General features: G+C 29.9%; 50 protein-coding genes, 2 tRNA genes and 1 riboswitch (2 of these 53 running past the window's edge). Of the genes, 21 read left to right on the top strand and 31 right to left on the bottom strand.

Annotated elements, in window-relative coordinates:
- Positions 1 to 1,293, top strand: partial view of a glycogen synthase gene (locus tag ACZ5SO_RS15615; protein WP_464625885.1) — the 3' portion only. 153 nt of this gene lie to the left of the window's left edge; 1,293 of the gene's 1,446 nt are visible here — the last part of the coding sequence; its start codon lies off the left edge, out of view; it ends in the stop codon at positions 1,291 to 1,293.
- On the top strand, positions 1,290 to 2,582 hold the full coding sequence (locus tag ACZ5SO_RS15610; protein WP_464625884.1) for a glucose-1-phosphate adenylyltransferase: 1,293 nt from the start codon (positions 1,290 to 1,292) through the stop codon (positions 2,580 to 2,582). Before ACZ5SO_RS15615 ends, ACZ5SO_RS15610 begins: the two co-directional genes overlap by 4 nt.
- A 44-nt stretch (positions 2,583 to 2,626) precedes the next feature.
- On the opposite strand, the gene ACZ5SO_RS15605 is transcribed toward ACZ5SO_RS15610, so the two are convergent.
- From ACZ5SO_RS15605 to ACZ5SO_RS15585, 5 genes are all read right to left on the bottom strand, one after another.
- A complete protein-coding gene (locus ACZ5SO_RS15605) occupies positions 2,627 to 5,893 on the bottom strand; it encodes a response regulator (protein ID WP_464625882.1) in 3,267 nt (1,088 codons plus the stop codon).
- A 79-nt stretch (positions 5,894 to 5,972) separates the two neighbouring features.
- Positions 5,973 to 6,677: a selenium cofactor biosynthesis protein YqeC gene (yqeC, locus tag ACZ5SO_RS15600; protein WP_464625880.1), complete on the bottom strand. Its 705-nt coding sequence runs from the start codon at positions 6,675 to 6,677 to the stop codon at positions 5,973 to 5,975.
- 2 nt (positions 6,678 to 6,679) lie between these two features.
- Positions 6,680 to 7,105 (bottom strand): (deoxy)nucleoside triphosphate pyrophosphohydrolase, encoded by a 426-nt coding sequence (locus ACZ5SO_RS15595; RefSeq protein ID WP_464625878.1) that lies wholly within the window; start codon positions 7,103 to 7,105, stop codon positions 6,680 to 6,682.
- 14 nt (positions 7,106 to 7,119) lie between these two features.
- Positions 7,120 to 7,515, bottom strand: a complete 396-nt coding sequence (locus ACZ5SO_RS15590; protein ID WP_464625877.1) for a hypothetical protein — start codon at positions 7,513 to 7,515, stop codon at positions 7,120 to 7,122.
- Positions 7,512 to 8,987: an NAD(P)H-hydrate dehydratase gene (locus tag ACZ5SO_RS15585; protein ID WP_464625875.1), complete on the bottom strand. Its 1,476-nt coding sequence runs from the start codon at positions 8,985 to 8,987 to the stop codon at positions 7,512 to 7,514. Before ACZ5SO_RS15585 ends, ACZ5SO_RS15590 begins: the two co-directional genes overlap by 4 nt.
- Positions 8,988 to 9,045: 58 nt before the next feature.
- Positions 9,046 to 9,133, top strand: a riboswitch (TPP riboswitch).
- A 57-nt stretch (positions 9,134 to 9,190) separates the two neighbouring features.
- On the opposite strand from ACZ5SO_RS15585, the gene ACZ5SO_RS15580 reads away from it, so the two are divergent.
- The 5 genes from ACZ5SO_RS15580 (at position 9,191) to ACZ5SO_RS15560 (ending at position 14,644) form a co-directional block, all read left to right on the top strand.
- Positions 9,191 to 10,222, top strand: coding sequence for a thiamine ABC transporter substrate-binding protein (locus ACZ5SO_RS15580; protein ID WP_464625873.1), 1,032 nt, complete (start codon positions 9,191 to 9,193; stop codon positions 10,220 to 10,222).
- Positions 10,223 to 10,298: 76 nt separating this feature from the next.
- Positions 10,299 to 11,993 (top strand): ABC transporter permease, encoded by a 1,695-nt coding sequence (locus tag ACZ5SO_RS15575; protein WP_464625872.1) that lies wholly within the window; start codon positions 10,299 to 10,301, stop codon positions 11,991 to 11,993.
- Positions 11,994 to 12,023: 30 nt separating this feature from the next.
- On the top strand, positions 12,024 to 13,049 hold the full coding sequence (locus ACZ5SO_RS15570) for an ABC transporter ATP-binding protein (RefSeq protein ID WP_464625870.1): 1,026 nt from the start codon (positions 12,024 to 12,026) through the stop codon (positions 13,047 to 13,049).
- A gap of 48 nt (positions 13,050 to 13,097) precedes the next feature.
- Positions 13,098 to 13,673, top strand: a complete 576-nt coding sequence (locus ACZ5SO_RS15565) for a hypothetical protein (protein ID WP_464625868.1) — start codon at positions 13,098 to 13,100, stop codon at positions 13,671 to 13,673.
- Positions 13,674 to 13,705: 32 nt separating this feature from the next.
- Positions 13,706 to 14,644 (top strand): caspase family protein, encoded by a 939-nt coding sequence (locus tag ACZ5SO_RS15560; RefSeq protein WP_464625866.1) that lies wholly within the window; start codon positions 13,706 to 13,708, stop codon positions 14,642 to 14,644.
- Here ACZ5SO_RS15560 and uvrB read toward each other — a convergent pair.
- From uvrB to ACZ5SO_RS15545, 3 genes are all read right to left on the bottom strand, one after another.
- Complete coding sequence (uvrB, locus tag ACZ5SO_RS15555) at positions 14,641 to 16,713, bottom strand: excinuclease ABC subunit UvrB (RefSeq protein ID WP_464625865.1); 2,073 nt, start codon at positions 16,711 to 16,713, stop codon at positions 14,641 to 14,643. The two genes, ACZ5SO_RS15560 and uvrB, sit on opposite strands and share 4 nt — an antisense overlap.
- Complete coding sequence (locus ACZ5SO_RS15550) at positions 16,713 to 17,990, bottom strand: S1C family serine protease (RefSeq protein WP_464625864.1); 1,278 nt, start codon at positions 17,988 to 17,990, stop codon at positions 16,713 to 16,715. Before ACZ5SO_RS15550 ends, uvrB begins: the two co-directional genes overlap by 1 nt.
- A gap of 91 nt (positions 17,991 to 18,081) precedes the next feature.
- Positions 18,082 to 19,032, bottom strand: coding sequence for a carbohydrate kinase family protein (locus ACZ5SO_RS15545; protein WP_464625862.1), 951 nt, complete (start codon positions 19,030 to 19,032; stop codon positions 18,082 to 18,084).
- 104 nt (positions 19,033 to 19,136) lie between these two features.
- On the opposite strand from ACZ5SO_RS15545, the gene ACZ5SO_RS15540 reads away from it, so the two are divergent.
- Both ACZ5SO_RS15540 and ACZ5SO_RS15535 read left to right on the top strand, forming a co-directional pair.
- On the top strand, positions 19,137 to 19,604 hold the full coding sequence (locus ACZ5SO_RS15540) for a hypothetical protein (RefSeq protein ID WP_464625861.1): 468 nt from the start codon (positions 19,137 to 19,139) through the stop codon (positions 19,602 to 19,604).
- Positions 19,605 to 19,720: 116 nt separating this feature from the next.
- Positions 19,721 to 21,421, top strand: coding sequence for a glutamine--tRNA ligase/YqeY domain fusion protein (locus tag ACZ5SO_RS15535; protein ID WP_464625860.1), 1,701 nt, complete (start codon positions 19,721 to 19,723; stop codon positions 21,419 to 21,421).
- Positions 21,422 to 21,553: 132 nt separating this feature from the next.
- Here ACZ5SO_RS15535 and ACZ5SO_RS15530 read toward each other — a convergent pair whose 3' ends face one another.
- Complete coding sequence (locus ACZ5SO_RS15530; RefSeq protein WP_464625859.1) at positions 21,554 to 22,186, bottom strand: hypothetical protein; 633 nt, start codon at positions 22,184 to 22,186, stop codon at positions 21,554 to 21,556.
- A gap of 325 nt (positions 22,187 to 22,511) precedes the next feature.
- Between ACZ5SO_RS15530 and ACZ5SO_RS15525 the strand changes: the two genes are divergently transcribed.
- The 3 genes from ACZ5SO_RS15525 (at position 22,512) to ACZ5SO_RS15515 (ending at position 25,299) form a co-directional block, all read left to right on the top strand.
- Complete coding sequence (locus tag ACZ5SO_RS15525; protein WP_464625858.1) at positions 22,512 to 23,786, top strand: amidohydrolase family protein; 1,275 nt, start codon at positions 22,512 to 22,514, stop codon at positions 23,784 to 23,786.
- A gap of 284 nt (positions 23,787 to 24,070) precedes the next feature.
- A complete protein-coding gene (locus ACZ5SO_RS15520) occupies positions 24,071 to 24,610 on the top strand; it encodes a hypothetical protein (RefSeq protein ID WP_464625857.1) in 540 nt (179 codons plus the stop codon).
- Between the two features lie 65 nt (positions 24,611 to 24,675).
- Positions 24,676 to 25,299 (top strand): hypothetical protein, encoded by a 624-nt coding sequence (locus ACZ5SO_RS15515; RefSeq protein ID WP_464625856.1) that lies wholly within the window; start codon positions 24,676 to 24,678, stop codon positions 25,297 to 25,299.
- Positions 25,300 to 25,433: 134 nt separating this feature from the next.
- Here the strand turns inward: ACZ5SO_RS15515 and rbr are convergent, their stop codons facing one another.
- The 6 genes from rbr to ACZ5SO_RS15485 all read right to left on the bottom strand — a co-directional run bounded on the left by rbr (position 25,434) and on the right by ACZ5SO_RS15485 (position 32,975).
- Positions 25,434 to 25,976 (bottom strand): rubrerythrin, encoded by a 543-nt coding sequence (rbr, locus tag ACZ5SO_RS15510; protein WP_464625855.1) that lies wholly within the window; start codon positions 25,974 to 25,976, stop codon positions 25,434 to 25,436.
- A 21-nt stretch (positions 25,977 to 25,997) separates the two neighbouring features.
- The gene (locus ACZ5SO_RS15505) at positions 25,998 to 26,393 is read right to left on the bottom strand and encodes a Fur family transcriptional regulator (RefSeq protein ID WP_464625854.1); all 396 of its coding nucleotides are present in this window, start codon (positions 26,391 to 26,393) and stop codon (positions 25,998 to 26,000) included.
- Between the two features lie 154 nt (positions 26,394 to 26,547).
- A complete protein-coding gene (locus ACZ5SO_RS15500) occupies positions 26,548 to 28,440 on the bottom strand; it encodes an ABC transporter ATP-binding protein (protein WP_464625852.1) in 1,893 nt (630 codons plus the stop codon).
- Positions 28,427 to 30,166: an ABC transporter ATP-binding protein gene (locus ACZ5SO_RS15495; RefSeq protein WP_464625850.1), complete on the bottom strand. Its 1,740-nt coding sequence runs from the start codon at positions 30,164 to 30,166 to the stop codon at positions 28,427 to 28,429. Before ACZ5SO_RS15495 ends, ACZ5SO_RS15500 begins: the two co-directional genes overlap by 14 nt.
- Entirely contained in the window at positions 30,166 to 30,603 is a 438-nt protein-coding gene (locus ACZ5SO_RS15490) for a MarR family winged helix-turn-helix transcriptional regulator (protein WP_464625848.1), read from the bottom strand. Before ACZ5SO_RS15490 ends, ACZ5SO_RS15495 begins: the two co-directional genes overlap by 1 nt.
- A gap of 209 nt (positions 30,604 to 30,812) precedes the next feature.
- Positions 30,813 to 32,975 (bottom strand): class I SAM-dependent methyltransferase, encoded by a 2,163-nt coding sequence (locus tag ACZ5SO_RS15485; RefSeq protein ID WP_464625846.1) that lies wholly within the window; start codon positions 32,973 to 32,975, stop codon positions 30,813 to 30,815.
- Positions 32,976 to 33,141: 166 nt separating this feature from the next.
- Here ACZ5SO_RS15485 and ACZ5SO_RS15480 point away from each other — a divergent pair, with 166 nt between their 5' ends.
- Positions 33,142 to 33,597, top strand: a complete 456-nt coding sequence (locus ACZ5SO_RS15480) for a hypothetical protein (protein ID WP_464625845.1) — start codon at positions 33,142 to 33,144, stop codon at positions 33,595 to 33,597.
- A 72-nt stretch (positions 33,598 to 33,669) separates the two neighbouring features.
- Here ACZ5SO_RS15480 and rpsD read toward each other — a convergent pair whose 3' ends face one another.
- From rpsD to ACZ5SO_RS15460, 4 genes are all read right to left on the bottom strand, one after another.
- Complete coding sequence (rpsD, locus tag ACZ5SO_RS15475; protein WP_464625844.1) at positions 33,670 to 34,263, bottom strand: 30S ribosomal protein S4; 594 nt, start codon at positions 34,261 to 34,263, stop codon at positions 33,670 to 33,672.
- Between the two features lie 143 nt (positions 34,264 to 34,406).
- Positions 34,407 to 34,479, bottom strand: a tRNA-Asn gene (locus ACZ5SO_RS15470).
- 229 nt (positions 34,480 to 34,708) lie between these two features.
- On the bottom strand, positions 34,709 to 36,529 hold the full coding sequence (locus ACZ5SO_RS15465) for a bifunctional metallophosphatase/5'-nucleotidase (RefSeq protein ID WP_464625843.1): 1,821 nt from the start codon (positions 36,527 to 36,529) through the stop codon (positions 34,709 to 34,711).
- Positions 36,530 to 36,841: 312 nt separating this feature from the next.
- Positions 36,842 to 37,012 carry a hypothetical protein gene (locus ACZ5SO_RS15460; RefSeq protein ID WP_464625842.1) on the bottom strand — a complete coding sequence of 57 codons (171 nt, stop codon included), beginning with the start codon at positions 37,010 to 37,012 and terminating at the stop codon, positions 36,842 to 36,844.
- Positions 37,013 to 37,194: 182 nt separating this feature from the next.
- Between ACZ5SO_RS15460 and yidD the strand changes: the two genes are divergently transcribed.
- Positions 37,195 to 37,485 carry a membrane protein insertion efficiency factor YidD gene (yidD, locus tag ACZ5SO_RS15455; protein ID WP_464625841.1) on the top strand — a complete coding sequence of 97 codons (291 nt, stop codon included), beginning with the start codon at positions 37,195 to 37,197 and terminating at the stop codon, positions 37,483 to 37,485.
- Positions 37,486 to 37,530: 45 nt separating this feature from the next.
- On the opposite strand, the gene ACZ5SO_RS15450 is transcribed toward yidD, so the two are convergent.
- The 10 genes from ACZ5SO_RS15450 to ACZ5SO_RS15405 form a co-directional block, all read right to left on the bottom strand.
- Positions 37,531 to 38,559 carry an aldose epimerase family protein gene (locus ACZ5SO_RS15450; RefSeq protein WP_464625840.1) on the bottom strand — a complete coding sequence of 343 codons (1,029 nt, stop codon included), beginning with the start codon at positions 38,557 to 38,559 and terminating at the stop codon, positions 37,531 to 37,533.
- A 56-nt stretch (positions 38,560 to 38,615) separates the two neighbouring features.
- A complete protein-coding gene (gene lepA / locus ACZ5SO_RS15445; RefSeq protein WP_464625838.1) occupies positions 38,616 to 40,436 on the bottom strand; it encodes a translation elongation factor 4 in 1,821 nt (606 codons plus the stop codon).
- Between the two features lie 9 nt (positions 40,437 to 40,445).
- Positions 40,446 to 42,410, bottom strand: coding sequence for an ATP-dependent zinc metalloprotease FtsH (ftsH, locus tag ACZ5SO_RS15440; RefSeq protein WP_464625836.1), 1,965 nt, complete (start codon positions 42,408 to 42,410; stop codon positions 40,446 to 40,448).
- A gap of 13 nt (positions 42,411 to 42,423) precedes the next feature.
- Positions 42,424 to 43,752 (bottom strand): tRNA lysidine(34) synthetase TilS, encoded by a 1,329-nt coding sequence (tilS, locus tag ACZ5SO_RS15435; protein ID WP_464625835.1) that lies wholly within the window; start codon positions 43,750 to 43,752, stop codon positions 42,424 to 42,426.
- Positions 43,753 to 43,849: 97 nt separating this feature from the next.
- Complete coding sequence (pth, locus tag ACZ5SO_RS15430; RefSeq protein ID WP_464625834.1) at positions 43,850 to 44,416, bottom strand: aminoacyl-tRNA hydrolase; 567 nt, start codon at positions 44,414 to 44,416, stop codon at positions 43,850 to 43,852.
- A 4-nt stretch (positions 44,417 to 44,420) separates the two neighbouring features.
- Entirely contained in the window at positions 44,421 to 45,038 is a 618-nt protein-coding gene (locus ACZ5SO_RS15425) for a 50S ribosomal protein L25 (protein WP_464625832.1), read from the bottom strand.
- Between the two features lie 154 nt (positions 45,039 to 45,192).
- Positions 45,193 to 45,264, bottom strand: a tRNA-Gln gene (locus ACZ5SO_RS15420).
- 77 nt (positions 45,265 to 45,341) lie between these two features.
- Positions 45,342 to 45,608 (bottom strand): septation regulator SpoVG, encoded by a 267-nt coding sequence (gene spoVG / locus ACZ5SO_RS15415; protein WP_464625830.1) that lies wholly within the window; start codon positions 45,606 to 45,608, stop codon positions 45,342 to 45,344.
- A 40-nt stretch (positions 45,609 to 45,648) separates the two neighbouring features.
- The gene (ispE, locus tag ACZ5SO_RS15410; RefSeq protein WP_464625828.1) at positions 45,649 to 46,500 is read right to left on the bottom strand and encodes a 4-(cytidine 5'-diphospho)-2-C-methyl-D-erythritol kinase; all 852 of its coding nucleotides are present in this window, start codon (positions 46,498 to 46,500) and stop codon (positions 45,649 to 45,651) included.
- Positions 46,500 to 47,219, bottom strand: coding sequence for a uracil-DNA glycosylase family protein (locus ACZ5SO_RS15405; RefSeq protein ID WP_464625827.1), 720 nt, complete (start codon positions 47,217 to 47,219; stop codon positions 46,500 to 46,502). Before ACZ5SO_RS15405 ends, ispE begins: the two co-directional genes overlap by 1 nt.
- Before the next feature lie 114 nt (positions 47,220 to 47,333).
- Between ACZ5SO_RS15405 and ACZ5SO_RS15400 the strand changes: the two genes are divergently transcribed.
- The 7 genes from ACZ5SO_RS15400 (at position 47,334) to ACZ5SO_RS15370 (ending at position 55,390) form a co-directional block, all read left to right on the top strand.
- Positions 47,334 to 48,089, top strand: a complete 756-nt coding sequence (locus ACZ5SO_RS15400; protein WP_464625825.1) for an HAD family hydrolase — start codon at positions 47,334 to 47,336, stop codon at positions 48,087 to 48,089.
- A gap of 114 nt (positions 48,090 to 48,203) precedes the next feature.
- Positions 48,204 to 49,919: an AMP-binding protein gene (locus tag ACZ5SO_RS15395; protein WP_464625823.1), complete on the top strand. Its 1,716-nt coding sequence runs from the start codon at positions 48,204 to 48,206 to the stop codon at positions 49,917 to 49,919.
- Between the two features lie 56 nt (positions 49,920 to 49,975).
- The gene (locus tag ACZ5SO_RS15390) at positions 49,976 to 51,265 is read left to right on the top strand and encodes an amidohydrolase (RefSeq protein WP_464625821.1); all 1,290 of its coding nucleotides are present in this window, start codon (positions 49,976 to 49,978) and stop codon (positions 51,263 to 51,265) included.
- A 3-nt stretch (positions 51,266 to 51,268) separates the two neighbouring features.
- The gene (gene mtnA, locus ACZ5SO_RS15385; protein WP_464625820.1) at positions 51,269 to 52,306 is read left to right on the top strand and encodes an S-methyl-5-thioribose-1-phosphate isomerase; all 1,038 of its coding nucleotides are present in this window, start codon (positions 51,269 to 51,271) and stop codon (positions 52,304 to 52,306) included.
- Positions 52,307 to 52,615: 309 nt separating this feature from the next.
- Positions 52,616 to 53,977 carry an NADP-specific glutamate dehydrogenase gene (gene gdhA / locus ACZ5SO_RS15380; protein WP_464625819.1) on the top strand — a complete coding sequence of 454 codons (1,362 nt, stop codon included), beginning with the start codon at positions 52,616 to 52,618 and terminating at the stop codon, positions 53,975 to 53,977.
- A gap of 213 nt (positions 53,978 to 54,190) precedes the next feature.
- Positions 54,191 to 54,856 (top strand): hypothetical protein, encoded by a 666-nt coding sequence (locus ACZ5SO_RS15375; RefSeq protein ID WP_464625818.1) that lies wholly within the window; start codon positions 54,191 to 54,193, stop codon positions 54,854 to 54,856.
- Positions 54,857 to 55,006: 150 nt separating this feature from the next.
- Positions 55,007 to 55,390 (top strand): desulfoferrodoxin family protein, encoded by a 384-nt coding sequence (locus tag ACZ5SO_RS15370; protein WP_464625817.1) that lies wholly within the window; start codon positions 55,007 to 55,009, stop codon positions 55,388 to 55,390.
- Positions 55,391 to 55,467: 77 nt separating this feature from the next.
- Here the strand turns inward: ACZ5SO_RS15370 and ACZ5SO_RS15365 are convergent, their stop codons facing one another.
- Positions 55,468 to 56,913, bottom strand: coding sequence for a sodium:solute symporter family protein (locus ACZ5SO_RS15365; protein ID WP_464625815.1), 1,446 nt, complete (start codon positions 56,911 to 56,913; stop codon positions 55,468 to 55,470).
- A gap of 149 nt (positions 56,914 to 57,062) precedes the next feature.
- Positions 57,063 to 57,671: the 3' portion of an ABC transporter ATP-binding protein gene (locus tag ACZ5SO_RS15360; protein ID WP_464625813.1), read on the bottom strand. The gene runs 93 nt beyond the window's last position; the window shows 609 of its 702 coding nt (coding positions 94–702); its start codon lies off the right edge, out of view; it ends in the stop codon at positions 57,063 to 57,065.

Below are 57,671 nucleotides of genomic sequence, written 5' to 3'. Positions count from 1 at the left end.
TTTTCATCGCCAATAGCAACTTTTGAAGTTGAACTTAACTCAAAAAATGAAAAAGTCATAATAGTAAAAAAAACAGTTAACAATGTTGACTATTTAGCATTAGTTCATCCTTTGTTCACCGAAAGGAAAGGGATATATGGAGATACTTCATTTAGCCCATATAGCGACAACTTTGAAAGATATTTATTATTATCAAAAGTAGCACTCCCTTTATGTAAAGCAATAAACTTTAAAGCTGACATACTGCACGCACATGATTGGACTGCTGGCTTTGTTCCATATCTATTAAAAAAATCAAAAGACAAATTTTTTAGTAAAAGCAAATCTGTTTTTACTATTCATAACCTAGCTTATCAAGGAGTATTCCCTAGACTTGAAGCATTGAAAGCTTCAATAGAGCTAGAAGAAAAACTTTTTGAAGGAACATCAATTAATAAAAAAATTAATATGCTTAGAGTTGGTTTATTATATAGTGATTATATAACTACAGTAAGCCCAACTTATGCTAAAGAGATTCAAACAGAAGAGTTAGGTTGTAATCTTCATGAAATTCTTAGAGAAAGAAGAAGTCGTTTATTTGGAATAATTAATGCTATCGACTATAACGAATGGAATCCTGAAAAAGATATATTTTTTGATACCCATTATAATAGCGAGGATTTAAGCGGAAAGCAAAAATTAAAAAGAATTGTTCAAAAGCAATTTAACTTAGAAGTTAATGATGATATTCCTTTAATTAGCATGATTTCTCGATTTGCTGAACAGAAAGGCTTCTATGAATTACTAGATCAACATAATACTTTAGAAACCATTTTAAAATCAGAAAAAGTTCAGTTTTTAATTATAGGCACGGGTGATGAAGTTATACAAAACAAATTAACTGAATTAGCATCCCGCTATGAAAATCTTTCTGTTAACATTATGTTCAGTAATAAATATGCCCATATGGTCGAAGGAGCTAGTGATTTCTTTTTAATGCCTAGCAGATATGAGCCATGCGGGTTAAATCAGTTATACTCTCTAAAATATGGCACATTACCAATCGCTAGAAAAACTGGCGGATTAGCTGATACGATAATAGATATTGGCGAATTCCCCAATGAAGGTACGGGTTTTTTATTTTCTCAACTAGAAAGTCATGCTATAATTGAGAGTATAAAAAGAGCTTTGGATATTTACTTTAATGACAAAGAAACTTTAAAAAAAATGATAAAGCGAAGTATGAACCAAGATTTTACTTGGACTAAATCGGCTTTATCTTATTTAAAAATATATACTAAGGGGTTATCATGAAAAAACAAGAAGCAGTAGCTATTATTTTAGGAGGGGGAAAAGGAACAAGACTTTACCCACTAACTAAAGATAGAGCGAAACCAGCAGTTCCTTTTGCAGGAAAATATAGACTTGTTGACATTCCTATTTCAAACTGTATTAACAGTAATATAATGCAAATCTATTTATTAACGCAATTTAACTCTGCTTCGTTACACAATCATATTAACAATACTTATAAATTCGACACCTTTACTCAAGGCTTTGTTGAAATTCTTGCAGCTGAACAAACTTACCATAGCCAAACTTGGTATCAAGGTACCGCTGACGCCGTTAGAAAAAACTTAATTCACTTTAAAGATACTAATGCTAAATATTATATTATTTTATCAGGTGATCAACTATATAGCATGGATTTCCAAAATATGCTTCAAAAGCACATAGAATCAAAAGCTGAATTAACAATAGCTGCAAAGCCTATCTCAAGAGCACAAGCAACAGGTTTGGGAATAATCGGAACAGATGCAGAAGGTAATATTACTAAATTCTTAGAAAAACCTGCAGATGACTTAGATATTTCAGAATATAAAGTTCCAAGTGCTTTAATGGAGAGAGAATTAAATAAAGAAGTTACTGGTGCTAACGAATATTTAGCAAGTATGGGTATCTATATTTTCAATGCAACTACAATGTCAGAAATTCTAGATAATGATTTAACTGACTTTGGTAAAGAAATTATACCAGACGTAATTAAAACTAGAAAAGTTAACGCTTATCTATTTGACGGATTCTGGGAAGATATTGGAACAATCAAAGCTTTTTTTGATACAAACTTGAACTTAGCATCAATGACTCCTGAATTTAACTTTTATGATGAAGATATGCCAATCTATACACATAGAAGACACCTACCTGCAACAAAGGTTAACTTCTGTAATATAAGTAACTCTCTCACAAGTGAAGGATCAATTATTACTAATGCCTATATCGTTAATTCAATCATAGGTGTTAGAACTATAATTGAAAGTGGAGCTTCTCTTGATGGAGTATATTGTATGGGTGCAGCGTTCTATGAAACTTTAGAAGAAAGAGCTAAAAATAATAAGAAAGGAATTCCTAATATTGGTATAGGACGTGGAACAATTATCAAAAGAGCAATCATAGACCAAAATGCAAGAATTGGAAATGGTTGTAGAATTGGAGTTGACGACATCCCAAGAGATGATGTTGATAATGAAATGTATTCTATTAGGGACGGTATTATCGTTATCAGAAAAAATGCCATTATTCCCGATAATACAGTCATTTAAATTTTATACATTTTGCTGAGGTTGCTATAAGCAACCTCTTTTTTTTATAGATACTTATTTAGAGCTTTCAGTAAAACTTTTGTTTCAATAGGTTTTTTGAGATGATCATTCATTCCTGAAGCTAAACTTCTTAATTTATCCTCTTCAAATGCATTAGCACTTAATGCAATAATTGGGATAGATTTAGAATCTTTTCTCTCTAATTGTCTAATACGTTTCGTTGCTTCTAAACCATCTAATTCGGGCATCATAATATCCATTAAAATTAAGTCGAATTCATTTTCTTTTGATTTAGAAAAAGCTTTTAATGCTTCAATGCCATTTGTTACATGAACAGTTTTTATTCCCCTATTATTTAAAATTGTAGAAATTATCATAGCATTAATCTGATGGTCTTCTGCAATTAAGATCTTTTTACCAATAAACATCTTTGACTCATCAAAATTATCTTTATCACTAGTTTTTTTTAAATATTCATTTTCAGAAGCTACAGTTAGTGGTAATTTAATTACAAGTTTAGTTCCTTGGTTCAGTTTACTTTCTATTTTTATATCACCATTTAATTGTTTAACTAAATTCGAACAAATAGCTAAGCCTAACCCTGTTCCACCTTCAGTATCACTTAATGAATTATTTTCTCGAGTAAAAGGTTTAAATACTTTATCTAAGAACTCTTCACTTATTCCCACCCCATTATCTTCAACTTCATGAATAGTATATAGTTTGCCATCCTCTTCAATATTTTTAACAACATAAGAGACTTTTCCGTTATTGTGAGTATATTTAATAGCATTATTTAAAACATTTAATAGAATCTGTTGAACTCTCAACTTTTCAAAATACTGATATCTATAGATAGGCCCTTCTTGTTTGAAAGTAAAATCGATATTCTTTTTTATAGCTTGATTACGTATTATTGTTAAAATAATATCAAAGAAGTCTTCTGTATCTACATATTCAGGATTTAATTTTACTTGTCCTAATTCTAATTTATTCATATCTAAGATATCATTCATCAAACCTAATAAATACTGACCAGAGTCATTTATTTTATTAAAATAATCTTTAGAATCATTTGCATATGAACTTGTACCTAATTCAGATAAACCTATAATAGCACTTAAAGGTGTTCTGATTTCATGACTCATTCTAGATAAAAACTCGCTCTTAGCTGTAGCAGCTTCAGTTGCTTGTTTCAATGCTGCTTTTAAAACCAACTCATGCCTAATTCTTGAAATCATCTCATTAGAAACATTTTCTTCTAAAATTATGAGATAAGGACTATCTGATTCTGTTTTGACAAAATGACAACGGCGAAGCGACATCATATTCCCACCATCGGTTAACCTATAATCAAAACTAAAACTTCTCCTATACTCAATCATTTTTACAACATTTTCAATTGAAATCTTATCAAGTACATATTTTCTGTCTTCAGGATGAACATATTTTTCTACAAAAACTTCCCATTCATCCTTGTAAATCCTAAATGGATTAGCAGTATTTGTAACATCAATAAGTTGGGTTCTGCTTATTGTCATATGGGCATTTAGAGTATTAACATAAGCTAAATATACAAATTTAGATCTTATTATAGAATCCATAGATAATTTTAATATATTAGATTCTGTAATATCATAAACAAAAACAAAGGCGATAACTTCTTTAGTTTTTAAATCCAAAAATAATTTTAATACATTAGCAATGTAAAAAACATCTTTTGATTCTGTTATTATTTTATATTCATATTCTAAAACTCTTTCACCTTTTTCATAATTTTGAAGTAAAAAATCTTGCGTTAACCTTTCATAGAATATATTATCTCCATCTATTTTTAAATTCAGATTTTTTATACAGTTTAATAGTGAATCAATTGAATTATCAGTCAAAGAGTTAAATGAATCATTAAATTTACTATTATAGCTAATAACAAAATTTCTAGAAACATTCAATTCAGCCATAAATATTAAACCATTTCTGTTATCAAAATTCTTGGTTCTTTCAATCTCAAACCATTTTTCAGAAGCTTTAGCATCATCAATATTTTCAACAGTCACCCAAGCAGTAGAAGGATTATTTTTATAATCTTTGAAACATGTAAATGTAATTCTTATCCAAGTATATGAATTACTTCTTGAAGGGAATATCCTTATCTCAAAAGAAACATGACTTTCTCCACTTTTTACTTTTTCAAAACCTTCTTTAAAAACATCGACATCTCTATAATAAACAATATTTCTACTTAATAAAGTTGTAGAAGCAATATCTATTTCTTTGCCATAAAAATAGTAATCTAAAATAGCATCTGAATAGTTTACAATTTTATCATTTTTAATATCATATTCCCAAATGGCGATAGAGCATTGCTTTAAAGCATTTTTAAACTTATATTCTATTGTCTTTAAATCATTAACATTAGTGATACTAACTATAATTTTGATTCTTTTCGAATCATCTTCAATTATCTTAGCCCCATTCATTTTCATCCAAACACGTTTGTGATTAAGATTAATTGGTAAAACAATTGAAAAAGATCCTTCTTTTATAGTCAAATCAATAGCATTCTGCATCATTCCAAAATATTCTATAGAAATTAAATTATTACTTTGAATAAATTCCATAAGATTTGGAATATTACTCTCATTGTGAATTGTAAAGTTGTTACTTACTAAAATGGCACTATGATTATCTGGATAATAATAAATGATTCGAATTTTTTCTTGTTCCAAAATTGTTGTTAGAAATTTATTAGTTGAAACTATTTGCTTTGTTTTTTGAGTGCTACTTGAAATTAAATATTTATAATAATTTTTTATTCTCTCACTTAAAAATAATTCCATCAAAATTACAATGAATAGACCTATGATAAAAAGAGAATTTAAATCTATAATTTTAGAATTAAATGAAAAAACAGTAAATGCAATCCAAATAACAATACCAAATGAAATATGAATTATAACTTTAGTTTTAAGTTTAAAATTAGAAAAAGTTAATACTGTGGCAACTTCTATTAAATAAAGTCCAGCAAAAAAAACTTTATGTCCTAAAAGGAGGGAAATAACTAAATAACCAAACAATACAGATAAATTTATAACTGAAAAAATCTTGATTACATCTTCACTACAATCATATTTAAATTTGAACAACAAAGCTAAAATTAAAAATATAATAGCTAATAATATCTTATTTATGCTACCAACACCTGTTGCATATGAAAAATAAATATGAATAAGCTCAACTATTATTAAAAATGAATACATCATATTAAAAAAATTCAAAGATTTTATAGTGTTAGATTCTTTTTTTATCATTTAATAGTTAAACTCCTATATTTACGATTTTAATTCATCGTAAGGAAACAAACAAGACTAATATTTCTTACTCTCTATTTTATACAATTTTATTTTGAGATACTGAACCAACTAAAATAGGATATGGAGCAATTAATTTTTTAATATCTTTTACTATTTTTTCCTCTACTAAATCTGCTTGGTTAAATAATATTATAGCTTTATGTTTAGCTTTTATTCCTTTTAACAAACCTCTTTCATCATCAATTAACTTTTGATAATAATTGATATCAACTTTTTCTGTAGAATTTTCACCCATACATACATTTGCCGCTATATCATTAAAACTTGAAAGACCTACCATTGCTATAATTGAAGTCATCTCATCAGTAATTACCGGATCTCTGTCGGAGTGGATTTTGCAGGGTAAACATCTAGCTCCATCTGCCTCAAAAATTATTACATCATAATTATTAGTGATCAAAGATAAAATTTCTTTCCTTGGTGATATAGCTTTTTTTGCATTCATTATATGTTTTATTACAAATAAAACACTTTCACTTGCCAAAGGCTCATGTCTAAAAAAATCGGCCTCTTCAGTAAAAACATGATCAACACCAAAATTAAAATACCGTGGAGATTGTACCTTAGTGGTTGTACTTAATAAAACTCTCTTTCCTTTTGAGCGATAATACTTACCTAATTCAATCATTGTTGTGGTTTTCCCACCACCACCTGTTATACCTATAACAGTCTTTCCTGATGGAGATATAATTAATTGATCAATTTTATCAAAAAGAGTCATTTTTATTTATCTCCATAAAGTGCAATTAATTGCTCAATTATATTTTTATCACTGTTAGCGAAATTGTAATTTTTTAAATTATTTAAAGATTCCCATTTTAATTCTGTGTGAACACTCAACTCTAAATCGTCAAGATCTTTATCTAAAAACACTTGATGCGCTTTTAGACTATATTTAGTATCTTTGTTAATAAATTCACAAGTTGCAATTTCATCTCCTACCTTAACATCAACACCCAATTCTTCTTTAAATTCCCGTTTTAAAGTATCAGCAATACTCTCTCCCCATCTATTTTTTCCTCCAGGAAATTCCCATTTGCAAGCTATAGAACCTTTATCTATTCGCTTGCCAATTAATACTTTATTATTTTTAAAACAGATGCCAGCAGTAGTTATTCTCTCATTTAAAGTATCTATATCTTTTTTCATAAATTACTTTCTCCTTATAACAACACCCAATTAGGTAGTATCAAATGTAATAGAGCAATATTAAATATTATAATTGCCATCCTAAATTTCGCTTTACGCTTAGTCGGTTCGACTATACTTAATTCATTAATTTTAAATAGATTTATATTATACCATAAAGCTGAATATAATAATGCAATAGTTGGAAATAAATCTCCAAGAATTATTGGACCGGGAATAGTTGGTAAAAAACAATTAATTATTGCTAAAATATATCCTAAAAACATTACGCAAATGAGAACACTTCTATTGTTAAATAAAAATTCTCTCATATTTAATAAAATTGGGAATTTTACCCCAAACTCTTGAGTTAATAATATTAAACTAGTATAAACTAAATAAATTATGGTAAAAAACCAAATTTGCATCATAATAATTGCTTTCCTATATATGTGATAAGTTTTTCACTATCAAAATAACCTAACTCTTTATTTGCCTCATATCCAGCATTTATATGAAGCTTAACACCTTCATGTGAGCTCTCATGAGCAGATAATCCATAAGCTAAAAGTGCTGCAATACAACCTGATAATACGTCTCCACTACCAGCTACAGCTAAACTTGGATTAAGATTATATAAAATTAATGGTAATTTATCAGGTGAAACTATATATATAACACTTGCTTTACAAACTATTGTCGCCTTTAATTTAAAACTCAATCTTTTTAAACTGTCGATTAAATCTTTAGTATTATCTATTGAATAATCTTCTAACACTGCATTAGCTAAAACTTTTAGTTCTCCTAAATGTGGGGTAAAAACTAATTGATTATCATTTATTATGTTACTTTTATTTTTTTTATATAAAGAAGCAAAGCATTTTATTCCATCAGCATCAATAACCATAGGTTTATTAAAAGAGAGGATTTTTAACAATAAATCTTCCCTATTCTCTCCCCACCCTGGGCCGGCTAAAATAGCATTATAGCTACTTAAATCAATAGAAGGTTCTATTTTATTAACTATTATTGAAGGACTTTCTGTAGCTACTATATTATATATCTCTTTATCACAATAAGCAGTTACTAATCCACATCTAGAACTAAAAGCTGACTTACTAGTTAATCTTAATGCTCCTGAGTATTTACTGCATCCACCGAAGACAGCTAAATGCCCCCTTGTTTTCTTATATGCATCTTTTTTTAGAGGAGAGATATTTACTTTCTTTTCATCATCTAGCTGTGCAATTGGTTTTATAAGATTAATCACTTGAGGTGGAAAACTTGGATTAATTTCTTCTATCTCATTACATTTAGATATATTATTAAAATGATAATATAAAATTTTTAAAGGCCCCATTGAAAATGTGTAGTCTGCTTTTATAGAAGGCCCATTTACATTATCACACAAGCCACTTGGAACATCTACACTATATTTAATAGCTTTTGTATTGTTTATTAGAGTTACTAAATCTATTAAATTTTCTCTTAGTTTACTTTTTAAACCAATTCCAACAATTCCATCTATTATCACAGTAGCTGAATTAAGAATTTCTTTAATTTCTGAAAATTGTAACTTAAAATCATAGATAGGAATCTCATAGCTCTCAATTATTTCTTTCTGAATAGAAAAACTCTCACTAAATCTATTAGAACATAAAATTACTTTAATATTTTTAAAGCCATCATTGAAAGCACACCTTGCCATAACAAGGGCATCACCACCGTTATTTCCACCACCACAAACAACAACAATCTTATCATCTTTCTTGATATTTTTTTTCATATATAACCAAGCTTTTAATCCTGCTTGTTCCATTAAAATTATACCTGGTTGATGAAAAGATTTTTGTGATATTTCATCAATTTTTTTTATATCTTCACTATAGTATAAATTTCTCATTCTTCAATGTTACTCTAATGCTAAACACTTGACAAGAATTATTGACATTATTACCCTAAGAATTGTCCTGGGGTGGCTTTTGCCTGAGATAAAACCCGTTAACCTGATCTGGATAATGCCAGCGTAGGAAGACAATCTGATTTATCTTTAAATACATTATTGTATCCAACCCTTAGGCCAAATATCAATTTGGAGGCTTTTATATGAAAAAGTTCTTATTAATTGTTGTGGCCTTATTTGCTACAACCTTAGCTCTCTTTGCATCTGGTACTAAAGAGAATTCACCAATTCAATCTAATGAAATCACAGTATATGCTTATGATGCTTTTTGTGGGGATTGGGGTCCTGGTCAAAAAGTTGTTGAAGCTTTTGAAGCTAAAACTGGTATAAGTGTTAACTTAATTTCTGCAGGAGATGCCATTGAAATGTTAACTAAAGCAGAATTAGAAAAATCTAATCCTAAAGCAGATGTTATCATTGGTATTTCAGATGATATGGCACAAAAGGCTTACAAAAGTGACCTTTTTGAAAGTTATGATTCTCCAGCATTGTCAGATATACCAGATTTCTTAAAATTTGATTCTCAAAATAGATTATTACCATTCGACTACGGTAATTTTGCTTTTGTCTATGATAGTGAAAAAATTAGTAAAGATGAACTTCCAACTTCTTTAGAAGAGCTCACTGATCCAAAATTTGAAGACAAAGTTTTATTAATAGATCCAAGAACATCTTCTGTTGGTCTAGGTCTTCTAATATGGACTCGCGAAGTGTTTGGTGATGATTATTTAAATTGGTGGGAAAATATGAAAGATAATGCTCTAACAATTACTGAAGGTTGGTCTAGCGCATATGGTATGTTTACTTCAGGTGAAGCTCCAATTACTCTTTCCTATACTACATCTCCTGTCTACCATGTAATGTATGAAGATACTACAAGATACCAAACAATTATTTTTGATGAAGGACATAGTGCAACAATTGAAGGCGTTGGTCTATTAAAAAGTAGTAACAACAAAGAAAAAGCTAAACAGTTTATAGATTTTCTTTTAACAGATGCACAACTAGATATAGCAACTGCTAATTCTATGTATCCAACAAATTTAAAAACAGAATTGCCAAGTGCTTTTGATTGGGCTCCTAAACCTAAGGTAACTTTAAGTTTGGAAGCTAAAGATATTGATGAAAACTTAGACACTTGGTTAGATCAATGGACTGAAGTAATGAGTAAATAATATATTCTTAAGGCTTTCCTATTTCTTTTTAGGAAAGCTTTTGTTATAACTCATATATAATTAATAAGAGGGATGTATGAAAACAAATAATATTGACAATCGTAATCTTTATGAAAAGATACTTCCATTACCTTCGCTTGTTCTCTTATTTGCTATTTTCTTACTCCCTCTTTTAAGCACTCTCTCTAATGCTTTTATAATAGATAATAAATTTACTGTATCTAATTTCTTTAAACTTTTTGTAGATCCTTATACGCTAAGAATCTTAAAATTTACAATTAATCAAGCTTTTGTCTCAACTCTTCTATCTCTTATTATTGCTTTACCAGGAGCATATTTATTAGTCAATTACCAAGTTAAGGGTAGAAAGATCATTCTCTCTATTTGCACAATACCGTTTGTATTACCTGCAATTTTAGTTATTCTTGGTTTTGTTACCTTTTATGGGAATAATGGCTTTTTAAATGTAATGTTAATGAAAATATTCAATCTAGAATCTGCTCCTCTAAAAATTCTTTATTCTTACAAGGCTATAATTATTGCACATGCTTTTTATAATTTTCCTATTATTTTAGTTTTAGTAACTACTTATTGGGAAAATTTAGATTATAAAATGGAATTATCTTCTTTTGTCTTTGGAGCTTCCAAAGTTCAAACATTTTTTTATATCACTCTACCTAGACTAATTGTTTCAATAATCTCTTCTTCCCTTTTAGTATTTTTATTTTGTTTTACAAGTTTCTCCATAATTTTAGTTTTAGGAGGAGGCCCAAAATATACAACAATGGAAGTTGAAATTTATAGAAGAGCTAGAATATCTATGGATTTAAATAGTGCCTCATCTTATGCTTTAATTTCTATTTTACTTTGTATAATTATCCTAGTTTTATATAATATCTTTCAAAGAAAAACATCTTTAAAAGAAAATGTTAACAAAACTTTATATAAAAAAGAAAAAAAACCTGTTTCTAAAATTGGTAAAATTTTAAGTTTAATTTACATTATTTTTATTGTTTTATTTGTATTATCTCCAATTATTTCAATAATTATTAAATCTTTTTTAGCTTCAAATACTAGAAGTGATAACAGTGTTTTTACTCTTAAATGGTATAAACAATTATTAGGCTTAACTAGTACCACAGGTGTTATGAAATCAAGTTTATCATCAGTCACTAATTCCTTAAAAATAGCACTAACTGTTGCTATTCTATCTACTCCAATGTCACTCTCTCTTGCTATTGCTAGCAAAAGAGAAAAAAATACTTCTTCTATTTTTATTGAATTATTAGCTATGCTACCATTAGCTGTTTCATCTGTTATAATAGGTCTCGGTTATTACTTAATCTCTGCTAAACTCAATAATCCCAATGGTCTATTTTTAGTTATATTAGCTCACTTAGTTATTGTGTTACCTTTTAATATTAGGGCGATAACTCCTGAAATGAGAAAATTACCTCAATCTTTAAGTAATAGTGCTATGACTTTAGGAGCTTCTCCTTTTAAAGCATTCTTAAGTGTTGAAGTTCCTCTTTTAAAAAGCTCTTTAATAAGTGGTGCAATATTTGCCTTTGCAATCAGTATGGGAGAGGTAAACGCTACTCTTATTCTCTCCTCCTCTTCAATCACCACAATCCCAGTTACTATGTATAGGTTGATAGGTTCCTATAATTTTGGAGGAGCTTGTGCATTAGGCACTATATTAATATTTGTTTGTACTATAGTATTCATTAGTAGCGAATATTTAAAGAACGATAACAAATTTTATATATAAGGATATAAACCTATTTTAGAGACAGATTTTATGAACGACACTATTAAATTAAAACTAAAAAAACAATTTTCCCAATTTTTATTAGATATAGATTTGGATTTAAAAAAAGGCCAATTAATTTCTCTTCTAGGACCTAGTGGTTGTGGTAAAAGTACAACTCTCCAACTTATAACAGGTTTATTAAATAATGATGAAGGTCATATAATAATTGATGGGACTGATATATCTACCCTCAAAGTAAATGAAAGAAAAATAGCAATGGTCTTTCAAGACTATGCACTTTATCCTCATTTAAATGTTGAAAAAAATATTGCTTACCCTTTAAAAATTAAAAAGATTAAAAAATCTATTCGAAAAGATAGAGTGAAAGAACTACTTAATCTTGTTGGGTTAGAAGGTTTTGAGGAGAGAAAAATTGACAGCCTCTCTGGGGGTGAGAGACAAAGGGTTGCCTTAGCTAGAGCTTTAGCTTTTGAACCAAAATTATTACTCCTAGATGAACCATTATCTGCACTAGATGCTAAAATGAGGAATCATCTTAGAGACGAAATTAGAAGAATTCAACAGGCATTAAATATAACAATGATTTATGTAACTCACGATCAAAGTGAAGCTCTTTCAATCTCAGATACTATTGTATTAATGAATAATGGAAAGGTTGAAATGTGCTCTAATGCTGAGGATGTTTATAATAATCCTAAAACTATTTTTGCAGCGACTTTTATGGGTGATGGAAGTTTTCTCCCCTCATCTATTATCGACCCACTTCTTAATATTAAATCTGAAAGTAATACTTCCTATTTCTATAGATTAGAGAATGCTTACATTGTGGATAAAAATAAGTTTAGTCTTAAAGAAATTCTTCCTCATATTATTCTTAAAGATGCTAAATTAACTTCTTATGAATTTAGAGGTGTTTTTTATAAGATAAATTTATTATATAATGGAACTAGATTATCTCTTTTTTCAAAATTTAAACCAACTTCTGATTTAGTTGACGTTTGTATTAGAATCAAAGATTTAAAAAAATATAAGGACAATATTCTTATTAATTGAGGCAAATAACTAATTATAATTATTATTATTAGTAAAAGGAATTGATTTATGAAAAAACAAATTCTCATTATATTAATTCTTAGTGTTTGTAGCACTAACTTATTTTCGACAAATATTGGTTCTAAGTTAGATATAAATATATTATATCACCCTTCAATAACTTTAGATGATCGTGATGATTTACCTATTTATTCCTCAATTGCCTCAATTTATGATTTTACTCCTGTTTATTTAAAATTAGATAATCATAAATTCGGTGCTTACTTTTCCATTCTTCATGTATCTCCCTCCCTTGTATATAATTCTGAATTCTTAAGAGAATTTTCTGCAGTCGGTCTTGGTTTAAATTATGCTTATTTTTTCTCAGAGAAGTTTTCTCTAGATACTAAACTTTCTATGGGTGTTGGAAAATTAGGCCCAAGCCAAAATCAAGAATTATATTCACTTTTATCAATAGCACCTTCATATATTTTAAATAAAGGTGAAACTTATGAAATTGCAATAACAGTTCCTATCAATTTAATTTATAGAAAATACCTTTTATCACCAACAGTAGGTATTGGCTTAAGCACTTCTTTTAATTGGTTAACTCAATTATTCTACAAAGTTCAAGCATCTAAGTAACTTCTTCTATATTAATAATAGAGGCAGATTATATGAAAAGACAATTTTCAATTCTAATATTTTGTAGTATCTTACTTTTTAGTTGTGATATTTCTAACAATTATGATTATGAAATAAAACTACTTACAGTTGCACTAGATTACTCAAATACTGATGTGCCTTCTCTACTTGGACCAATTAATGATGCAAAGGCAGTAAGTACTGCTATTGAAAAAAATTGCGAAAATTGTCAAGTAAATTTTAATTTAGAATCTTATTACCAAATTGGATATAATCATGATAGTGATACAATAAAAGATAATTACTACCCAAGTAAAAATCATATAGTTTCTGCCATTGAAAAATTAAAAACTACTTCATACGATAATACTATTAATATTATTTACTTCTCAGGTCATTCAACTGATGATGGGAGTTGGGTATTAGCAACAACCGGCATAGAAAATAGTAGCAGTTTCAATAACAAAGGTTATATAAATGAAAATCAGTTACTAAGTGTTGAAGAATTATATGATCTAGTAAAAGATATAAAAGGAAAAGTCGTATTTATTGTGGATTCTTGTTTTTCAGGTAACTTCTATCAAGAAAATGAATATTCAATCAAATTAGAAGATTTCACTTTTAGTAAGGCCCTCAACAAGTATATTAGCCAAGAAAAAAGTGAATATGAAAATATATATATTTTATGCGCTACTGAAAAAGATAATACAGCACACGAGCCTATCTTTGGATCTCCTGATAAAATCCATGGCTATTTTACTAAGGCACTAATTGAGGGATTAGGCCTTATTGAAGGTAAATTTATGCCAGGAACCCCGCCTGCTTGCAAAAAGGGGGTAATAAGTTTAGATTCTCTTTATTCTTATATTAAATCAAATCAAGATATTGCTTTATATAAAAATATAAGCCCTGATTATCAATACCCCCAAGTTGCAGGAGGAAGATTCGACTTAGTCCTTTTCTCCTACTAAGAAGAAATAGTATTTGATTTCACTTTCTCTATTTCATCTCTAATAAGAGCAGCTTTCTCAAACTCAAGATCTCTTGCATATTTAAACATTTCTTTCTCTAATTCTTTAATATATTTATTGCGATCTCTTTTTTGTAATAAATTATATGCAGCTCTTCTAATATTAATTTCTCCAGTAATATCACTTTTTGTTGCTTCTTTATCTCTCTCTATAATATCTTCAATTGCCTTTTCTATAGTAGTTGGCGTTATATTATGTTGTTTATTATATTCAATTTGTATTTTACGTCTTCTATTTGTTTCACTGATAGCCTCTTTCATAGCATCACTTTCTTTATCAGCATACATTATTACTCTACCATCTGCATTTCTAGCCGCTCTACCTATTGTCTGTATTAATGAAGTGGCAGATCTTAAAAAGCCTATTTTATCAGCATCCAGAATGGCAACAAGTGAAACCTCAGGTAAATCTAATCCTTCTCTGAGTAAATTGATCCCAATCAAAACATCAAAAACACCTTTTCTCAAATCTCTCAAGATCTCAACTCTTTCGATAGTACCAATGTCACTGTGTAAATATCTAACTTTAAGATTTAAAGAACTTAAATAGTCTGTTAAATCCTCACTCATTTTCTTTGTTAAAGTTGTTATTAAAACTCTTTTATTATTCTTTATAGTTTTTCTAATTTCTTTATATAAATCTTCCATCTGACCTTCAGTTTTTCTAACTGAAATCATTGGGTCTAACAAACCAGTAGGCCTAATAACTTGTTCAACAAGGTTTTCTGTCTCTGCTAATTCTCTTTTTCCAGGTGTTGCTGTTACATATACTCTTTGAGTTACAATTTTATCAAATTCATCATATTTTAAAGGTCTATTATCTAAAGCAGAAGGTAACCTAAATCCATAATTAACCAAATTTAATTTTCTAGATCTATCCCCTTCATACATAGCTCCAATTTGTGGCAAAGTTACATGTGATTCATCTATAAATGTAATAAAATCTGGAGGAAAATAGTCTAATAAAACAGAAGGTCTTTCGCCTTCTTTCCTTCCGGTTAAAGGTCGTGAATAATTTTCAATACCAGAACAATATCCAATTTCCTTCAACATTTCTAAATCATATTCAACCCTTGATTTAATTCTTTCAGCTTCAACAACTTTTCCTTGAGAATTAAAATATTCTATTCTATCTTTCAATTCGTTTTCTATTTTGGTCAATCCTTCTAAAACAGCTTCATGAGGCATAACAAATTGTTTGGCAGGATATAATGAAAAACTATCAACAGATTCACCTTTTTTGCCTGAAATTGGATCAAACCAAGTTATATCTTCAATAACATCCCAATCTAAAGTAATTCTAACTGCATTTTCTAAATAAGAAGGACAAATCTCTATTACATCCCCCCGTACTCTAAAGTTTCCTCTTTCAAGTACACTATCATTTCTTTCATACTGCATTCTAACAAGTTGTTCTAACTCAATCTTATGATCAAATATTCTTCCAACTTCAAAAGTATGAACCATATCTCTTAAACTTACGGGACTTCCTAATCCATAAATACATGAGACAGTTGAAACAACTATTACATCTCGTCTTTCCATAAGTGAGAAAGATGCGGAAAGTCTTAATCTATCTATTTCATCATTGATATCTGCAGTTTTTTCTATATATAAATCTTTTCCAGGAACATAAGCTTCTGGTTGATAATAATCATAAGTTGAAACAAAATACTCTACAGCATTATTTGGAAAGAAGGTTTTAAACTCTCTATAAAGTTGTGCTGCTAATGTTTTATTATGTGATAAAATTAATGTTGGCTTATTAACTTTTTCAATTACCTTCGCCATTGTATAAGTTTTACCACTACCGGTAACACCTTTTAGAATTTGAGTTCTTTTACCCTCTAATATACCATCACTTAATTGTTCAATTGCTTGAGCTTGGTCTCCAGCTGGCTCATAAGGAGAAACTACATGCAAGGGTATAGTTTTCCCACCTTTTGTATGATGATAATTATCAACTAACTCACCACCCCATTTTAAATCAACTTTAACTTCTTCACTCATTATTGGATAACCTTATCTATATTTTCACTTCTATTCACTAGTTCAACTGTTTTTACAAGTTCTTTTCCTTCTCTATTAACAGTAATTTTAACCTTATCACCCATCCTTGTAGATAATAATGCATTATAATAATCACTAAAATTTCTAATTGGATAGTCATTGATTTTAGTAATAACATCTCCACCTAAATATAGTGTTGAGGAACCATAAGATATTTTTACAGACCCTCCAAGTAAACCTGCTTGATCGGCTTTTCCATTTGGAACAACCTGACTTATTAAGATTCCTTCATCAACTTTCAAGTTTGCATAGTCTGCTAAAGTTTGTGTAAGTTGAACAGGAATAATGTCTATCCAACCTCTCATAACTTTACCATAATTTAATAAATCTGGAATAATGGAAAGAATTGTATCAACAGGAATTGCAAAATTCAGATTAGCGGATGAGCTCTCTTTATATATTGATGTGTTCATAGCTATCATTTCACTATGAGAATTGATTAATGGCCCACCACTATTGCCTGGGCTAATTGTTGCATCAGTTTGAATCATTGACATAATTACAGAACCATCACTAGTTTGAACAGTCCTATCTAAACCACTAATAATTCCAACTGTTAAAGTTCTATCGTATCCAAAAGGATTTCCAATAGCATAAACTTTTTGGCCTACTTTTAGATTTGAACTTCTTCCAAGTTCAATTGGCTTTAATACATCTTTATCAGCTTTAATATTAATTAAAGCAATGTCACCAATAGGATCAACTCCAACTATACTAGCTTCATAAGATGAGCCATCAGCTAAAGTTACAATAATTTGCTCTAAATCTTCAATAACATGATAATTTGTTAAAATATCACCTTTTGTAGATAAAACAATACCACTTCCAGTAATATTAGATTTTGTATATGAAACAATATCAGAAGTTTTATTACTTCCACTTATATGAACTACTCCTTCACTACAATTTTCATATACCTTCATATTTTGTATTTCTTCACTAGTGTAAAGCCAATTTTCGCCATTATCCAAAACTAATGAAACACCATCTTCATCATAGAAGATTTCATCTACAGTAACACCAGCTAAAGAAAGTAGACCTTTTTCACCTTCAATTTCTAAAATCTCTTGGACATTTTTTCTCAATTCATCTCGTTTATAGTTTTTCGATAGTTTTGACGACCAAGAGTACAAAAACATAGCAAAAACTATTAATAAAATGATAGTAACTATTAAAATCAAAAGTTTGATGACTTTCTTTTTAGACTTTTTTTTCATAAACTAATTTTATATAAATAGCTATTAATTAGCAAGCAAAACAATAGTGTTTTACTTGCTATAAAAATTGTATTTATATCTAACTCACATTTTATAATATTTCTTCTACTTCTTTTGCAGTTGGAGGATTACAACCGGCCTTTGCACAATTTAAAGAAGCACTATAACAAGCATATCTTAAGGCTTTTTTTATAATTTCTTCATTTATTTCAAATTTAGGGTCTTCATCATAATCTCCAAAAACTCCCTCTTTTGATAAATAGGCTAATATAGCACCTGAAAAGGTATCCCCTGAGCCAATAGTATCTACAACTTTAACTTCGTAGTTATTTTGATTATAAACTTTATTATCATTTGTAATCCAACTAGCTCCTTTTGCACCTTTTGTTAACAATATATGAGCTTTAGGATTTATATCATGAAGAGCTTTTATTGCCTCTTTTTCATCTAAATTATCAAAAATAAAGGCTAAATCTTCATCACTTAATTTAATTATATTTGCTAATTCAAAAATATCAGTTAATTTCTTTTTCCAGTTTGGAATTTTTATAACTTCTTGTGCTCTAATATTTGGGTCTACAAAAACAATTGGTCTAGGATTTAAAAAAGATAAAACATCTACAATTGCAGAACTTGTTGGATTTATTAATAAAGAAAGAGATGCAACATGTACAGCTTTAATATCGTTATTAGCTGAAAGAGTATTTAATAGCTCTTCACTTGATAAAACCATAGAAGCTGTATTCTTTAAATAGAAATCATATTTAGCCGCTCCCTTCTCATCAATTGTAGCTAAGGCTAATGTAGAAGGAGCTGGATTATTACATAAATCAGGATCGAACAAAATTTCTTTTTCGATTAAATAATTTATAACTTTTTTTCCATTTGCATCTTGAGAAATAGGAGAAACAAAAGCTGTGGGTACTTCTTGATTTGCACAAGCTATTGCACAATTTAAACCACATCCACCTAAATGACGAATATAATTATTATTTTTGTCATCCACTAAGTCTATAACATATTCACCTATAATAAATATCATATATTACCTCTAATTATTTTCACCTTAGTTTAGAACAATTATCATAATAATACAATGTATTTAATATTGCACTATTGCCTCTTGTTTCTTATAATCATCATTATATGAAAAAAATAACTCCTAGAGAAATGAATTGGATAAATAAAGGCAAAATTAAGAGCCTCTCTTATAATAGATTTGAAGCTAAAGGTGATGATAGTTACTTCTTAGCAGTAAGTGATGAAAACTTTGAATTTAATAGTTCAATTTCTTTAAAACATAGAAATATCTCATTGATTGTTTCTATTACTGAAAAAACTTTTTTCTCTTTAGACTTTAATAATGAAATTTCAGTTACAACTTCTTTTAATGGTTATAAAACAATAACGAATGTTATTAATAAATCTTTCAATAACAAAGAAATGTTAAAAACTAAACTGATAAGAGAAAAAGACACCTTTTCTTTTTTTATAGAAGATACACTTATTTCAAAAGCCACTCTACCAGCTGCAAAAGATGCGATCTCCTTTGGATATTATTTAACAAATAACGAATTTGTAGATGTTAAAGATATTATATACTTGAAAAAATAGCTTTTTTTTATATTTATTTAACTCTGTTTTATCAATAAATACTTTTCTTTAATTAGGTCATCATGCTATTATTGCCATAAGTTAAAGGCCCCTTTGAAAGGGCAAAGGACGGAAAAATGGAGTTAGAAGAAAAAAAAGAAAAACCTCTAAACTTTTTGGAAAAAATCATCGAAGATGATTTAAAGAACAATCGTGTGCCAAACAACGAAATAGTAACACGATTTCCACCGGAGCCAAATGGATACTTACATATTGGTCATATCAAATCTATCTGTTTAAATTTTGGCTTAGCTCAAAAATATGGTGGTAGATGTCATTTAAGATTAGATGATACTAATCCAACAAAAGAAGATGTTGAATACATCGAATCAATCAAAAAAGATATCAAATGGTTAGGCTTTGATTGGGGAGATTATGAGTATTATGCATCTGACTATTATGAACAACTCTTTGAAATAGCTGTTAAGCTAATTAAAGAAGGTAAAGCCTATGTTGATTCACTAACACCTGAACAGATGAGAGAATATAGAGGGACTTTAACTGAGCCTGGTAAAAATTCTCCTGATAGAGATAGAAGTATTGAAGAAAATCTAAAACTATTTATGGAAATGAAAGAAGGAAAACATCCTGAAGGCAAATATACTCTTAGAGCAAAAATAGATATGGCATCCCCTAATATAAATTTAAGGGACCCAGCTCTTTATAGAATTAAATTTGCTACTCACCCTAGAACTGGTGATAAGTGGTGTATTTATCCTATGTACGACTTTACCCATCCTATCAGTGATGCAATTGAACATATTACTCATTCTATTTGTACTTTAGAATTTGAAGATCACAGACCTGCTTATGATTGGGCAACAGAGATAGATGGAATTGATCACACTCCTCATCAATATGAGTTTGCAAGATTAAATATTAATTACATGCTTATGAGTAAAAGAAAATTATTAAATCTAGTAAAACTTAAACTTGTTGAAGGTTGGGATGATCCTAGAATGCCTACTATAAGTGGAGTTAGAAGACGTGGATACTCTCCTGAATCTATGAGAGATTTTATCGACAGAGTTGGTGTTGCTAAAACTGAAGGTGTTGTAGACTATTCTTTAATGGAATTCTGTGTTAGAGAAGACTTAAACAAAAGAGCTACTAGAATTATGGCAATCTTAGATCCTATTAAGCTTGTAATTGACAATTATCCTGAAGATAAAGTTGAATATTTTGAGGCAATTGATAATCCAGAAGATCCTAATTCTAAAACTCATATGATTCCATTCAGTAAAGAAGTATATATCGAAAGAGAAGACTTTATGGAAGTTCCTCCAAGAAAATATCATAGATTGTACCCTGGTAATGAAATCAGATTAAAATATACTTATTATGTGACAGCTACTAGTTTTGAAAAAGATGAAAATGGTAAAATCACAACTGTTCATTGTACTTATGATCCTGAAAGTCGTGGTGGAACAACTCCGGATAAGAGAAAAGTAAGAGGAACTAGTCATTGGGTTTCTGTAAAACATGCTGCAAAAGCTGAAGTTAGATTATATGATAAATTATTTAAAAGTGAATATCCAGGTAAAGATACTGGAAATTACTTAGATGATTTAAACCCTGAATCTTTAGTTATTGTAAAAGACGCAATGATTGAACCATATATCAAAGAAGCTAAAGTTGGCGATTATTTACAATTTATAAGAAATGGATATTTCTGTGTTGATTGTAAAGATAGCACTCCAGATCATTTGGTATTTAATAGGACAGTAACTCTTAGAGATACTTGGGCAAAAATGAAAAAGAAAATGGGAATTAAATAATTAATTACCATTAAAATAAATAAAATCCTCTTTAGAATTAACAAATCTTGTTATTTGAAAGAGGATTATTTAAATTACAAAATATAATAGAAAAACTCCTAAAATTTAATAGGAGTTTTTTATTATTTCATTTTATTGAACACTATATGAGATAGTTACATCACTTTCATATCTACCAGCAGGAGCTTCTTCATCTCCGCCATAGGCTAGTTTAAAGTTAACTGTTCCTGGATCTGTAGCATAGTATCTATTTGCTTTAGTACTGAAAGTAAAATTACCATTTTTACTGCCAACAGTTGAAGCTAGAGAATCAAAGCCAGAATTACCATATACACTAGATAAAATACCTTGGCCTGCATTATAATAATTACTCCACTCTGAATTTGTTGCGCCTTCACGGAATAAATTACCAACTTGTACATTAACTTTAATTGTTTGTGCACTATTTGAAGATCCTGCTATAGCTTTTACTCTGAAATCGACATTAAATCCATCTCTTACATCCCAATCGGCATCAAATACTTGTTGTCCATTAGCATCAACCCAAGCTGAACCATTTTGAGCTTCTAGAGTAAATATAAAATCTACGTTTTCTGCATCAGCTACAACTGATGTTGACTCCCCACCCTCTGCTGATAAATTTGTAGTAAAATCGGGTAAGACTACTCCATCTTCTCCAGAAGAAGTTACCTTTTGTTTTGCAGCCATTACAAAACTTGATACTATTGCTAACATTGCTAATGTTATGATTAATTTTTTCTTCATAATCTTATCTCCTTATTTATTTTTTATTCTTTAGATTGATTATGTTTTAATCATAAGACTAGTAACGTCTTATGTCAATAGTTTTTTATATTAATTAAACACAATATTTATTTAAGAGATTTTTTTACTCTTTTAAAGAGACTTATACACAACTTATTACATTATTAATTCTTTATTTGATAAGTAATTAATTTAATTAGTTTCCATCTATTACTATTTTAATCAACCTAATACATACTTATGACATTATATAGAACATATTACCTATTTAATCTTTTTTTACAATACAATTGCTAAAAATTACAATTTCTATATATAATTAGGTATGAAATATTTCTTTGATTCACACATGCATGCGATGAATTTAAATCATCCTGACTTTATTAGTGCAATTAATTCTTTAAACTCAGGAATTACTGATTTGCTAACTAGTGGCTTTTTCTCCACTTCTTATATATTAGAAGGATCTAGAGCAAATTATACCGTATTAAATAATAAACTAATGAACCTTTTATTAGCTTTTGATAAACCAATTGGTGAAACATTTGCAATGATGGAAGATGATTTAAGAGGAAAATTTAAAGACAAACTTAGTGAAAAAGATTTAGAACTTTTTTCTCTCTATATATATGATAACAAATTACATTTTAGAAATAAAGTTTATGATAAGTTTGCACTAATACCGTTATTAATGGATTTTACTAACAATCATAAAGATTTTTCTAAAATTTATTATCCAGTTAGTAGAGAAACTAAATTAATAAAATATATAGATGACACCTTAACCTCATTTAAAGATTACAAAAGATATAATAAAGACGGTATCTTAGAGTTTTTCCCCTTACTTGGAATAAATACGCCTGCCCACTCAATTGAATTTATCAAAGATATTATAAATATATATGTTAATAAAACTCACCATATTAACAGAAAAAGTTCTTCAAAAAAGAAATTTTATGGAATAAAATTTTATCCCCCTTTAGGATTAAATCCCTGGCCTGAAGATAAAAAAGAATTAGAAAAACTTTTATATATTTACCAATTTTGTTGCGATAACAATTTACCTATAATAACTCACTGCGATGACCAGGGTTTTAGGACAATCCCAACAAAAGAAGCTTGGGCTTATACAAATCCAAAAAGTTGGGAAGTAGTATTAAAGGAATTCCCAACTCTCAAACTTGATTTTGCTCACAGCGGTAAGCAATATAGCTCAATAAGTAATATACCAACTGCGACAATCATTGCTCAAAATTTAATAAAACCTAAAAATGAAAGACTTCCAACTAGTCCTTGGTTCTATAATATAATAGATTTGATGAAAAATTATCCCAATGTATATTTAGACTTCTCTTTTAGTGGATGTAACCCACAATTTTATTGTGAATTTATAAATTTTTTAAATTTAGAAGAAAATAAAAACATTAGAGATCATATAGTCACCCATTCTTTATTTGGATCAGACTTTTCAGTAAACCTATTTAAAGTTAAATCATACTCCCAATATTTTAATATATTTGAAAAAAGTCCATTTTCCGATGAAGAAATTGATTTATTTGTCTCTAAAAACCCCATAGATTTCTTAGATTTAAAATTATAAAAAGCCTTGAACAAACTTGAAAATAAGCTAATTTTGTCATAACATTCATTTTTTTATTATCTTACATAAAGAATATTTATTTGATAAATAATCACATAAATACTATATTTTGACTAAAAATACACTATTTAGATCTATAAGTTTAAATTTTCCAATTCTATAATTATTATTAATATAACATCTTAATTCATATCAGTGTGCAACTATTGACATAAGAGAAGGCTTCCAATATATTAATAAATGAAAGAACAAAAAAACAAATATCTTTACTATAGGAGGAAAACATGATTAGAAAGCTCATTATATTGTTTGTTAGCTTTATTATTAGCTTACCTCTTTATGCTGATGCCCAGATTATTTTAAATTCTAGCATTGAAGGGCAATTAGTAATGAAAAGATATTATTCTCAGATAAGTGAAGATACAGATATAACAACAGGTGAATTTTATATAGACCAAGATGGAGTTCATAATTCATTAGACGAAGTCAATAATCCATTTAATCTAAGAGAAGGATTTACTACTGATGATTTTATAGTAACATTTATAGGATCCGTAAATTCCAACTTATCCCCTAAGATAAGTGTTTCAATATCCAATTATTACTATATTGAAGGAGCAAGTAACTATTTCATTTCCAGTTCTCCAGAAATAATTAACAAAAATCCTTCTAACGGGATATTAAATCTACAAAAAGGTGTTTATTACGATACAACAAATCCTGACATTCCCACCTTTTCTTTTAATATCAGAAGTCCGGAAATGGAAACTATTAATGCAGGACGATACCTCACTGATATAACTATCAGTGTTTCAGAATATTAGGCTAATTAATTAGCTTATATAAAAAGTTATAATTTTTTTATAACTATTTTAGGAGTAAGATAATAATGAAAAAAATATATATGATATTTACATTATCTTTGTTAGCAATTTACTCAATCTTTGCTGAACAAGAGGTAATATCATCTGCTCCATCTTTTATTAACGATATTTCAATTTCAACTGAAGATCAAAGTACAACTATCATTGCATATGCATCAGCTCAAGATTTTGTCACTCAACTTTATTATAACAATACTCCTATAGATGATGGAACTACAATATCACAAACAGCAGGAAATGAAGACCTATTTTTAACTAACTCTTGGGAATTATCCCCATTTTCTATAAGAATAACTGGAACAAATTTTGACGATTTCAATTTGAATATTGAACTTGAAGTTGGTTTTTTTCAACTACTAGATTCTAACGGAAATATTGCTTTAGGTAACAATAGTTATATCATCGATACCCAAGCAATGAAAATTGAAGACACTACTAATATAGAAGGTGTAACTTTTTCTAATTTCCCATCAGGTTCTAATCTTTACACTTATAACATTCCATTATCGCAAGCAATTTACTATGCATCAACTGATACTGCTAATTTCAAATTAACATGGGATGCCTTAAATGTAGATCAACCTGGTAATTACATAAGCAACATACAAGTAACTTTTTCAATAAATTAAAAATTATATACAATGTGCTATTGTGTTATAAATATAATAAATCTCAGTTAGTATTAACTGAGATTTTTTTACAACAATTTAGACATAAAAATGGCCATCCAAGAGGATAGCCCATGGTATTATTAATTAATTAATTAATAGTTCTTACTAACTAATTCGAAATAAGCTTGTGGGTGCGCACATACTGGGCAAATTCCAGGAGCTTTCTTACCAACATGAATATGGCCACAATTTGAACATTTCCAAACCATATCTCCATCACGTGAGAATACAACGCCATCTTCAATGTTTTTAAGAAGTGCTAAATATCTAGCTTCATGTTCTTTTTCAATATCAGCTACCATGCTAAATAGTTTTGAGATTTTAGTAAAACCTTCTTCAGCAGCTTCTTCAGACATTCTCTTATACATATCAGTCCATTCGTAATTTTCACCACTAGCTGCATCTTTTAGGTTTGTCATTGTATCTTGAATGTCTCCACCTTCTTGTAACAATTTGAACCATAATTTAGCATGTTCTTTTTCATTATCGGCTGTTTCTAAAAAAAGATTTGCAATTTGAACATAACCTTCTTTTTTCGCTTTTGATGCGTAATAAGTGTACTTATTACGTGCTTGGGATTCTCCAGCAAATGCATCCATCAAATTCTTTTCAGTTTTTGAACCTTTAAATTCCATTATTTTTACTCCTTTGCTAAATTATTTTTTAGCACTTTTTAAACATTCAGGACAAATTCCTGTTATTATTATGTTTTCATCAATATCTGAAAACCCTGTTGATTTTTCAACATTGATGATACTTGCCTTATCAATAGGTAAATTAACATCAATAATTTTCTTACAAATTCTACACTCTATATGTTGGTGGCTATGAGTTGTACAATCATAATGATCTGGACCATCTATGGCAAAAATTCTTCTCAACTTTCCTTCATCGACTAATAAATTCAAATTTCTGTATACGGTGGCTTTTCCTACGCTTGGATGCGAGGCATGAATATAATCATATACTTCTTGAGCTGTTGGGTGGTTATACAACACCTTAACTGCATCGAGTACTAACCCCCTTTGAATTGTTTGTCTTCTTTCTACCATAAATTATCCTTATTGAAATTAATTATCTATAAGGATTATGCTTCATTAGATAAAAAATGTCAATATATATTTTAACACAAAAAAATATAAAAAAAAGGGAAGTTACCTCTTTAGAATTGTAACTTCCACAAAGCAATTTAGCAATCTTTATTTTTTAATCTAATTTGGTCAATCCTGTATATAATCGATAATAAGCACCTCTTTTGTCTATTAATTCTTTATGGTTTCCCATTTCGATAATTTCACCTTTATCTAATACAACTATTACATCACTATTTCTAATTGTTGATAATCTATGAGCAATTACAAAGACCGTCCTACCCTGCATTAATTTGTTCATACCTTCTTGAACAATCTTTTCAGTTCTAGTATCGATACTACTTGTTGCTTCATCTAAAATCATTACTGGAGGATTAGCAACTGCGCATCTTGCTATTGCAAGTAGCTGTCTTTGCCCAACAGATAATAGGTTATCTTCACCATCTAAATAAGTATCATACCCATCTTCCAAAAGAGAAATAAAATGATCAGCATTTGCTAATTTAGCAGCATTATAGACTTCTTCATCACTGGCATTTAAGTTACCATAACGAATATTCTCTTTAATAGTTCCACTAAATAAATTTGTATCTTGCAATACAAAACCTAACGCCCTACGCAAATCTGGTTTCTTAATATTTTTAATATCAATTCCATCATAGTAAATTGCACCGCTATCAATATCATAAAATCTATTAATTAAATTTGTTATTGTAGTTTTTCCAGCTCCAGTAGAACCAACAAAAGCTATGTTATGCCCAGCCTTTGCCACAACATTAATATTTTTTAAAATCTGTTTTTCTTTGTTGTATGAAAAATTTACATTTTTAAGTTCGACTTCACCTTTTAATAAAGTAATCTTATCACCATCTTTAAATGCCCAATGACAAGTTTTTTCCTTACATTCTACAATTTTACTATTATCTTCAACTCTAGCATTTATTAATTCAACATAACCACTATCTGTTTCACTCTTTTCATCAATTAACTCAAAAATCCGCTCTGCACCTGCAAGAGCTAACATTAAGGAATTTATCTGTTGACCTAAAGAGGAAACGGGTTGTGCAAGATTTCTAGACAATTGTAAAAAACTCACTATAACACCTAAAGTGATGGCAGTATAACCGTTTATTGATAAAAGTCCACCAATCATTGCTAAAATTAAATATTGAATGTAGCTCAAACCTGTCATCAAGGGCATAAAGATATTAGCTAAACCATTTGCTTTTTTTGTGTTCTCATACAACACATGGTTCAGTTTATCAAACCTAGCATTTACTTGATCTTGCTGATTATAAACTTTAACTTCTCTTTGTCCTGCAATCATCTCTTCAATAAATCCATTTTCTTCACCTAATGAAGCTTGTTGCTTTGAAAAGAATTTACCTGAGGATTTTCCAACTACATTGACCACAAATAACATTCCGGCTAATAAAATAAATGCAACAATTGATAATCTCCAACTTGTTAAAAGCATGGCTATTAATATTCCAATAAATTGTAAAAGTCCAAGTAATAATTGTGGTAAACTTTGTGCTAACAAAGTAACCATTGCATCTATATCATTTGTGTAACGGCTCATTATATTTCCATGTCCGTTAGTATCAAAATAAGTTAGTGGCAAGCTCTGCATATGTGAAAACATTTCAGCTCGTAGTGTCTTTAATACTTTTTGAGAAATTTTAACCATTGCATTAGCGTAATAATACATAGCTAAAACACCTACTATTAGTACTGCTGCAAAGAGTGGTATTGTCTTATAGAAATAAGAAAAATCAGGATTTTCTACTCCTAACAAAGGGGTTATCCCATAATCAATTATAAATCTCAAAAAGACAGAAGAAGCAATTGTAGTAGTAGCTGCTAATATAATACAAATAAAAACTAAAATTAATTTAAATTTATATGGAGCTAAATATTTTAACAAACGTAATGTAGTTTTTTTTAATGACTTAGGTTTTACAACTTTACCATGAGGCCCATGGCCTCTACCACTAAATGGAGGCATCACCAACCTCCTTTTTTTGAGTGTAATACACTTCTTGATATATGTAATTATTTGCTAATAAGTCGCTATGTTTTCCTTGGCCCACTATTTTTCCTTCATCTAAAACAATTATATTATCACATTTTTCAATACTTGATATTCTTTGTGCAATAATAATTTTTGTAGTATTAGGCAATTTATCACTTAGTCCTTTATTAATTCTAGCTTCAGTAGCCATATCTACGGCACTAGTAGAATCATCTAAAATTAAAATTTTAGGCGATTTTATTAAAGCTCTTGCTATGGCTAATCTTTGTCTCTGTCCACCAGAAACATTAACCCCACCTCTTTCAATCCTATAATCATATTTACCTTCAAGGTCCATTATAAAATCATGAATCTGAGCAATCTTACAAGCTTCAATCATATCTTCTTCTGTAGCATCAGGTTTTCCCCACAAAAGGTTTTCTTTAATAGTTCCAGAAAATAATACTGATTTTTGCAATGCATAAGATATATTATTTCTTAAAACTTCTAAAGAATAGTCTCTAACATCTACATTTCCAATAGTTAATGTCCCTGATTGAACATCATATAACCTAGGCAAAAGATTTACTAAAGTTGATTTAGAAGATCCTGTTGATCCTAAAATTCCCACACTTTCGCCTTGCTTGATTTTCAGATTAATATTTTCTAAACAAAGTTTATCGTCTCTCTTCAAATAACTAAAATTAACATTTTTAAATTCGATGTCTGCATTATCTAAAGTAGTAATGGCCCCTTCTTTATCTCTTATATCTTCAACTTCGTCTAATACTTCAATTACTCTCTTAGCACTAGGTGCTGAAACAATAGCCATAACAAAAATACTAGAAAACATTATAAGACCAAACAAAGCCATACTAGTATAACTTACTAAACTTACTAATTGACCAGTTGTTAATGTCGAATTTATTACCATTTTTGAACCAAGAAAAACTATTATGATTGTAATTGCAAAAACACATAACAACATCATCGGCATTACAGAAACCATCAGTTTATAGGCTCTTACATACAACTTTTCAAGTCTCGAATTTCGGTCATTAAATTTCTGAATTTCATATTCATCTTGCACGTATGCTTTCACAACTCTAATGCCATCTAAGTTTTCTTTAACTACTCTATTCAAATTATCGATTTCTTTAAAAACTTTCTCAAATCTTGGAAAAGCTAATTTTATTATTATTACTAATAAAACACCTAAAACAGGAACAGCAAATAAAAATGTCATTGATAATTTTGGGCTTATTATATACGACATGTATATAGCAAAAACTAAACTACTTAAAGCTCTAAAAGATCCACGAATCGACATTTGATACATATTTTGCAGTCTTTGTACATCTGTGGTCAGCCTTACAATCAATGAGGAAGACGAAAATTTATCCAAATTTGAAAATGAATAATTTTCAATTTTATAAAATAAATGATGGCGCAAGTTTTTACTAAAACCAGCAGCCCCTCTCGCTGCAACAATCCCGCCTAAAATACCAGAGGCCGCCATTAACAATGTAACACCTAATAAATACAATCCTGTATCTATTATATATTCTTGATTAGCTGCAGTTATACCATTATCAATCAATCTTGCAATTATAAATGGTATTTGTGCAAACAACAATGTTTCAAATACTACGAATAAAGGAGCAAGAAAGGTTTCTCTATAATAACCTTTCAAGCTCCCTAAAATTAACTTAATTTTCATTAACTCTCATTCTCTAAATTCTGTCTCATCTTTTCAACAACTTCAAAGAAAATATCCATATGCTCTTGAGATATACCTTCGGTCATTTGAGCTTCCATATCTTCTAAAAAAGTTTCAAATTCTTCGCCTAAAACTCTAGCTTTCTTTGTCAAAACAACTTTTTTAAGTCTCAAATCATTTTCGACCGATTTCTTTGTAACTAAACCATTTCTTTCCATTAACTTGAGGATTTCTGTTGTTGTTGGTCTTCTTAACGAAAATCTTTGGTCGATATCTCTCTGAAATACATCTTCATTACCTTTTGATGCAATATAATTAATGATGTAATAATGAGAAGATGTTTGTCTCTTATTATTCTTATCACCTTTAAAGGTCATAAGCTTTCTTCTGACATGATTAGTCAGCCGACGCAACTCGCAGGATGCACTCTTATCCATATATTAACTCCTTATACACTCTATTATCATCAAGTGTTATATTTAATATTAGTATAATATTAAGTTGGTGACTAGACATAACAATTAAAATATATTTTATTTTTAATCAAAAAGTTTATAAAAATACCCTTTTACTAGTTGTCTAAGGGTATTAGTTCAAATATGTGTTTTTATGAATTTTAAAAGTTGTCCACTAAATATAGTTAATTCTAATAGGCTTCATCATTTCTTTGCTTATTTTTTTTCTCAAATCCATAAGGTTTTGGCTTTGAACCTTTAACTCTTTTTACTGAAGTTTTATCCCTATCTGATGTTGAATAACGATCATTATAAGTAGAATTATTATCTCTAGAAAAACTTCTATTATCATCATCTCGTGGAGAACGTCTGTCCCTATCATCACGTGAAAAACTTCTGTCTCTATTATTTCTTCTATCTCTGTCATCTCTTGAGTATTTTCTATCTCTATTATCTCTAGAAAAACTTCTATCGTCTCTATCTCTTGAAAAGCTTCTGTCTCTATTATCTCTTGATGGACGTCTATCATCTCTATCTCTTGAAAAGCTTCTGTCTCTATTATCTCTTGATGGACGTCTATCGTCTCTATCTCTTGAAAAGCTTCTGTCTCTATTATCTCTTGATGGTCGTCTATCATCTCTATCTCTTGAAAAGCTTCTATCTCTATTATCTCTTGATGGTCGTCTATCGTCTCTATCTCTTAAAAAGCTTCTATCTCTATTATCTCTTGATGGACGGCTATCGTCTCTATCTCTTGAAAAGCTTCTATCTCTATTATCTCTTGATGGACGTCTATCATCTCTATCTCTTGAAAAGCTTCTATCTCTATTATCTCTTGATGGACGTCTATCGTCTCTATCTCTTGAAAAGCTTCTGTCTCTATTATCTCTTGATGGTCGTCTATCGTCTCTATCTCTTGAGCCTCTTCTATCCTCATCACTTCTAGTAAAACTCTTTTCAATTCTATCAAATGAAGAATTTCTATCCCAATTATCTCTAGAATATTCTCTACCTCTTGATTGACGTCTATCATCTCTATCTCTTGAAAAGCTTCTATCTCTGCTGTCTCTTGATGGTCGTCTATCCCCACGTGGAGAGTTATTTCTTCTAGGAGATTTTTTTGGTTCATAACTATCATCCCAATGGATAACTAATGAATCATCATCTCTCTCAACAGTTGTTTCTGCTTCTTTATCTTCATTTATTTCGATATTACTATCTACTACTTCAAATTCAGCATTATCACTGACAATATCATTTTCTTGATAACTTTCTTCTAAATTTGCAATTATTTTTTCAAAATTATTTTCTTCTGTTTTTTGGATTTCATCCATTGTGTTTTTCCTTTTTCTCTTCTCAGTTTTTCTTTCGGTAAAGTATTTCTTTCCTTCAAAGTCTTCTTTAGTTAGTTTTGCTTTACCAACTTTTTCTAATATCCAAGTTCTTGATGTCCCTTTTTTCTTTGTAAAACCATCCGCTAAAATTTCTTTTGTTACATTTTTTACGTCAAAACCTTTAAGACGACCTGGATCCATATGAAAGGTGCTCAAATTTGTTGAGAATATCACCTTTCCTCCATTCTCTAATAAATTATTAATTAATTTTAGATATCTTACATAATCGCGCTGAACATCAAAGTCACTCTCCATCTTCCTACTATTTGAAAAACTGGGAGGATCAAAAATTACTAAATCGTATTTTTTTTTATTACGTACAGAATCAATAATATATTTTAATGCATCATCAGTGATACAAGGATACTTTTCTCCTTCATACCCATTAATAAATAAATTATACTTTGCCCAATCTGTATAAGTCTTACTTAAATCTACAGATTCTACTAATGCCGCATTTCCTGCTGCAGCATATACACTAAATGACCCAGTATAAGAAAATAAATTTAACACTTTTAAATTATCGCTTATACTTTGTACTAATTTTCTTGTTTTATAATGGTCTAGAAACAGACCGGTATCAATTCTTTTCGTTAGATCAACTTTAAAACGGTGTGAGGCTTCTTTTACCTCTAAGGTTATACTTTTCTCACTCTGAAGCCCGTGCTGTTCTTTCTTGCTTCTTTTTGCACGTCTGTGAAATATTACATTTTCACCTTGGATGTAGCACATCCTTCTAACCATATCTTTAACAAGATTTTCCATTTCTATTGAAAGCCCAGTCTCACTATAATCAGTAATTCTTGCATACTTGGCAAATAATTCAACACTAACAGGTAAGTCCTCGAGGTTTCTATCATAAACTCGCATACAGTCTGTGTTTTCTTTCAACATCAACCGTCGCATCATTAAAGCATTCTTTTTAAGAATCTTTCCAAAATCTTTCATTAAATAATCCATCGCCAACTACCTATACAATTCTTAATTCACCAACTATTCACTTTCAATAATCTGTGTTGCATGCTACAATAATAGCGATATTTATTCAAGGATAAAGTGTGTAATAATCAAAGGTTATGAAATATTTATAAATTTGGAGGATAGCTATATTTAGCTAAGAAATAATATGGATGATGAAACAAAAGAATTTTTAGATGACCTAGAAGCTCAATATGGTGGTAAGATCACCTGGAAAACTTTTGCTACTTGGTATGGCTGTTCTGATTCAACTTATAGAGAGTATGGTGTTTTTATTTTTAAAATAAATGATGTTTTATATTTTGAAGATTTTGACAAAAAATATACTATTTTTGGAATGGAACTAAAACCAAACAAAAAGAAAAAAGTTAAATACGTTAAATTAAAGAGACAAATTAAAATAGATGATATAAATGATATTTTTAAGATAACACAAGCTAACGCTTTAGATGTTATTAAAAATAAAAAAGACCCATCTACTATCAAAGAGATAAATTTGTTCGATAGGCTTTTTAGAAAAAGTGTTACTGCTGTCGGATTAAAAGATGGAACTTACCATTTCTTTGAGTTATTAAACACAGAAGATTTCAAAAAAAATGTTTAATTATATTTAGCAATAAAAAAACTACTAGTATGCTGCCTAGTAGTTTTTTTTTGTACCGTATATAACTTAAGTTTACTTTGAATAGAACTCAACAACTAATTGGTCATTGATTTCAACAGGAACTTCAGCTCTTTCTGGTACTCTTAAAAGAGTTCCAGCAAAACCTTCTTCATTCTTATCTAAGTAAGCAAGTTTAAATTTAGCTGCACCTAAGAAATTCTTTTTGAAAGTTTCGTTTTTACGAGATTTCTCTTTTAATGAGATCACATCACCTACTTTACATTGGTATGAAGGAATATCTACCTTTTTACCATTAACTAAAATGTGACCGTGGGAAACCAATTGACGTGAAAGTCTAATTGAGTTACCAAAACCGATACGGTAAACTAAATTATCTAAGCGACACTCTAGTGTAGTAATTAAAGCATCACCAGTTCTTTGTTCAGATCTACTAGCTTGAGCATAGTAATTACGTAACTGCTTTTCAAAGATACCGTAATATGCTTTAACTTTTTGTTTTTCTGCTAGTTGCATACCATAATCGGATACTTTGTGTTTCTTTCGAAAAGCAGGAGCGTTTGCGCGATCCATAGCCTTAGGGTGACCACAAGCATTCACACCTAATCTACGACATTCTTTAAAACGTGGGCCTCTTCTTGTTGCCATAGTCAATTCCTTTAAGAAAGTTTTCTTTTCTAATAATCTCATCTTAAAACAGCATTTTTAAAACTTAATTACTAGGGTATGTGCTAGCTCTCATACCTAGAGCAAATAAAAAGCTCCCTAAAACATTGGGGAGCAAAATTAAGCGCGCCCGGAGGGATTTGAACCCCCGACAGGGTGGTTAACAGCCACCTGCTCTACCGACTGAGCTACAGGCGCTTAAGTTCTTGGAACGATTGGTACATTACATTATTGCGCCATTTCTGTCAATACAATTTTAATAAAAATTCCCTTTTTTAGCTACATTTTTTTAGCTCTTTTATATAAGTTACGATTTTACGTTACTTACATTATGTTAATACAAAAAAAATTTTTAACTTTTTTTTTAATTTTAATAAAGGCCCACAAAACGTGGGCCTTATTATTTAGTTAACAACAATTGTTGATTTTATTTTGCTGGATAGTTTTCAGCTAAATAATCAGCTAAAACATCACTCATAAGATCTCTAAGAGCTATAACCTTGTTGAACATTGTATATCCATCACCACCAGCGGCCATAAAGTCGTTAGTTGCTACATGATAAACAGTTGAATCTTTCTTAACCATTTCACCATTAGGTAAGTATGCTGCGAAAATTCTGTTACCAGGTTCAGCGAAGATATTATAAAGTACTTGTAAATCAGTTTGTGCAAATGAACCAGCTGCTGCAGGTAAGCTACCATAACCATGTTCAAGAGCTTCATAAACTTGTTCACCTGTAACTTCTACAACTGTAACAACGTTGTTGAATGGAAGAACTGTAATAATTTCACCCATTGTAACTTCACCAGCGTCGATGCTAGCTCTAATTCCACCACCATTAGTAATTGTGAAATCAGCACCAGATGATTGTGTCATTGCATTACAAATGATTGAAGATAAATTAGTTGTTTTGACTCTTACATGAGATCTTTCACCATCTAACTTCTTAGGAACATTAGCAACAACTTCACTATACATTGCATCTAAATCTGCTTTCTTAGCGTCGATGTATGCTTTAACTTGTGGATCTTCAGGAACTGAGGTAATTCCATACATGCTTGCTAATTCACTGCTAGCAGGATCTACAACATCACTTGCTTTAATTAAGAATGCATTTTGAGATACAACTTCATTGTTTTTAACAAGTAAATCTACAACACCTAAGTTTTCTAAGTATTCACCAGTTTGAACAATTAATGTACCATTTACATATTCACCATTTGGAAGAGCGTCATGGCTATGTCCATCTATCCAAAGATCAATTCCATCAATATTTTGACAAACTAATTCACTAGTATAACCACTAGGACTATTTTCATCGATTCCAAAATGACCTAATACAACAACATAGTCAGCATATTGATGTGCCATGTCGATAGCATATTGAGCATTTTGAACTACTAGAGGACTATCGAAAGTTAAACCTTCAACGTTCTTTGGATTTGTTGTAACTGTAGTATCTGGTGTAGTTAAACCAATAACTGCAACTTTGAAACCATTAAAGTTATAAATTTGATAAGGTTGGAATAATAAATTTCCATCACTATCTAATACATTAGCTGATAAAACTTTTACGTCAGAGAATTCTTTTGCAATTTCTGATGCTTGTAAAATTCTTTCTAAACCATAATCAAACTCATGGTTACCTAAAGCAATTGCATCATATCCTAACATATCTAATAAGACCGCTGCAGTTTCACCTTCATATAGGTTTACAAGATTACTACCAGAAATAGCATCACCAGCATCTAATAATAAGATGTTATCAGTAATACTTCTTGCAACTTGTAACATAGTAGATAATCTTGAATAACCAATATTACTATCAGTTGCTTCTAATCTTCCATGTACGTCATTTGTATGTACGATGAATAAATCAAATACATCATGACCGGTAGCTTTTACAATTTCTTTTACACCGTAAGGATAAACCATTTCAGGTTCTTTTTCTTTAACAACTGTAACTTTTTCTTTCTTAGCTTCTTCTTTTTTAGCTTCTTCTTTTACTTCCGCTTTTTTAGGAGTTTCAACTTTTTCTTCAACAACCTTCTCTTCTTTAGGTTCTTCAGTTGGAACAGTAATAACTTCTGCAGGAGCTTTTTCTTCTGGTGCAGGAGCTACAGGTTTTTCAACTGCTGCTGTTGGTAATTCTTCAACAGGTTGTGGTGTTGACTTACATCCTATAACGGAAACGATGAGCAATGTTACTAACAATGCTGACATTAATTTACTTGAAAAACGTTTCACGGTTTTCCTCCTAATATAAATCTCAATGGTTTTTGTATAATAAATACTTCTTCTATTGAAGTATATCATATGAGTTCAATTTTAGGTACAAAAAAAATGATTTTATTTCGATTATTAACAAAATATCAATCTAAAGTAAATAATTTTTGTCCTCAAATTCTCCATAGCTCTCATTATTGATAATAAACATTACCACTTAATATACACTATACCTTTCTTTGTGTTTTATATCAATAATTATTTTATAACAAAAGTCTTTATATAAAAAAATAAACCAGAGAATATAACTCTGGCTTACTTAAAACGCTAGTTTTACATTAAATCTTTTGCTTTTCGAGCTGTGTTTCCTGTTTTCTCACAGTATGCTACGTGACGTAATCTACCATTTTCAAAAACACTCTTCATTTTGATTTGACCACCCCAGCGACTTGTTAAAACTTGTGCACCTGAACGACGTGCGTTCTTTGAAACATTACCTGCCATATTGCTATTCCTCCGTATTAAATTCGAAATATGGTTTAAAATATCATTAAATTATACAAAAGTCAAATACTTAAACATTTTATAATTATGTTTATTAATTTTTTTTTATAATTTTCCTTATATTATAGACTTATGTGACTTTGTAACTTGTTTTTTGCTAATTCTTTAGATATATTATGATTATGAAAAAAATATTGAAGATTATCAGATCAATTTACCTCATTCCAGTTTATCTATACAAAGGTATATTATCACCTTATATAGGTGGCTCCTGTATATATTCGCCTACCTGTTCAACTTATTTTTCTCAAGCTGTCGCAAAGCATGGAATCTTAAAAGGAACAGTTCTAGGAGTGGTTAGAATAGCTAGATGTAGCAGATTTTACCTTGGAGGTCATGATCCAGTACCTGAAGAATTTTCTTTAGAAGTTATTAAGAAAAATAATACAATCTTTAAAAGAAGAAAAAGTTAAAGATAAATAAAAAAGGAGAGAACCTCTCCTTTTTTTTAATTTATATTAATAGGTACCAAACTGATAAATTGTAACATGATTAAATTTATCATTCTTTTTAAGAACTATTGATGGAAAATTCTCATTATTAGGGGAATCTGGGTAAAATTGTGTTTCAAAACATATCCCACTATTTTTTAAGCCTTTACTTCCATCCTTATTTATTTCTTTTTCTTTTATGAAATTTCCACTATACAACTGTAAAGAGGGAAGAGTTGTTGAAATATCCATATTAATTCTAGTTCTATCACATTTAAAAACACCTACTTTGGAAAGCTGTCCAGTGTAATTACTGAAACATAGGGCATGGTCATACCCAGCTGGGGTTTGACTTATTCTCTCTCCAATAGAATGATACTCTCTAAAATCAAAAGGTGTATCTTCAACTGTTAAAATATTTCCAGTTGGAATTGCTTGATCATCGACTTCAACATACTTATCACAATCCAACATCAACTGATGATCTAATATTGTTGTTTGACAATCTCCACTTAAGTTAAAATAACTATGATTTGTCATATTCAATATTGTATCTTTATCTGCAAGTCCTTTGTACCTTATGATCAATTGACCATCATTAGTTAACATATATATACATTTCACTGTAACATTAGCTGGGAATCCACCTTCTCCATCATAAGAGGTCACATACAATGTTAGAGCTGGGTTGTTGTTAATTATAGTTTCTTCACAAGACCAATTTTTATATGCCATTGAAGTTGAACCACTATGAAGACAATTCTCCCCTTCATTCTTTTCAACATTGTATTCGACACCGTTTAATGTAAATTTTGCATCTTTTATCCTATTTGCAACTCTTCCAACACTCATCCCATAAAATGTTTCAGAATCTAAATAGTCTTCAAAGTTACGATAGCCTAATACAACATCCGTTATTTTCCCATTTTTATCAGGAACCTTAATTGAATAAATAGTAGCTCCAAATGTTAAAACTTCTAGTGAATATTTACCATTTGTAATTTGATATTTATAAACGTTCTCTCCATTTTTTGTTTTTCCAAATAATTCTCTCATAATTTTTCCCCAAAAAAAGAGTCTTTGAAAACACAAAGACCCTTAAATTATTTATATTATTTACTACTATCATCACTTTTCAAAACGGCTAAAAAAGCTTGTTGTGGTATTTCAACACTACCAACCATCTTCATTCTCTTCTTACCTTCTTTTTGTTTTTCAAGTAGTTTTCTCTTTCTTGAGATATCTCCACCATAACACTTTGCTGTAACATCTTTTCGATATGCTGTTATAGTTTCTCTAGAGACAATTTGTCCTCCAATTGCTGCTTGTATAGCAATTTTATATTGTTGCTTATGAATTTCACCTTTTAAGCGTTGGCAAACTATTTTACCTCTTTGAACAGCATTACCTCTGAAAACAAGTTGGGATAAAGCATCGACTTGGTCTCCATTAACCAATATGTCTAATCTAACTAAGTCTGTCCTTCTATACCCTATTACCTCGTAATCAAATGAAGCATAACCTCTAGAGATTGATTTTAATCTATCATAGAATTCAAATAATACTTCAGCTAATGGCATTTCATACTGTAACTCGACCCTTTTAGAGTCTAAATAGTTCATATTTGTCTGAACACCTCTTTTTTCCATTGCTAAAGACATTATTGGACCAATATATTCACTTGGTGTAATTACTGTAGCTCTAATATATGGCTCTTCACTATAATCTACCAAAACTTGGTCAGGATATTCTAAGGGATTATCTATTTCAACAACTTCATTATCTTTCTTTAAATGAACTTTATATTCTACTGAAGGAGATGTAAAGACAATTGATAAATTGAATTCTCTTTCAATTCTCTCTTGAATTACTTCTAGATGTAACAATCCTAAAAAACCACACCTAAAACCAAAACCCAATGCAGCAGAAGAGTCTTTCTCATATACTAAAGATGCATCATTTAATTTTAATCTTTCTATAGCATCAAATAATTCTTCATAATCATTAGCATCTACTGGATAGATTGAAGAGAAAACTACAGGTTGAACATCTTTAAATCCAGCAAGAGGTTCTTTGGCTAAATTAGATAACTTTGTTACTGTATCGCCAACTCTTATATCACCAATTTTTTTAATCCCTGCTATAAAATATCCAACATCACCGGCGTGTAATACATCTGTTTTAATGTAAGCTAGTTGAAAAATACCAACTTCCTCAACTTCATAATCTACTCCACCATGCATAAATCTTATGGTATCACCTTTTTGTAGACAGCCATCAAATACTCTACAGTGTACAACAACTCCTCTATATGCATCATAGTGAGAGTCAAATATTACAGCTTTCAATGGATCATTATCATCACCAACAGGAGGGGGAATAAACTCAACGATTTGTTCAAATAGTTCATCAACTCCAAAACCTGTTTTAGCACTAACTTGAACTGTCATATCAGGATCTAAGCCTAAATCCTGATCTATCATCTCTAAACACATTGGAATATTAGCTGAAGGCAAATCTACTTTATTAATTACTGGGATAACTTCTAAATTATGTTCCATAGCTAAATATAGATTAGCTAAGGTTTGAGCCTCTACTCCTTGAGAAGCATCTACTAAAAGTAGAGCGCCTTCGCAAGAACTGATAGCTCTTGATACTTCATAACTAAAATCAACATGACCGGGAGTATCTACTAAGTTTAGTGTATAAGTTTTACCATCTTTAGCAGTATAAGGGATAGTAACAGCTTGACTTTTTATAGTAATGCCTCTTTCCCTCTCTATGTCCATATTGTCCAATACTTGCTCTTGGGCAGGGCCTCTTGTATTTCCTATCTTTGCTTTTTCAATAAATCTATCGGCCAAGGTAGATTTACCATGGTCGATATGCGCAATTATACAAAAGTTCCTTGTCAAAGAATAATCATGTGCCATATTAATCCTTTATTTTAAACTGAACTTATTCTCTATAGCTTCAAAACCTAATAACTCTCTGATTTCTGCATCATCTAAGGTTTCTTTAGCTACTAACTCTTCTGTTAATAAATCTAATTGGTCGCGATGAGTTTTTAAGATTTCTCTTGTTTCGTTTAAACATTTATTTAAAATTTTCAACATTTCTTCATCAATGATTTTAGCAGTTGATTCACTATAATTTTTATGTTGGGCTATCTCACGGCCTAAGAAAAGAGGCTCTTCCTCATCCCCTAAATTAATAAAGCCTAAACTACTCATACCAAACTCAGTAACCATTCTTTTTGCTAAGTTTGTAGCTTGTTGTATATCATTTGATGTTCCTGTTGTAGTTTCACCATATACTAGTTCCTCAGCTACGTAACCACCCATGGTAATCTTAATTCTGTCAACCAACTTACTCTTAGTTAAAGTATAAGTATCTTTTTCAGGTAAGCTAATTGTTAAACCTAAAGCTCTACCATGAGGAATAATAGTTACTTTATGAAGAGGATCAACATGATTTAAATAATAGTGAAGTAAAGTATGTCCAGCTTCATGATAAGCTGTAGCTTTTTTATCATCTTCACTCATAAATTTACTCTTCTTAGCTACTCCTAACATAACCTTATCACGAGCATCCTCAATGTTATCCATTGATACTGTTTCTTTATTTTGTCTAGCGGCAAAAAGAGCTGCTTCATTTATCATGTTAGCTAAATCAGCACCACTACTTCCTGGAGTTGCTCTAGCAATTCTCATCAAATCGACATCTGCTTCTAATTTTACTTTTTTGCAGTGAATTTTTAAAATAGCTTCTCTTTCTTTAATATCTGGAAGATCAACTACTACTTGTCTGTCAAATCTACCCGGTCTAAGTAATGCTTGGTCTAATACATCAGGTCTATTTGTTGCAGCCATTACTATAACATTAGAGACTGAATCAAATCCATCCATTTCTACTAAGATTTGGTTTAATGTTTGTTCTCTTTCATCATGTCCACCACCAAGTCCAGAGCCACGAGCTCTACCTACGGCATCTAATTCATCAATGAAAATAATACATGGAGCTGCTTTTCTAGCTTGTTCGAATAAATCACGAACACGAGAAGCTCCCATACCTACAAACATTTCAACAAAGTCAGAACCACTTGTATGTAAAAATGAAACACCAGCTTCACCAGCTACTGCTTTTGCAAGTAATGTTTTACCAGTTCCAGGAGGGCCTACTAATAAAGCTCCTTTAGGTATTTTTGCTCCAATTTTATGAAATCTTGTTGGATGCTTTAAGAAATCAACGACTTCCATTAACTCATTTTTAGCTTCTAGTTGTCCAGCTACATCTGCAAATGATGTTTTGTTTTCATCTGGTTTATATTCTTTTGCTAAATTTTTGCCAAGACCACCCATCATTTTTGTATTCATACCATTAGCTTGACGATATAAAATTACCATAAATCCAACAAAAATGATCCAAGGTACGATACTTAGGAATAGGGAAAGATAAGAAATCTGTTGTTCAGAGCCTGATACTATAACCCCATTTGAATTTAACTCATCTAATAAGTTTTCATCTATATAAGGTATTAAGGTTGTCATTTTAATATTATTTGAAGTTACAAAAGTTATCTTTTGATTTGCTTCAATATCAACTGTTACAACCTGTCCTGAATTAACATATTGCTTGAAAGTAGTATAAGGTACACTCTGACCACTAGAGTTTGCCATACTATCAAACATCAATATTCCAAAAGTTAATAATACAAAAATAAATATGCCAAAAGACAGTCTATTTTTAGGATTTTTAAAAGGGCTTTTCCCATCATTATTTGGAGATGAACCACCACCTCTTAATCCATTCCAGAAATCATTTTTATCTGGTTTTTTACCATCTTTATTATTTTCTTCGTAATAAATACCTGCTTTAGCTCGGTTTTGATTATTAAAATTCTTCACTATTTAATCCTTTTCAAACAATACTATATATTCTAACGGTTTTTCCTACAAGAGGAGTTTTAACTCTATTTGCTAATCTATCTCGACCACCAAGATGTTTTGCAAAAAGAGCAATTATACCATTTCGATCTTCTATAACTATAACTTTCTTTCTATTGGCTTCAATCATTTTCCAATTCGAAAGAAATTTTGTAATTTCTACGGTTCCACCATCTGTAACTAATGAATCTTGACTTCTCAAATTTCTAACAATTAAAGGGAAGGCTATATCCTCATCAGCTATTCTCAACAAAGTTGTATCGTCACTATCTTGAGAAGTGATAATTAATTTATTTTCAAAAACAGATATTGTTTGATCTTCTGGTTTTTCAATAACATAACTAAATTGGGAAACACTATTAAACTTATTAATAACAAAAGTATTATCTTTTATCAATAATTCAATATTACCAAATCTCTCAAAGCCTTCTTTTTTTTGCTTAATGACGGAATCTATATGTACAACCTTTTTAAAAGATGGAACTTCAATTTCTTTTATAAGCTTAGATAAAATATTATATCTTATTATGTCTTCTTGCAACAAATATTCTTTCCTATTAACAATATTTTCATTAATAAGAGAATTTACTCTATCTTGTGCTAAATTAACTAAACCTATAAATAAATTAGCATTCCTGTATACTATTTGTTTAGCATCAGGGAAAACTGATTCAACTTTAGGTGCAATTTCTTTTCTAATCCTATTTCTTAAATAATCTGTACTTTTATTAGTTGTATCTTCACTCCAATAAAAGCCTGCAACTTTTAATAAGAGTCTTAAGTCATCTTTTGAGTAAGATAAAAGAGGTCTAATAATCTTAATCGCATCTTGCTCTCTATATTCTTTTATACAAGTAAGAGATAAAAGGGATGAGCCATTAAAACTTCTCATTATCATGGTTTCCAATTGATCATCAATTGTGTGAGCTGTAGCTAGGGCATAATATCCATTTTCCTTACAAAAAGAAATCAACCTATCATAGCGTAAATACCTAGCAGCATCCTCTATACCGTTTGCTCTCTCTTTTGCTAATTCTTCAATTATACCTTCTTCCAAAATAAATTCTTTATATTCAATTGAGAGTTTTAAACAATTTTCTCTATTAATTTGACTTTCATTTCTTAATTCTGAAGAATCTCTTAATCCATGATTAACATATAAGGCTATTAAATTTTTTTTATCAAATAACTGAGAAAACATATAAAGTAAGGCTAAGGAATCACTACCACCTGAGAAAGCAATTGCAATTTTTTTATCCTTTAATTCTGAATATTTATTAAAATATTCAATAAATTGATCCATAAGGCCACCTTAAAAGTTATACTATAAGATTAAATATGACTAGAAAAAAACTATTCGTCAATCAAATTCTTAAATAAATGTAACTTTGTTACTAAAATTACAACTTTATTTTTTTATTATAGGTTTGCATAACTGTTTCAAGCTTTTCTCCATTTATCAAATCTTTTAAAGCTTCATTTGCTTTTAAAATTCCTTCTTGATACAATTCTTTATTTTCTTCAACCCCTAAAACATAGTCAACCACACAATCCTTTTTTTTAGGTCTACCTATTCCAACATATATTCTAATAAAATCTTTTTTTCCACCTAAATTTGATATTATACTTTTTAAGCCATTATGGCCGGCATTCCCTCCACCTCTCTTAACTCTTATATAAGAAGGAGGCAAATCCATTTGATCACAGATAACTATAATGTCTTTTGAATCAACATTTTTAAAATGGTGAAGGATATTACCACTATTGTTCATATATGTTAATGGCTTAATTAGGCAAATTTTATCACTCTGTGTCTTGATGGTTGCACTCTGGTATAAACGAAAACAGCGCTTCTTCATTTTTACATGAAAAAACGCTGCGCATAATTCTATGACTTGAAAACCACAATTATGTCGTGTTTCTTTATACTCAGCTCCAATATTACCTAGGCCAAGTACTAATTTCATAAAATTATTCCTCTTTTGAATCTACAAGTTCTGGTTCTGCATCTGCTTCTTCAGTTTCAACTTTTTCAACCTTTAGAGATTTAACAGTTGCAACTGTTTCATCAGAGTCAGTTAAAATAGTAACAACTTCACTAACAGGTAAATCTTTAACAGATAAATGGCCGTTTAACTCTAAAGAAGAAACATCTACTTTAATATCTGCAGGTAAATCTTTTGGTAAACATTCAACTTCAACTTCATGTAAAACAACATCTAAGATACCGCCCTTCTTACAGCCGATAGGATTACCTTCAACTACAACAGGTACAAATGCGCGTAGTTTTTCACCACGAACAACTTCATAGAAATCTACATGATGAATTACATCTCTCATAATATCTTCTTGGAAAGTTTTAACTAAAACTTCATGATCTTCACCATCAACTTTTAAAGTAATAAGTGTAGACTCTGAAATACTAGCAATAGCTAAAGAAAATTTGTGTGCATCAATTACAATGTGCATTGGTTTAGTTTTGCTACCATAGATAACAGCAGGGATTTTTCCAGCGCGCAATAAACGGCGGGAACCAGCACTTCCGAAATCAGAAGTACGTAGAGTTGCATTAAATACATGATTAGACATATTATTCTCCTAATACTCTCATTGGATCTAGTCCAATTACCATGGGATAAAAAAACACTTAAGTGTCCTTCGCTATACTAATGGTATAGCTTCTTTGGGTCAAGTAAAGAACCCATAAAAACAAAAAAACCTGCTAGAACTAGCAGGCTATAAGCTGGGAAGGAGGGACTCGAACCCCCGGTGCCGGCACCAAAAACCAGAGCCTTAACCACTTGGCGACTTCCCAACGACACGAGGTAAACTACATTATTTTTTTAAATTTGTCTAGCACTTTTTAAAAAAAAATTTAAAAATTTAAAAACTTTATTCGTTTTTAGTGAGTTCCTTCTCATATGCCTCTAAAATTGATTGTTGTAATTTATTCCTAAATTCACTATTTATAGGATGCACAATATCTTTATATTCGTTATTGGCAGTTAAACGAGCTGGCATTGCTATGAATAACCCGTTCTTACTTTCAATAACTTTAATATTATGAACTACAAACTCATCGTCAAAGGTTACAGTAGCATAAGCTTTTAGCTTACTTTCCCCAGTTACAGTACGAATTCTAACCTCTGTTATTTTCATCTCAATCTCCTCTTCTTAATGCTTTGCTATTATCATTATATTAGATATTTGGGAAAAAACAACTAAAAGTATTATTTTTATCCTTAAATATTTTCAAAAAGGAGGTTTTATTATAACAAAAATCGTTTTTGTTACACACTGAGTAACAAGTTGAGCCTGAACCACTCATAAGAGTAAAACAATTTTTATATGTTCTAAGTTTATTTAAAACATCACTTTTAATAACTTTTTCAAAATCATTATAAAATGTTTTTTTCCACCCATCTAGGCCTAAATAAAAGCTATTAATTAGAACATCTTTATCCATAAATGGCTTTCTATCTAACTTATCCATTTTTGAAAAAGCACCTTTAGTACTAACACCTTCTTTCGGTTTAACTAAAGTTATATTATAATCAAAATCTGCTTTTAAGGGTTGAACGATTTCGCCTCTCCCTTCGACATAGGCAAAATTAGTATCATACATAAAAAAAGGAACATCAGAACCAACATCAAGAGCAATTTGTAATAATTGATTATTATCAATTTTTACTTTTTCACTCATGTCATTAAGAAATTTTAAAACAGCAGCGGCATTACTAGAACCACCACCTAATCCAGCTTGTACAGGAATTTTTTTATCAATATCTACAAAAACCTTTAGTTTTACATTCGCCATCTCACACCAAAGCCTAATAGCTTTAGTTATAGTATCTTCTCCAACAATGTTATATTTTTCTAATCCTTTTATTTTAATAGATAATTCATCACTAATAGTTGCTTTGATTTTTAGAGTATCATAAAGATCAATTTTAGCAAAAATTGATTGAATTGAATGAAAATTATCAAATCTTTTTTCACCAATAGCTAAATGTAAATTTACTTTTGCATATGACTTTACTATTTTTTCCATTACAACACTCCAATATCTTTAAGTTGTTTTTCTGCCTTTTCTACCCAACCTTTGTTAGCTTGGGGAGAGGCAGGAGAAGGATGAAGAATTGAATAATAAGGGATTTTATCATTTTTTAATTTCGACTGTGCAAATTTTCCAACCCCAATTAATTTTTCACAATTTAACAAATCTATAGTATTAAAAAGGTATTGATCACAAATTTTATATAGAAGGTCTCTTGTATTTTTAGAGAGTTTATCTGGGGTAATATTCCTTGCACTCTTTATTGGAGATAGAAATAATAGTGGACAATAATTTGCAACATAAAGTTGCCCCTTCATATCTTTAGGATTTGGATAATATTTTTCTATTAATGACCAAAATCTTAATCCACTTATTTCACTTCTCTTTATATCTAAACCCTCCACTTTTCTGTTTGGATGTTCTTTTTTAGGAGAAGAAATTGGTTCATTAATTTTTAGATAATTTTTAACAGTGTTAACCTCTCCAAAGGGAATCCCTGTTTGAGCCATTCCAAAAGGTCCAGGGTTCATTCCTAAAAACAAATACTTTGTCGGAGAAACAGCATATTCTCTTATATATGCTTCAGCCATTTTAGAAGCATAATTTAGAGGATTATATATGTATATATCATCTTTTATCAAACTTCTAACCTTTTCAATTTCACTATTAAATTCTCTAGTTATTTGTATTAATTTTTTACTGACATCTTTCATAGTGTTAAATATATGATAAAATATTCTATTTAAAAAGCCTTGTAGCCTTTCCCCTCCTAATTATTTCATATTAAATACTAGCTTTAATTTTTTACTTGTTATAAAATAAAACTTATGGAAAATCAAATGAACTTGAAAGCAATAGTATTTGATAAAGATGGAACGCTTTTTGATTATTCTTCTGTTTGGCATGAAGTAATTAAAAATTCCATTGATAAAGCATTTAGCGAATCAAATACTAAAAATATAGAAAAAAAGAAAAAAGAATTAATAAGATTATTAGGCCTTGATGAAAATGGAAAAACTATCGCAACTGGAGCTGTTTTTTCTCATGGCAAATACAATATAACAAAAAAAGGTTTATATTATTGCATTACTAATTTGATGCTTCCCTCTACCCTAATAAAATATACAAAAAAAATAATTGAATATAATAACATATTAGTAGAACAAAAAATTAAAACTATGGATTTCTCAAAACAAAGAGAACTCTTAGCTAAATTAAAAAAACTTGGATATAAAATAGCAGTTGTTACTGTAGATAATCGTGTATCCGCAAATATATTTTTAAAAGGTATGGGGATAGAAAAATATGTCGATTTTATATCAACTAAAGATGACAAAATTGCCTCTAAACCAAAACCAGAATCATTTTTTCAATTTTGCGATATGTTCAACCTAGAACCCTCACAAGTTGCTATGGTTGGAGATACAGTTACAGATATGAAATACGCAATAAATAGTAATGCAGGATATAAAATTGGTTTACTTTGGGGAGCAAATGACCTTCGCAATTTAACAAAATATGCTGATGTTGTTTATCCAAATATTTATAATCTTCTTGAAGATCCTATTATAATGAAAAAATAACTTTTAATTTTTATATAAATTTTACAATATTATATTTTTATGTCTAAAATTTTTTATTGACAAACATATTATATATTGTCAAAATATTATAGTTATTTTAACAAAGGATGATATATGAAAAATTCATGGAACCGCTATTTAGATCCCTATAGAGGAAAAGTATTTAATGGTGATTGGCCAACTCTAACACAAATTTTTAAAATCACATTAATGAAATTTCCTGAAAGAAGATGTTTTACAAAATTCACCCCTGAACGATTCTCACTAACTTATAAAGAAGTTTATGACTATTTGATTAAAATAAGTTCTTACCTTAGAGAACATGGCCTAGAAAAAGGAGATAAAGTAGCTATCAACGGAAAGAACAGTATAGAATGGGCAATTGCCTACCTATCTGTTAACTTTGCTGGTGGAATTGTTGTCCCCTTAGACAACCAATTAACCCCGAAAAAGGTGAAACAACTATCTTCTTACAGTGATTGTAAATTCTTTTTGGCAGATAAAAATATTTTAGAAACTCAAGATAAGAATGATCCTTCATTTCTTTCAAGCTTTTCACTTTGTATGACTTTACAAGGTAAAAGTCAAAAATACGAAGCTATGATGAATTGCGAACCTAAGCAATTATTAGAGCCAATAGATGGTAATGAAAATGATGTTGCTGCGATTTTATTTACAAGTGGCACCACAGGCAATGAAAAAGGTGCTATCCTAACTCAAAAAAATATTGTCAGTGATGTTTACCAAGCTAAAGATGATCAGTTCTTACAATTAGATGAAACTGATGTTTTGTATGCCTTACTCCCTCTTCATCATAGTTATTGCTGTACTGCAGTATTATTGGTTTCAGTAACCTTTGGAAGTGAATGTGTATTCGGTCATGGTATCGTTCTCTCTAGAATGATTAATGATTTGACAAGAGGTAACGTTACAGTATTTATGGGAATACCTCTCCTCTATAATAAACTTCTATCTGGTATGATGAAAGAAGTCAAAAAGAAAGGTTTTGTAACAAACGCAGTTGTACATACTCTGATGGTCATAAATGGATTTTTCAAAAAACACTTTAATCTTAATCCATTTAGAAACTTCTTTAATAAAAAACTATTATCTAAAGTTGGATTTGCACATAATAGAATATTAATATGTGGAGCTGGCCCTCTCTCTCCAAAAGTATTTAATCAATATCAACAATTAGGTCTTGATTTTATACAAGGATATGGATTGACAGAAGCTAGCCCTATCTTAGCTTTAAACCCAACTTCTAAATTTAAAATTCACTCAGTTGGTAAAATTTTTCCTTTAGTTGATGCTAAAATTATTAGCCCTGACTCAAATGGTGTCGGTGAGCTAGTTGTAAAAGGCCCAAATATTTGCCAAGGATATTACAAAGATGAAGAAAATACTAAAAAACTTTTTGATGAAGATGGCTGGATGAAAACTGGAGATTTAGGATACCTAGATAAAGAAAATTATCTTTATCTAAAAGGAAGGGCAAAAAATATTATAGTTACCGAAGGTGGCAAAAATGTTTATCCTGAAGAAATAGAAGATTTATTCCAACTCCATCCTCAAGTTGATCAAATTCTTGTTAGAGGCTTCCAAGAAAAAAAAGATGTTCCAGCAGAATGTATTGAAGCTGTAATTTATCCAAGTGAAGAATATTTTAAAAATAAAGTTGAAAAAGTTGAAGAAGAATTACAAGAAGTTATAAATACGGTAAACAAAGAACTAAGTGGTTATAAAAAAATTGGAAAAGTTACAATTGTTGACAAACCAATGGACATGACAAGCACTAAAAAAATTAAAAGAAATACAGTTAACAAGTAATGTAGTAATTAGTTTTTATCTCGACTTTATAACGATGAAATGATATTCTATATAACATGAATACATTAATTAAAAACGCTTTAATCCTCGATATGACAGAAAGAAATAAATCATATCGAGGTGATATAAAAATCGAAAACGGGAAAATCAGTGATAACCCATCTTTCAAAGCAGATAGAGAAATTGATGCATCAAATATGATTTGTATGCCTTCCTTTATAAATGCTCATACTCACTCTTCTATGGGGCTCATGAGAAACTATAAGGATACAGCTCCAGATTTAATGTCTTGGCTTAATGAAATTTTCCCTATAGAAAACAAATTAGTTGAGGAAGACATTTATTGGGCTTCTCAAATTGCTATTGCAGAAATGATTAGTTCAGGTTGTACAGCTTTCAATGATATGTACTTTATGATGGACCAAACTTGTGAAGCTGTATATCAATCAAAAATGAGAGCTAACATTGGTAAAACATTATTTGGCAGTTTAGAAGATAATAAAGATAGATTTGAGCCTTTTAATAAAATTGCTGAAAAATATCTAACTAAATCAAATGGGTTAATTAAATTTAACGTAGCACCACATGCTATATATACAACCCCATTAGAAACTTATCTTTATGCTAGAGATTGGATTTTAGAAAAAGGTGGAGATTTACACACTCATATGAGCGAAACAAAAACAGAAGTTGAAAATTCGATTAAAGAATTTGGAGACACGCCTTTAATGTACTTAGAAAAAGCAAATGCTTTAAAAGACATAAAGGTTGTTTTAGCCCACGGAGTATATTTAACTGACGAAGAAATTAAACTTTGTAGCGAAAAAAATATGAGTGTTGTTCATAACCCAAGTAGCAATTGCAAATTAGCAAGCGGAATCGCTCCAATATCAAAATTCAGAAATGCAAATGTAAATGTTGCTATTGGTACAGATGGTGCTTCTTCAAACAATAATTTGAATATGATGGAAGAAATGCATTTAGCTGCTATGCTAAGTTGTGTTAGCACTTTAAATCCAATTGCCAATACTCCATATGATATTATTAAGATGGCAACAACCGGAGGGGCAAAAGCTTTATCTATTGAGGATAAAGTTGGAACTATTGAAGTGGGCAAAGAAGCAGATATTATTCTACTCGATATAAACAAACCTCATTTAACACCTTTAAATGATCCTTTCTCAGCAGTAGTATATAGTGCTCAATCTAGTGATATTGATACAGTATTTTGCAAAGGAGAGATGCTAATGCAAAACAGAAAATTATTAACTGTTGATGTTGATTTAGCTATGAAAAAAACAAACCAAAGATGGCTCTCTCTTTTAGAAAGAAATGGAGATAATTAAAAGATGATTAATGAAACATTTAAAACTTTGGAATTTAAAAATGATGAGTTATTATTAATTGATCAAAGATTACTTCCTTCAAAATTTGAAATTTTTGTAGCTAAAGATTATAAAGATATAGAATTTGCTATAAGAGATATGGTAGTAAGAGGAGCTCCTGCAATAGGAGCTACGGCAGCCTATGGAGTATATTTTGCCTTTAAAGAATTTAAGGATGATGAAACTCAATTCATTAAAGCTTGTGATTTTATAAATAGTGCTCGACCTACTGCAGTAAACTTAAAATGGGCAATTGATAGAATGCTAAAAAAATATAGTGAAAATAAGAGTGATATCAATTTATTAGAAATCTTAAAAAAAGAAGCTATATTAATCCAAGAAGAAGATATTATAACTAACAAACAAATTGGTGAAGCTGGTTTAGCTGTCATCCCTCAAAATGCTACTATTTTAACTCACTGTAATGCAGGTGCTCTAGCAACAGCGGGGTGGGGAACAGCTTTAGGTGTTATAAAATCAGCTTTTTATGCAAATAAAAATATATTTGTTTTTGCAGATGAAACTAGACCTCGCCAACAAGGAGCTAGATTAACAGCTTGGGAATTAACTCAAGCTAAAATTCCAAGCAAATTAATTGCAGATAGTACAGCAGCAACATTGATTAGAGATGGCAAAATAGATTTGGTTGTTTTAGGAGCAGATAGGATTGCTACAAATGGAGATGTTTGTAATAAGATTGGAACATTCTCTTTATCTGTTATATGTAAACAATATGGGGTTCCTTTCTACAGTGCTGCACCTCTCTCAACTATAGACTTTTCTATTAAAGATGGGTCAGAAATACCTATTGAAGAAAGGGATAAAAATGAAATTAGATTTGTAGGAGAAACACAAATAGCTCCTCTTGAAATGGATGTATATAATCCTGCTTTCGATGTAACACCACATCAAAATGTAACAGGAATTATTACTGAAAAAGGAATTATTTATCCTCCATTCAAAGAAAATATTGAAAAACTTAAACAGCAATATGTAAAGTAAAAATTATTATTTTTCAAGTAAACTCTTTTGTTAACAGCAAAAGAGTTTTTTTATCAAAAAATTATTATTTTTTCCTACAACTATAACAAAATGCATATTTTTGCATTTTTAACAAATTAAAATTAATTATTTTTGTCATTATATCAAATATTTGATGTAATTTATCCAATATTGTAAACTTAAAAGGATCAAAATTACAATATATGTAAATTTTTATTCCTAAAATCTACTTTACCACATGTCAAAAAGAAAATATAATATACAAAAAATTGAATATTTATTCGCTAATAATGCAAGGAGTGTTTCGTTATGCACAAAGAAACTCAAAGAATTTTGGATTATGTAGTACAAAAAGATCCAAATCAAAAGGAATTTCACCAAGCTGTTACAACTTTTTTAACAAGTGTAGATGGAGTTATCGCCGAAGAACCTGAGATTGTTTATCACAAAATTTTGGATAGACTAATAGAACCTGAAAGGGTGATTATGTTTAGAGTCCCATGGGTAGACGATAATGGAAAGCTACAAATTAACAGAGGGTTTAGAATCCAACAAAATAGTGCCTTAGGACCTTATAAAGGAGGTCTTAGATTCCATCCATCAGTAAACTTATCAATCTTAAAGTTTTTAGCTTTTGAGCAAGTCTTTAAAAATTCACTTACAGGACTTCCTATGGGAGGAGGAAAAGGTGGAGCTGATTTTGATCCAAAAGGTAAAAGTGATAATGAGGTGATGAGGTTCTGTCAAAGTTTTATGACGGAATTAGCAAAACACATAGGAGCTAATACCGACGTACCAGCAGGAGATATGGGTGTTGGTGGAAGAGAAATAGGATACATGTTCGGTCAATATAAGAGATTACAAAATGAAGTTACTGGAGTATTAACAGGAAAAGGTTTATCTTTTGGAGGATCTCTAATTAGACCAGAAGCAACTGGATATGGACTTATTTATTTAACACAAGCAGTACTAGAAGCTGAAGATGAAACCCTAGAAAATAAAGTTTGTCTAGTCTCAGGATCAGGAAATGTCGCTCAATTTACTATTGAAAAACTAATTCAACTTGGCGCAAAACCAATAACTATTAGTGATTCAAATGGTGTAATCATAGATAAAGATGGGATAGATGAAGAAAAACTAGAATGGATAAAAATTTTAAAGAATGTAAGAAGAGGAAGAATTAGAGAATATATTAAAAAATATCCTAAAGCAACTTATATTCCAAGAACAGGTAGTGAAGAGTATAATGAACTTTGGAATGTAAAAGCTGATTTAGCCTTCCCTTGTGCAATCCAAAATGAAATTAATTTAATTGATGCTCAACACATGGTAGAAAACGGAATCAAACTAGTTGGAGAAGGCGCTAATATGCCAACAAACTTAGATGCTTATAGATTATTCCAAGCTAAAGGTGTTTTATTTTTACCAGGAAAAGCAGCAAATGCTGGAGGAGTTGCAGTTTCAGGTTTAGAAATGAGCCAAAACAGTGAACGTATTTCTTGGACAAAAGAACAAGTTGATAAGAAACTTGAAACAATAATGAGAAATATTTATAAACAAATTAGTGAAGCTGCTGATACATATAGTACTCATAACAACTTTACCGATGGTGCAAATATTGCAAGTTTCTTAAAAGTCACTGATGCAATGTTAGCTCAAGGATATGTTTAAATTTTAATCATATTATAAATTATCAAACCCAAATTACAAAACCTTAATTTAATTAATATTAAATTAAGGTTTTTTACTTCTATCATTAGATAGAAAAACACAAATAATAAATACTTGTTATTAAATGAATTAAATTAATTGTGCATATTATTGAAACGTATGAGTTAAAAACTATTGACATAAGTTTCAATCATTATTAGTATTATATATACAATGAAGAAAAAATATGTGTTAACAATAATAATTATAATGATATGCTCAAGTTATATGTTTGCTGAAAAAACTACAAATGTTCAACTAAAAAGTGATATAGCAGAAACAGAAGCATCATTTAATTTGTATGAAGGAGAAAGTTCCAATGGTTATATCACAGGACTCTCTCCAATTTCTGAGCAAATAATTAGGACAATTTCTGCAGGTTCTCTACTTACAGATAATAATCCGAACACTTCTTCAATTAAATATTATTTATTTATTTCTTCCAATTTACAAAATGACAAAACCTTAGATATTCAAATTAGTAGCACGGGATTTAACAATGAAGAAATGACTGAAAATATTCCAATTATTATTGAAGTTATTTCTCCGGCAAATTTAACACAATCCACTTCAATTAAGACTTATACATTAACTGATAACCCAATTGAAGTAATTTCAGATTATCTAATTAGGTGCGGTTATTATTTAGAGCCATATACTACAACAAGCAACTATGCTATTCCGAATGCCGACTCATATAATAATTCTAGAGACACATCAACTTCTCTTAGCAACAAAGCCCTATATGTAATGGGACTTTCAATAGGTTGGAACGGTAATAGTAAATTACCTGCAGGTGATTATTCTGCTACAATCAAAATCTCTTACATATTAAATTAATAAAAATATCACTTATTATAATGTTTTTAAAAAAACCTATTGATTTAATTAGTAATTAGTGCTAATTAATAATTAATATCATTTAGAAATGAAAAAAGGTTTTACTTTGAAGTTATTTGTGGTATTATACAATTAATAGGAGATAAAATAATGAAAGAACAAGAATTTTATATCTGTAATCATTGTGGCAACATTATTGCCAAAGTACACGATGCAGGAGTACCTGTAGTTTGTTGTGGAGAAGAAATGCACAAACTTGAACCTAATACAGTAGATGCTGCTAATGAAAAGCACATCCCAGTTGTAACAGTTGAAGGTAACATTGTTACTGTACAAGTTGGTTCTGTTGCTCATCCAATGACTGAAAAACACTTTATCCAATGGATTTACATCCAAACTGAACATGGTGGACAAAGAAAGAATTTAACTCCTTCTGATGAACCAAAAGCACAATTTGCTTTAGCAGATGGCGACAAACTTGTTGCAACTTTTGCTTATTGTAATCTACATGGATTATGGGAAACAAGAGCTTAATAATTAAATAATTTTGTCAAACATGTTGTTACACAATCAAAGATTTGAAAGTGTAACAACTTTTTTTTTAAATTTATCTAATCTTCTTCAAAAGCTAATTCAACGGTAAATTCTTTTGGTGGGAATAATAAAGAAAAGAGTACAAATAAAACTAAACTTAATAATAAGGCTGGAATAATATTATTCACCTTCTCAATACTTTTAATTATTCCTTGATCTAATAAGAAATAAAATACACTTCCACCTAAAATTGAAGCTATGCTTCCAGCACTTGAACTCTTCTTCCAAAAATGTCCAAATACATAAGGACAGAATGTTCCCGCTGCTCTTAAAGTAAAACTAAAGGCAAGTAATGAAATTATATTATCTGCCCATCTAGCTACAAAATATGCAAAAATACCTATAACAACCATCCCAATCTTAGTAACTAATAGCACTTGCTTAGAAGAAGCATCTTTCTTCAAGAAAACTTTGTAAATATCATTACTAAACATTGAGCCTGCACCCAAAAGATCTGAATCGGCTGAAGACATTGTAGCACTTATTATTCCTGCAAATAATAATCCACAAATAATTGCAGGCATTGCTACATTTGCTAATGCCGGTAAAGCATATCTACTATTATTTTCTAGGGCATCAACAACAGAAGGATCAAGTAAGTTTTGATTTTTCATTGCGAGCATTGCTAAACCTAGAACGACAGGAACAAAGGCAAATATAAAATTAATTATGGCAGCAAAGATTGAACCTTGTACAGCAGATTTACCATCTCTAGCTGCGTAATATCTACTTACAGCCTCTTGTCCAACAGAAAATGAAGCTAAATACATAATAACGTAACCAATTATATGACCAAATCCACCAATACCTTTTGTAAAACTTAAAGACTCAGCAGGCACATTTGCTTTTATCGTTGACCAACCTCCAGCTAGTTTAAAGGCAAATGGTATTGCTAAGAACATTCCAATAACAATTAAAAATACTTGAATAAAATCAGTTAAGGTTACTGACCACAAGCCGCCCATTACTGCGTAAATTGTAATTATAATTGCTACAATAGTTATCGCTGTACCATAATTTATTCCAAGCATAATTTCCAAAATTGAAGCACTAGCTTTAAATTGAGCAGCAGTTAATCCTACTAAAGCCAGAATCATAACGATGGCACTAAAACCTCCTGAGAATTTATCATATCTTCTTCTAAAATATTCAGGGACAGTTTTGACTTCAACTTGTCTAAATTTAGGTGCTAAAGGAATCAAAATAATAAAGGCTATCCCCATAGCAATAATGTACCAAGATGCAGATAGCCCCCAACCACCATAACTATTAGCAACAACACCTAATGAACTTCCACCTCCAATTTCAGTAGCAGCTAAAGTTCCAGCCATCAAGAGAGGACCTAGCCTCCTTCCTGCAACCATAAAATCAGTATTAGATTTTACTTTAGTACTTGAATAATAGCCGATTGCTAACATTCCAATCATGTAAACAATCACAATTACAGTTACAATTACATTCATAAAAACTCTCCTCAATAGTTTTTTTTTGAGTAATATTATAACATAATTATTGATTAGATAAAAAAATTTTGACTACCTAATTTTTATCAGACAATTATAAAAATTATTAAACTAATATAGTTAAAAACTATTACAAATTTAGAATATTATTAATGTAAAATTGCATTTAAAATTTGATTTTCAAAAAATCCTATTTTTTCATCACTTAGAGGTTTTTCAGCTTTTAGAGAAATATTTAATTTAGGTTTCTTGGGATTACCTAAACATACAACTCTATCTCCCATTACTAAGGCATCTCTTAAATCATGGGTAACAAATAATGTAGTTCTAGGATCACTTGTCCACATTTCTTTAAACAAGTCTAATACATCATATTTACTTTTTATATCCAAACCTTGCATTGGTTCATCCATTAAAATTAAATTTGAAGGATAAGCAAAGGCTCTTGCGATTGCGGCTCTTTGTTTCATTCCACCTGAAAGTTCACTAGGATATTTTTTTCTATGCTCTGCTAAACCAACCCTCTCCAAATAAAACATAACTTTATCTTTTCTTTCATTTTTATCTTTAATAGAATTTTTAAGGATTATATCAATATTACTAAAGGTTGTTTGACTTTTTAAAAGCCTAGGCTCTTGAAATAAATAACTTACAGCTCCCAATTCTGCATCACATTTTACAATTACTCCAGTAGATGGTTTTTCTAAATTTGCAATTAGCTTTAAAAGAGTTGTTTTCCCACAGCCTGAGGAACCGAC

Source organism: Pleomorphochaeta naphthae (assembly GCF_055396005.1).
Note: the sequence above shows the minus strand (reverse complement) of the source record. Positions and strands in the feature narration are given on the sequence as shown.

Excerpts from the sequence above, each read along its gene's own strand:
- ACZ5SO_RS15610 (WP_464625884.1), top strand. The coding sequence starts at position 1,290 with ATGAAAAAACAAGAAGCAGTAGCTATTATTTTAGGAGGGGGAAAAGGA.
- ACZ5SO_RS15605 (WP_464625882.1), bottom strand. The coding sequence starts at position 5,893 with ATGATAAAAAAAGAATCTAACACTATAAAATCTTTGAATTTTTTTAAT.
- yqeC (WP_464625880.1), bottom strand. The coding sequence starts at position 6,677 with ATGACTCTTTTTGATAAAATTGATCAATTAATTATATCTCCATCAGGA.
- ACZ5SO_RS15595 (WP_464625878.1), bottom strand. The coding sequence starts at position 7,105 with ATGAAAAAAGATATAGATACTTTAAATGAGAGAATAACTACTGCTGGC.
- ACZ5SO_RS15590 (WP_464625877.1), bottom strand. The coding sequence starts at position 7,515 with ATGATGCAAATTTGGTTTTTTACCATAATTTATTTAGTTTATACTAGT.
- ACZ5SO_RS15585 (WP_464625875.1), bottom strand. The coding sequence starts at position 8,987 with ATGAGAAATTTATACTATAGTGAAGATATAAAAAAAATTGATGAAATA.
- ACZ5SO_RS15580 (WP_464625873.1), top strand. The coding sequence starts at position 9,191 with ATGAAAAAGTTCTTATTAATTGTTGTGGCCTTATTTGCTACAACCTTA.
- ACZ5SO_RS15575 (WP_464625872.1), top strand. The coding sequence starts at position 10,299 with ATGAAAACAAATAATATTGACAATCGTAATCTTTATGAAAAGATACTT.
- ACZ5SO_RS15570 (WP_464625870.1), top strand. The coding sequence starts at position 12,024 with ATGAACGACACTATTAAATTAAAACTAAAAAAACAATTTTCCCAATTT.
- ACZ5SO_RS15565 (WP_464625868.1), top strand. The coding sequence starts at position 13,098 with ATGAAAAAACAAATTCTCATTATATTAATTCTTAGTGTTTGTAGCACT.
- ACZ5SO_RS15560 (WP_464625866.1), top strand. The coding sequence starts at position 13,706 with ATGAAAAGACAATTTTCAATTCTAATATTTTGTAGTATCTTACTTTTT.
- uvrB (WP_464625865.1), bottom strand. The coding sequence starts at position 16,713 with ATGAGTGAAGAAGTTAAAGTTGATTTAAAATGGGGTGGTGAGTTAGTT.
- ACZ5SO_RS15550 (WP_464625864.1), bottom strand. The coding sequence starts at position 17,990 with ATGAAAAAAAAGTCTAAAAAGAAAGTCATCAAACTTTTGATTTTAATA.
- ACZ5SO_RS15545 (WP_464625862.1), bottom strand. The coding sequence starts at position 19,032 with ATGATATTTATTATAGGTGAATATGTTATAGACTTAGTGGATGACAAA.
- ACZ5SO_RS15540 (WP_464625861.1), top strand. The coding sequence starts at position 19,137 with ATGAAAAAAATAACTCCTAGAGAAATGAATTGGATAAATAAAGGCAAA.
- ACZ5SO_RS15535 (WP_464625860.1), top strand. The coding sequence starts at position 19,721 with ATGGAGTTAGAAGAAAAAAAAGAAAAACCTCTAAACTTTTTGGAAAAA.
- ACZ5SO_RS15530 (WP_464625859.1), bottom strand. The coding sequence starts at position 22,186 with ATGAAGAAAAAATTAATCATAACATTAGCAATGTTAGCAATAGTATCA.
- ACZ5SO_RS15525 (WP_464625858.1), top strand. The coding sequence starts at position 22,512 with ATGAAATATTTCTTTGATTCACACATGCATGCGATGAATTTAAATCAT.
- ACZ5SO_RS15520 (WP_464625857.1), top strand. The coding sequence starts at position 24,071 with ATGATTAGAAAGCTCATTATATTGTTTGTTAGCTTTATTATTAGCTTA.
- ACZ5SO_RS15515 (WP_464625856.1), top strand. The coding sequence starts at position 24,676 with ATGAAAAAAATATATATGATATTTACATTATCTTTGTTAGCAATTTAC.
- rbr (WP_464625855.1), bottom strand. The coding sequence starts at position 25,976 with ATGGAATTTAAAGGTTCAAAAACTGAAAAGAATTTGATGGATGCATTT.
- ACZ5SO_RS15505 (WP_464625854.1), bottom strand. The coding sequence starts at position 26,393 with ATGGTAGAAAGAAGACAAACAATTCAAAGGGGGTTAGTACTCGATGCA.
- ACZ5SO_RS15500 (WP_464625852.1), bottom strand. The coding sequence starts at position 28,440 with ATGCCTCCATTTAGTGGTAGAGGCCATGGGCCTCATGGTAAAGTTGTA.
- ACZ5SO_RS15495 (WP_464625850.1), bottom strand. The coding sequence starts at position 30,166 with ATGAAAATTAAGTTAATTTTAGGGAGCTTGAAAGGTTATTATAGAGAA.
- ACZ5SO_RS15490 (WP_464625848.1), bottom strand. The coding sequence starts at position 30,603 with ATGGATAAGAGTGCATCCTGCGAGTTGCGTCGGCTGACTAATCATGTC.
- ACZ5SO_RS15485 (WP_464625846.1), bottom strand. The coding sequence starts at position 32,975 with ATGGATTATTTAATGAAAGATTTTGGAAAGATTCTTAAAAAGAATGCT.
- ACZ5SO_RS15480 (WP_464625845.1), top strand. The coding sequence starts at position 33,142 with ATGGATGATGAAACAAAAGAATTTTTAGATGACCTAGAAGCTCAATAT.
- rpsD (WP_464625844.1), bottom strand. The coding sequence starts at position 34,263 with ATGGCAACAAGAAGAGGCCCACGTTTTAAAGAATGTCGTAGATTAGGT.
- ACZ5SO_RS15460 (WP_464625842.1), bottom strand. The coding sequence starts at position 37,012 with ATGGCAGGTAATGTTTCAAAGAACGCACGTCGTTCAGGTGCACAAGTT.
- yidD (WP_464625841.1), top strand. The coding sequence starts at position 37,195 with ATGAAAAAAATATTGAAGATTATCAGATCAATTTACCTCATTCCAGTT.
- ACZ5SO_RS15450 (WP_464625840.1), bottom strand. The coding sequence starts at position 38,559 with ATGAGAGAATTATTTGGAAAAACAAAAAATGGAGAGAACGTTTATAAA.
- lepA (WP_464625838.1), bottom strand. The coding sequence starts at position 40,436 with ATGGCACATGATTATTCTTTGACAAGGAACTTTTGTATAATTGCGCAT.
- tilS (WP_464625835.1), bottom strand. The coding sequence starts at position 43,752 with ATGGATCAATTTATTGAATATTTTAATAAATATTCAGAATTAAAGGAT.
- pth (WP_464625834.1), bottom strand. The coding sequence starts at position 44,416 with ATGAAATTAGTACTTGGCCTAGGTAATATTGGAGCTGAGTATAAAGAA.
- ACZ5SO_RS15425 (WP_464625832.1), bottom strand. The coding sequence starts at position 45,038 with ATGTCTAATCATGTATTTAATGCAACTCTACGTACTTCTGATTTCGGA.
- spoVG (WP_464625830.1), bottom strand. The coding sequence starts at position 45,608 with ATGAAAATAACAGAGGTTAGAATTCGTACTGTAACTGGGGAAAGTAAG.
- ispE (WP_464625828.1), bottom strand. The coding sequence starts at position 46,500 with ATGGAAAAAATAGTAAAGTCATATGCAAAAGTAAATTTACATTTAGCT.
- ACZ5SO_RS15405 (WP_464625827.1), bottom strand. The coding sequence starts at position 47,219 with ATGAAAGATGTCAGTAAAAAATTAATACAAATAACTAGAGAATTTAAT.
- ACZ5SO_RS15400 (WP_464625825.1), top strand. The coding sequence starts at position 47,334 with ATGGAAAATCAAATGAACTTGAAAGCAATAGTATTTGATAAAGATGGA.
- ACZ5SO_RS15395 (WP_464625823.1), top strand. The coding sequence starts at position 48,204 with ATGAAAAATTCATGGAACCGCTATTTAGATCCCTATAGAGGAAAAGTA.
- ACZ5SO_RS15390 (WP_464625821.1), top strand. The coding sequence starts at position 49,976 with ATGAATACATTAATTAAAAACGCTTTAATCCTCGATATGACAGAAAGA.
- mtnA (WP_464625820.1), top strand. The coding sequence starts at position 51,269 with ATGATTAATGAAACATTTAAAACTTTGGAATTTAAAAATGATGAGTTA.
- gdhA (WP_464625819.1), top strand. The coding sequence starts at position 52,616 with ATGCACAAAGAAACTCAAAGAATTTTGGATTATGTAGTACAAAAAGAT.
- ACZ5SO_RS15375 (WP_464625818.1), top strand. The coding sequence starts at position 54,191 with ATGAAGAAAAAATATGTGTTAACAATAATAATTATAATGATATGCTCA.
- ACZ5SO_RS15370 (WP_464625817.1), top strand. The coding sequence starts at position 55,007 with ATGAAAGAACAAGAATTTTATATCTGTAATCATTGTGGCAACATTATT.
- ACZ5SO_RS15365 (WP_464625815.1), bottom strand. The coding sequence starts at position 56,913 with ATGAATGTAATTGTAACTGTAATTGTGATTGTTTACATGATTGGAATG.